This window comes from Pseudoduganella sp. RAF19, from assembly GCF_052114165.1.
Taxonomy (GTDB): Bacteria; Pseudomonadota; Gammaproteobacteria; order Burkholderiales; family Burkholderiaceae_D; genus Rugamonas.
Genome location: NZ_JBFREF010000005.1, coordinates 398,212 through 455,882, shown reverse-complemented (window position 1 = coordinate 455,882; position 57,671 = coordinate 398,212). Strand labels below are relative to the sequence as shown.

Sequence of the window (57,671 nt, the reverse complement as noted above, 5' to 3'; positions counted from 1 at the left end):
CGCCGCAGGAACGCATCCGCAGCGAACCGCATGCTGGCGCCCGATACGCCTGCAGCCGGCACACGGCCCGCATCGGACGCCGGCAACGTCCACTTCGCAATGCGCATGGACTGCCATTGCGCATCTGCCGGCTCGGCAGACATCATTCCGCGCCATTTCCCACCCGCGAGCCTGTTCCAGCGCACATTCAACCGTTCAAGCGCCGCATCGGCAGCAAGCGCCACGTCTGCCCTGCCGCGCTCTCCCTCAAAAAAGCGCTCATTGCTCAGCGCAGACACCAGCACCGGATACTCCACCAGTTCGAAGAACGCGTCCGCCGCGGCGGAGGGCAAGGCTGCACGTAAGCCCTCGACCCGCAGGCGCAGTGCCGCGAAATCAGCCAGCCGCACATCAACCTCGCCGGAAGGCAAATCATTAGGCTTGCGAGCCTCCTTCGGCAGCCACCACTGCAAGTGCTCCGGACGGCGTCTGAAATTGAGCCGGTAATATTCGCCCATGATGCCCGCAATCTCCGGCCCCAGCGCCGCCCCAAACTCCCGCTGCGCCCACTCCTGCAGGAAGACCGGCTGCGCGTCAGCGCCCCATGCGTCCACATTCCACGCCAGACGCAGGAAGAACTCCGTCCCGATCTCCGCAGGCTTCAAATCGCCCACATTAGCGATCCACATCCGGTCCGCCCCATGCGCGTACGCACGCGACATCTCCTCCCACACCAGAGCAGGAGGCGTGGTGTACAGCCACAGATACGACAGCGGTGCGCCAAGATAGGACAGGTGATAGTAAATGCCAAAGCCGCCGCCGCGCGCACGCTCCTGCGCATCGGTGAAATTGCGGATATAGCCAAAATTATCGTCCGGCCAGACAATCGTCACATCATCCGGCACCTGCAAGCCCTGGCGATATAGCGGCAAGACCTCCTTGTACGCACAAAACATCTGCGGCGCATCGGGCAGTGCATAGCGCTTCAGCAGCCCGCGCTGGTCGGTGAAAATCTTCTGCAACAGCGCCACCCGCTCCGCATCCGTCTTCGCACCCTGCACCGACGAATCATGAATGCCGCGCATGCCCAGCGTGTAGATATTCTCGTAGCGCCCGTTGGACACCATCCGCTCTTCCCAGTAGCGCAGCACGCCTGGCCCGTTGCTCAAATAATTGTAATCGGCGGCGGGCGCCTTCCATTCGCCCACGTTATTGCGCAGCATCGGCTCCGCATGGGAAGAACCCATCACAATCGAATACCTGTCCGCCAGCGCGGCATTGCGTGGATCGGCGTTGAACGGCGGCGTTCCGGGATGCATGGCGGGCCACAGCATATTCGCGTTCAACCGCAGCAGCAGTTCGAAGATGCGCCCATAAGTGCGCGGCCCAATGCCTCCGCTTCCCGGCTCAAATGCGTGAGCGGCCCAAGGCTGCATGCCCCAGTCTTCGTCATTAATGAAAATGCCGCGATACTTCACCGATGGCGGTCCGAAGCGCCGCGTGCCCGCGGCCACATAAAGCTGCCGCTGCCGCGTCACCGGCACGTCCGCCCACCAGTGCCAGGGCGAGACGCCCATCGCCTCGGACAGTTCATAAACGCCGTACGCCGTCCCGCGAGGATCGCTGCCTGCAATCACAAGCGCCCTGCGCAGGCCAGGCATCGGCGCATCGACGGTGGTGATGACGAAACTCTCCCAGGCACCGCGCAGGCGCGAAGCATCCAGCTTGCCGCTGGCGGCCAGCTTGTCGATCAAAGCGCTTTTGCCAAGCGTGCCGACCAGGATGGCCGTCGCGCCCCGTGGCGCGGACGTGGACCACGCCGGCTTACGGCCCGTCACGCGCTCGACATCCGCAGTCAGGTCCCGCGCGGCGATACCGACTACTGGTGCGTCTGCCGGCGAATAGACGACAGGTGCACCGTCCAGCGCAAAGTCATGCGCTTGCGCGGTGGTGTGAATCCAATCGGCAGCCCGCGCCGGTATGGCGCAGGCCACCCAGAGCAGCGCTGCCGCCAGCCAGCCTTTATTTGCGCGTAATGAGCTGCAGCGAGCTGTCATTGATTTCAAACTTCTGCGTCTTCAGCATCGTGATGACTTCCGCGCCGGCCAGCAGCACAGGGCCATAACCATGCGCCGCGAAGACATTCACCGGGCGGTAGTAATAGAAGGCGGGATCGAAGGCCATGCCGGTGCCGACACAAGTACCTTCAACCTGGCCTTTCTCATTCACTTTGCTGGCGACCGCATTCCAAGCCAGCATGACCGTCGGCGCGTAGGCGGCGCGGTCGATATAACCCTTGTTAATGGCACGAGCCATGGAATAAGCGTAGATCGCGGTTGCCGAAGTCTCCAGATAAGTGTCCGGACGATCCAGCAGCTGATGCCAGAAACCGGTGCCATCCTGATACGACACCAGCCCCTTCACGTGAGCGCGCAGCTGCGCCAATACCGCGTTGCGGCCCGGATGATCTTCCGGCAGCGCGTCCAGCACCTCGACCAGCGTCATCACCGCCCAGCCATTGGCGCGCGCCCAATGGAATTCAGGATGCGCGTCCATGCCCTGCACCCAGCCGTGCATATAGATGCCCAGTTGCGGGTTGAACATGCGCTGCGAGAATTGCTGGATCTGTTTGACCGATTCGTCGAAGTATTTGCGCTCCCCCGTCAGTTTGCCCATTTGCGCCCAGGCCGGAACGCCCATGAACATATCGTCCAGCCACAGCGTATCCGGCTGCGGACGCATGCGCGCCAGGGTACCGTCGGCCAGGCGATGTTCCTTGCTGCCGATGAAGCTGCGGCAGGAATCCAGCAGCGGCGTCACGTCCGCCTTCAGGCCGGTTTGTTTGGCCTTGATGAACGACACGCACAGCGCACCGATATCGTCCAGAGCATGGGGTTCCAGCGTGCGCTGCACCGGCGACTTGGCCTGGGGGTTAGCGCGCAAACGCGCCAGCGTTGGCTTGGCCAGGTCGGCCAGCAGCGTAATCCGCTTGTAGCTGTAGTCGGTGAAGCGCCTGTCGCCAATTGCGGCGCCCGCAGCCAGCATACCGGCGTACGTCACGCCCCATTCGTAGCTGGTCAGGCGGAAGTCGCCGGGGGCGAAAACGGTGTCGTCATTGAGCTTGCTGAAGTCTTTCACTTCCTGCTTGGTCTTGCTATCGATGACCTGCGCGGGCGTGACCGCATCCAGATACGTGTAGACGCGGTCCAGGACCTTGGTCACGTCCGCCACGGCAGGCGTACCGTATGGCGTTGGATAGTCGACCTTCATCGCGTGCAGCGGCGCAGTCACGTCGTTGGCGGGTCCTTGGGCGGCAAAGGCGGGCAGACTCAGTGCCACCAGCACAGCGGCGAGGTTGGTGTTTCGATTCATGCGTATGTCTCTCTTTATTTTCACTTCAACTGATAAACCTTGAAATCGCTGATCTCCTGATGCGAATGCGTGGTACGGAAACCAAAGTGGCCAGAGCGCAGCGGCGCTGGATCACGCCAGGAAAAATACTCCTGGCCGTCGACGGTCATTCGCGTGCAGCCCTGATATACCGTGATCTGGATCGCATATTCGCGGTTAGCCTGCAGCAGGTGGGCTTGATCCGTGAGATCGCCCAGCAGCACCCGCTCGCCCTTGCCATCGTACTTGCGGAAGCGCGTGGTGGTGTTGGTATTGCCGCCGATGCCCACATAGTAGAGGCTTAGCGCGTCGTATTGCTTGAACGTGCCGTCGCGCGTGAACAGGTTTGTGTTCTGCGGGTCGGAAGCCATCCAGAATTGATTCAGGTCGGACAGGCGGTCATTCGGGCCGCCTGCCATGATCATTTTGCGCTTGTAGCTGATCTGGATATCGCCTTGCAGTTCGGGTTTGAACCAGACGGTGGCATCGCCCGGCAGGTCCATCATCAGCTTGCCATCGCGCACGGCCACCTGCGCGTTTGGCGTGGGGCGGTACTCTGGCACCCATTGCGCGAGGCCGCCGCGGAAATCGTCGGCATACAGCAGCTTACCGGGAGTGCCACCGGCGCAAGGCTCGGCGCTCGCGGCGCTGGCCATGGTCGGCGCCAAGACAATGGCCGCGGCACAGGCCACGGCCACGGCGACGGCGCGCGAGGCCACGGGAGCGGCAGCAGCAGTCGCGTGAGCGGCGGACGGCGACGGAAGGCGTGACGCCCGGCTCATTTCGCGGCCCTCCGTTCGGGCGTCTCTGCGGGCGGCAACTCAAGCGGCAGCGCGTTGGCGCAAAGTGCGAGGATTTCGATGATCGTCATGCCCGACTGCGACGCGTCATTGGTCGAGACGCCCGGCGCCTCGTGCACAGGATTCAGGGACTCGGCGCCGTCAATCAGGCGCTGGTCGGCGCCGCGATAGCGCGCCAGTGCAGCCGCCGCGCGGCGGGCGTAGGCAGCGTTGCCGGTCTGGGCGTAAGCATAGGCCGCCAGGCGAGGCCCGCCCTGCCCTTTTTCGACATATTCAGCATCCGCGCCCTCGGCGTTACTGACCTTGTCCTTTTCCAGCACATCGCCCGGCGCGCCACCGAGACGGGAATACTGCAGCCAGGCGCGGGCGAAATCGTCGCGCCCCAGCAATGGCACCAGCTCGAACATCACTTGTGCGCCGCCCTGGATAGTGGCGAGGTTGTAATTCACCGGAACCTGCTTGCCCTCGACCGGATCGGGGATCGGCATCAGCTTTCCGGTGGCCGGATCGTAGCCAACCGTCATGCTGCCGCCGCCCTTGAGTGGGCCGACCTTCTTGCCGCCCAGCTGCGGATTCAGGCCATTGCGCACGCCGGAACGCAGCCAGTAAGGCATGGCGAGAATCGAATCCACGCCAGCATTGATGCGGTCGCGCCAGCGCGTATCGCCTGTACGCTCCCATTCGGTCATCCAGTTCCCTGCCAGCACGAACCAGTCCGGGCCAATGCGGATACGGCCCGGATATTTCGGGTCCTGCGGCAGCACCGGCTGCGCCAGCCGCATCGGGTCGTGAGCGATCACCGACAGATCGGACTTCAGCTGCTCGCGCATGATGTCTCCGATGCGTTCATCCGCGGTCAGATAGTAGTAAGGCCGCCAGTGCGCGGATTGGCTGATGCGCGCTTCCTTCGCACCATCGCCCCACTTCACAACGTTGTGGCGCGAACCCAGGCCCGCCATTGGACCGATGTGATAGACGTTGGTTTCGCTGGTATTGCGCGTCAATGCGGCGGCCATGCGGAACACGTCGGCCCGTCCGCTGCGCAGGAAGCTGTACCAGAGCCACAGTGGCGTGCCCAGTTCCGTGTTGTCCCAGGCGTGACCGCCGTAATCGTAGTACCAGACGTGGCCCGCGTTGTTGTAGCTGTGGATGAAATCACCGTAGTACCAGAAGCCATACCAGTAGCGTTCATCGATCTGCTGTTTGTAAAAGTCCAGCATGGAATCGAGGCGGCGCTCCATCTCGGCCTTTAGCGGGGTGGAACGGTCCGGCAAGCCCCACACGCCGAATACGCCCGCTGCGTGAATGTATTCCGGCGCTGCGGTCAGCAGCGGGGGCTGGGCAGACGCTTGCGCCATCGCGGACAACTGCTCTTTCTGCGGCACGCCTGCAGTCGGGTAAATCGTCAGCTCGCTGGTACGCGCCACGCCGTAAGCTTTGCTCATGCCCTGCTGGACGTCTTCATAGGTCGCGGCCAGACCATGTGCGCGAGTGGCGTAATGGCGCATATCCATTGCCGGTGCATCGGGTGACCACAGCCATGCGGTCACCCGAGCCGTGTCACGCGCGGCATCGTTCACTTCCAGCCCGCTGGGGTAAGACTGCCAGAAGTCCTTGATGCTCAGTGCGAGCCCGCCACTGGTGTCGCCAACATAAGCCAGACCCGAAGCGCGCTTGCCCGCATTGCTGAAAATCCAGCTGCTCTTGCCATTGGTGCGTTTGTGGATGGTGAAGCCGTCCGGCGCCGGCTGCACCAGCTTGTAGTCGCTCCAGATGGCATATTGTTCCTCGCCCGGCTCATAGAATTTTCCGCCGTCGATGCGCTGGCCGGCCACCTGCTGCGGATTGCCCGCTCCCGGCTGGATCGGCTCGGACCACATGCCGCCATCCTGCCCTGAGAAGCGCACATGGCGGTTCCACGACTTCTCGCGCAGCGGCACGGCAAAGCTCAGGCCTACGCCGCGAATGAAGTCACGCTCCTGGTCACCGTCGTAAGTCAGGGTGTGAACCATGCGGATGTTATCCACGCCTGCATAGAAATACAGACGCACGCTGAACGGCAGCCATTTGCGCTGTCCCTGCTGCGCCTTGTGCACACCTTCAACCTTCACCACCGCGCGAACGGGACCGGATTGTTCGACGGTGACTTTGCTGATCTGGCTGAGATAGCGGTCGCGCTGCGGTGCCGTGCCGGATTCGACATCCGGACCGCGCTGGGAGATTGCGACCAGTTGGCCGACACGCGCAACCTCCCGGCCATCAATGCTGATAGCGTCGATCAGGTTGGTGCCGGAAGTATGCAGGCGGGCCTTCATGGCGCCGGTGTCGATGTCGATAACGCCGCCCTGCTGTTTGAGCGTCAACGACGGTCCTTCGGCGGCTGTAGCGCGGGCCTCCAGCCGCAAACTGGCCGGTGCTGCGCGCGTCACCGTCGCGAAGGCGCTCCACTTCAGGGACCCGTCCGGCCAGTAGGCAAGCGGCCAGGTTTGCAGCGGCAGAGCTTTGCCATCCGGGCCAGTAAGCGCGAACACCTGCTCCTTGCGGTATTGCCCTTGTGGCCAAGGCACGCCCCAGCTGACGCCAGTTGGCTGCACGGGCGCAGTTTTATCGAGCCAGGTCAGCGCAACGGCGGCTGTAGCGGGAGCGATGCTGCCTGCGTCTGCACTGAGCCAGTCCCTGACCGGATTGGCCGGCAATCCTTTGAGTGCTGCAATTACACGCTGTGCGTTGAAGCGCGCACCGGCATCGTTGGTATGCGTGCGCGCATCGGAGAACAATGCATTCACCGCGGGCGCGCCAAGCTGGCGGTAGCCATCGCTGACGGCTAGTGTCAGGTCGGCGAACTGCGCGCCGCCGCGCGTGGCGACTTCACGGTCCCATTCCGCAAAGCTGGCGAAGTCACGGTGCTGCTCCCACACATCGCGATGCGGGACCGGCGACAGCAGCACAACGGCAGCGCCGCGCGCTTTCGCATCGGCCACATATTTGGCCATGTACCAGCCGAAGGTATGCACCTGCTCCTTGCTGCCGTCGGGACGTGTGTCTTCCACCATTTCCGGACCGGTGCCGCGGCCGGACGCGCGATTCTTCATCGCCGGATCGCCAATGCGGCCGCCGTCGTTGTGGCCAAACTGGATCAGCACCACGTCGCCTGCTTTCAGCTGCGACATGACGCGATCCCAGCGTCCTTCGATCAGAAAGGTGCGGCTGCTGCGGCCACCGATTGCGTGGTTCACCACGTTGACTTTGGACGTATCGAAGTATGGCGCGATACGCTCCCCCCATCCGATAGCGCCGTTGGCGCCACCGCTCTTCACGGTCGAATCGCCGACAATGAAAATGCTCGGCAGCTTTGCATCGCGCGGCTGCTCGCCCTGCACGCGGCTGGCGTCCACCACAGGGCGCTCATCTTCCGCAGCTGCGATAGCCGCAGCGCGTGGCGACAATGCGCCGGCCAGCACCGGCAGGCGCAGCGCCTTGATGCCGGCAACGACCGTGCGCGCATTCAGTTCCGCACCCGCCATATTGGTGTGCACATGCTCGTCCGGCGTGACAAGCGGGAACAGCTTCATCACGGCGTCGTGGCCTAGCGCATCGTACTGCCGCGCCACGTTCTCATTCAGGTCGATAAAGCCCACGTTCTGCTGATGTGCGACTTCGGCCGCCCAGCCGGCATAATCGGCGCGGTTGCGGGCGATCTTGCCGTTCGCATCCCAGGACTTGCGCGGAATCGGCGAAGCGATGACCGGCGTTGCGCCGCGGGCGCGGACGGCAGCGACGAAATAGCGCAGATACCAGCCGTAGCTATGTACCGTTTCATGTTTGCCGGTGAGCTGATTATCGATCTCCTGCGTTTCGTCGCCGGTGCCCTTGATGGTGCCGCGAGCGCGCGAGGTATCGTTGACCGCCGAGCCATCGTTATGCCCGAACTGCATGATGACCACGTCGCCTGGCTTGATGAGCGCCTGCGTGCGCTCCCAATGGCCGCTGGTCAGATAGGTACGGCTACTCAAGCCTCCCACTGCGCGATTGACGACATTGATTTTCGCGGGATCGAAATAGGCAGCGATCGGATTCCCCCAGCCCCACTGGCCCTCCGCGCCTTTACCCTGGCCATCATCATGCCCATTGCGAACGGTCGAATCGCCAATCAGGATCAGCGAAGGCAACGCCGCATTGGCGGGCTCCGGCAGCACTACCTGCGCTCGCGCGGGATCGGTATTGACTGCAACCGGCAGGCCAACCGGCGATTGGGCGCCAGCGGCACCCACGAACATGAGGATGGCGGCGCAGCCCAGCGCCTTTTGGTAGCTTTTCATGCGATCCATTCTAAGCGCGGCCAGTTCGCAGTAAGCGTTCCTCTTATAAAGAATCAAGAAGATGAGCGTTCCGATTGGAAAAAAGCGATGACAATCAAATTCCCTCAATTCGCCGAGCCAGAACAAGATGAACCGACTCTCCACCTGCGCCCTGCTGTGCGTGGCGCTCACGCTGTCCTCCGCCGCACACGCCCAGATCGGCAAGCGTTTTCCGTCCGAGCGCAAAGTCGTCAAAGACCCCGTCACCGGCACCATGCTTACCTTCCTGACAAGCAAACCGCATGGCGACTCGAAGATCTATCCGACGCATCCGCAGTGGACTTCCGACGGCCAGTGGGTGGTGTTCCGCTCCAACCTCGTACGCGGCGAGGCGATGGCCGTGAACGAGCAAACGGGCGATCTGGTGCAGGTGTCGGAAGGCGGCTATCTCGGCATGCTGAACCTGGCGCGCAAATCAATGAAGCTCTACTTCATGCGCAAGGACAGCGCACCGGGCCGCCTGCAAATCGTTGAAGTGGATCTCGCGCGCCTGCTGGCCGACAGTGCAGCAAGCAAGCTGAAGTCCGCCGACACCTACCAGCGCGTGGCAGGCACCACGCCCGCCGAACTGGAAGCGGGCGGCGATATGGCGCTGGATGCGGACGAGGAGTGGGTCTATTTCCGCGTAGGTAAAGCCGAAGCGGCCCGCCACCTCAAGCCCGGCACCAAGGTCGAAGACAACTTCGGTCCTCGCAAAATGGGTGCAGGCCCGAACGGGATCGCCCGCATGAACATCAAGACCGGCGAAATCCGCCATGTGGTGTCGGTGCCATTCCAGATCGGCCACATTCAGGCCAACCTGTACCAGCCGGGCGAAATCGTGTTTTGCTGGGAGACGGGCGGCAAATCGCCGCAGCGAACCTGGACTGTGCAGGCTGACGGTAGCGGTCTGCGTCCGCTCTATCCGGAGGCGCCTTACGAGTGGGTGACGCACGAAGCGGTGATCTCGAAGGATGAAGTGGCAATGGCGATCATGGGCCACCGGCCTATTCCAAACGGCGGCGGCGGCGTCGGCGCGCCAGGCACCGATGTCGGCGGCGCCAATCCGGGCCAGGACGCAGGCTGGGGACCGAGCGGTACCCGCGAGAAGCCAAGCGGCCTCGCCATCGTCAACCTGCGCACACGCGAAATGGTGATCGCGGGCCAGACACCATCCGGCAGCGGTCTATGGCATGTGCACGGTTCGTCCGATGGGCGCTTCGCGGTCGGCGATGATTTCAGCCGCAGCGTCTACCTGATCGACCGCCGCACCCACGAAATGATGATGCTGACCACCGGCCACAAAACCACCGCGGCCGACCATACGCATCCGACTTTCAGTGCGGATGGCACGCGCATCGAAATCCAGTCGGCCATGCTGTCCGAAGATGGCCGCACGATGAACATCTGCATCGTGCCCGTGCCGGAAGCATGGCTGAAGCGCAAGTGATGCGCGGCGCCGCTTCAGTCAAGCGGCGTAAGCTGGATGTTGCGCAGCTCGTAAGGCGTACCTTCAAGCTGGAAGCCGATGTGGCCTTCGCTCGGTTTGGCGCCGGTCACGCGGTTCTGCAGCACACCGTTGACAGTCACTTCGATGCTGCCGTCGCGGCTGACGATATCCGCACTGTTCCATTCTCCCGCCGGCCGCTCGCTATCCGCTGCAATATGCGCCTTCACCGGCGGTTTGTTGCCGGTCAGCGCTTCGGTAAAGCTGGCATTCGCCATCGGCAGCAGGTCGCCAGCGTTGCCGAATTTGGTCTGCACTTGCTGGCTCAGTGGCCACACGCGGTCCATCGGTCCTTCGCTGATATGCAGCAGCACGCCGCCGTTGCCGGTCTTGCCCGGCCAGCGCCACTCAACGTGCAGCTTGTAGTTGCGGTAGCTTGCCGTGGTCGCCAGAAAGCCCAGCGGCTTGCCGGCAGACGCAATCACACCGCCTGGTTGTACACTGAACACGCTCGCGACGCTCGCCGCAGGATCGGTACGCAATTCCCATCCGCTGAAATCGCGGCCGTTGAACATATCGGCCGCCGAAGCGCCACTTGCAACCAGCAACAATGCTGCACAAAGAATTCGATTAACCATTTGGACTCCGAATGAAAAAGACACTGCTGTTTCTTCTGCTTTCCGCCAGCGCCGCGCTGGCATCCGCTGCCGATATTCCATTGTGGCCTGAAGGCGTGCCGGGCGCACGCAATATCGGCCCCGAACTGCGCAAGGACGGCTATATTTCCAACGTCAGCGAACCGGCCCTCACCCTCGTCCCCGCCGCGGTGGACCGTCCGAATGGTACCGCAGTCATCATCGCTCCGGGCGGCGGCTACGTACGCGAAGCGGCTGCGCGCGAGGGTTATCAGTACGCCAACTGGCTTAGCACCCTCGGCGTGACGAGCTTCGTGCTGACCTACCGTATGCAGGAATTCGGCCACCCCGCGCCATTGCAGGACGTGCTGCGCGCCGTGCGCATGGTCCGCTCGCGCGCCGCCGAATTCGGCATCGATCCGAATCGCATCGGCGTGATGGGCAGTTCGGCGGGCGGCCATCTGGCGGCCAGCGCCGGCACACTGTTCAATCATCCCATCGGCCGCACCGGCGCTGCGCTGGACGCTGTCAGCGCCCGCCCTGACTTTCTGATGCTGATGTACCCGGTGATCACCATGGAAGCTCCCGCCGCGCATATGGGCTCGCGCAAGGCCCTGCTGGGCGCCTCGCCTCCGCCGGAAATGGTGCAGCTGATGTCCCTCGAAAAACAGGTGACGCCCGCCACGCCGCCCACCCTGCTGATCCACACTCAGGCCGATCAGGCGGTGCCGGTCGAGAACAGCATCCTGTTCTTCCAGGCGCTCACCCGCAACAAGGTGCCGGCGGAGATGTATCTGTTTGAGCATGGCAGCCATGGCATGGGCATGCGCGATAACCTGGGCACCGCGTCGGCATGGCCACGCCGCGCCGAAGAGTGGATGCGCGCTCGCGGCCTGCTGAATACGCCTCAGGCCAAATAGAACATCGGCTGCAGCGGCCATTCACGGGGGCGGTTGCCCGGCGCCGTCTCCATCAGGTCGGCCATGTAATCCCACCACTTCTTCATGACGGGCTGCTGCGGCAGCTCGTCGATCTTGTTTTCCGACCGGAGTTTCAGCACTGCGAACAGGTGCAGGGTTTCTTCGTCCAGAAAGATGGAGTAGTCGTAGATCCCGGCTTCACTCAGCGCTTCCGACAGCTCGGGCCAGATCTCGTCATGGCGGCGGCGGTATTCCGCCACCGTCCCCGGCTTGAGTTTCATACGGAATGCACGCGTGTTCATTTGTTCACCGCCATTTTCTTGAGTTCCGACGCGGCCAGCAGGAAGCCGCCAACGCCATAATTGAAGCTCGACGCTGGCCGGTAGTAGGCTGGCTCGGCTCCCGTTTGCTGGATGCCGCCAAGCCGTCCGTCGGCATACACGTTTTTCAGGATACCGGCCCAGGCGCGTTCGATCACCGGCTTATAGGTTGCGGCGTCCAGATAGCCTTTGTTGACGCCATATGCCATGCCATACACGAACAGCGCGGAGCCGGAGATTTCGGGTAGCGGGTAGCTGGCCGGATCGAGCAAACCCGCGTGCCACAGACCGTCCGCGCCTTGCAGCGATGCGATGCGCGCCGACATCTCGCGCAATTGCTGAATATAGAACTGGCGCTGTGGATCGTCTTGCGGGATGTAGTCGATGGTGCGCGCCAGGCCACCCATCACCCAGCCTTCGCCGCGCGACCAGAAGATCTTCTTGCCGTTCGGCTCGCGCTTGCTCAGATAGCTGACGTCACGCGCGTACAGGTGCTCTTCCTTGTCGTACAGCGCGTCGTAAGTCTTGCGCCATTGATCGTGTACGTAGTCCAGATACTTGCGGTCGCCGGTGGCCTTGTACATCTTGGCCCAGACCGGGGGCGCCATGAACAGCGCATCGCACCACCACCACGGCAGGCGGGCATCGCCGGGACGCAAGGTTGGCAGCGGCTGCAGGGTGTCCAGGAAGGCGCGCGTTGGGGCAATGCGCTCATCGCCGCCGTCCTGGAAGTACAGCTCAAGGTAGGTCTGGGCAACGCTCTGGTCATCGGCATTGGGATACGGGCCGCGCAGGTCCCAGCTGAATTGCTTTGCCATCGCCAGCATGGCGTCGCGGTATTTGCGGTCGCCGGTCGCTTCCGATGCAGCCATGAAGCCGGTGAACAGCACCGACGAGGTCCAGATGCGGTCAAGGTGCTTTTGCGTGCGCTCCAGCTGCCAGTCGGCGACCTTGCGCAGTGCCTTGTCGATGGCTTCAGCCGTCAGCGCCGGTGACAGATCGGTTGCCAGCGGACCGCCGTTGGCCGGGGCGTCGCCGAAGAAGCGGCTGGTGTCCTTGTCCACGATGGCCTGCATCGCCGGCGTTGGCAGTGGGTAGCTGCCGGCCGCCGGCTCTTGCGGCGCTGTGGCACAGCCAGCGAGGCCGATCGCGAGTGATAGCGCGGCGATCCTTGGGCGAAGCGGAAGCGATGCGGAGCGCGTGTGGGCGAGGCTGTCGGTCATGACTTATCCTGTTCTTCGAAACTCTTCTTCGAGGGATCTTCTTTCGGTTGCGGAGAGCGCACGATGAAGCTTTCTTTCGGCAGGCCGCGTACTGCGCCGGCGTCTTCCAATTCAACCGGCGAGGCGATGGCCAGTTTCAGCTTGGTGAACTGCCAGTCTTTCACGTCATACAGCTGGCCGCCTTTGCTGGCCTGGATGTCCAGATTATCGAGGCTGAAGCGCTGCAGGGGCGCTTCCTTGTAGCCGCTAACTTCAAACGCCGTTGTAGCGCCGGTAGCTTTGATGTTCCAGATCTTCACGTCGTGGAAGTGGGCGATACCCTTTTCACGCGGCACTGGCGTGGCCAGCACTTTCCAGTACGGCGGATAATCCTTGATCTCGTCCGGAATCTTCGCGTAGCTGTAGCTCGGGTTCCAGTTCATCGTAATGCGCAGCACGACGGGGATATTGGTCATTGTGAAGTCGTGAATGCGCAGGTTCTCGCCGAAGCCACCGCGTGTGTGGGCGGATTTGAACAGGATGCCGACGGGGACATTGCCTTCGACCTTGATGTTGTAGGCTTCGACATTGCGGAAGCCGCCTGCCGTTTCGCTGCCGAAGGTGATGCCAGCTGCGGCATCACGCACCACCGAGTCGCGGACGATGACGTCTTCCGTCGGGCGCGCCACGCGCTGGCCATCGGAGTCGCGGCCGGCCTTCATGCACAGAGCGTCGTCGTTGACGGCAATATCCGCGTGCTGCACCAGGATTTTCCTGGACGAATCGATGTCGATGCCATCAGTGGATGGACCACGGCCGCCTTCATTATTGCGGATGACGACACCGTCCACGGTCACATCTTCGGAGTAGCAGATGTGCAGGGTCCAGAAGCCTGAGCGGCGCAGCAGCAGGCCGCCGCCGATCCTGGCGTGTTTGCTATTGAAGACCTGAATCAGGCGTGGACGCTTGGCGTCGTAGTCGGAAGCCCAGCGCAGGCCACGCGGTTCGTATTCCTTGCGCAGGTTCCAGTAGCTGTCCCAGAAGATTTTTCCGTCACCATCGACGGTGCCCTCGCCTTCGATCGCGGCGCGCTCCTGTTCGTAGATATTGACCAGCGCGGCGGGCCATTTCATTTCGATGCCGGCAATGCGCGTCGCCATCACTGGGTAGTCTTCCAGTTTTTGCGAGCCAAGCAGGGTGACACCCTTATCCAGGCGCAGCGTGACGCCGGTCTTCACGAAAATGGAGCCGGTCAGGTAGGTGCCGGCCGGGAAGCTGACCTTGCCGCCACCTTGCGCTGCTGCGTCGATAGCGCGTTGGATGGCCCGTGTGTTCATCGTCGCGCCGTCACCTTTCGCGCCGAAGTCGGCGACGCTGACGTTCTTCGCAGATGCCGCGCCGGCCGCCAGCATCGCCAGGGCCACGCCCACGGCTGCGGCAAATTTTGGTGTCCAATTCATGGAGCACTTTCCTTTCATTGAGCGCCCCCAAGCAGGCGCACAGGGCCAAGCAGGCCGGATGGATGTGGCGTGATCAGGTGCGTATCCTGCGGTACAAAGCGCTGGCCGTAACGCGCCCACAGCAGGCGGTGATCGGCGCGATCCTGCCCGGCCAGGCCGTTGATGGCGAGATTGGCGACACGCACCTCGATCTTGTTGCTCCCCTCGTGCAGCCATGGGGTGGCATCGAGCCTGTATGGCGGCTTCCAGAGCGATCCCGCGCGCTGGCCGTTGATAAAGACCACGGCCGCTTCACGGATCGGGCTTTCCAGCATGGCGCGCATGCCGGCGGGGACTTTCGGAGTAGCGTCCAACGGCTTGCCTTCGCCAAAATCAAGCGTCAAATGTCCGCGCAGCTGGCTGGCGTTCAGATCGACCGTCTTCGCATACAGCACTTCGGCCGACAGGAAGCGCGTGGAGTCATTGTCGGTCCAGGAGAGCAACGCTGGCATCGCCTCCGGCGCTCGGCCGGGGAAAGTGACGTTCCAGTCGCGGCTCCAGTCAGCTACCACAGTGCCCACAGCCGGCCAGGCTGACGCCGTCGCGGGCGCACGCGCGCCGGCCGCCGCATCCTTCGTCGTTGCGGCCAACTGGGCCGGACTGTCTGCAAGGACGAGGATACGGGACTCGTAAGGCGCCAGGTCGAGGGCGAGCGACGGCTGTACGGTCGCAGCAGCGGACTGGCCGCTCACGCAGTCCCACCAGGCCGCGTGACGGCGAGCGGCGCGAACAGCCGCGGTGGTGCGCACGGAATGGTTGCTGGTATTGGCGATGAAATAGATGTCGGCATCAGCCAGTTTGCGGTGAATGAAGCCGACGTCGCCAGCCGATGAGGCAAGCTTGAGATCGGGCGCTACTGCGCGGGCGAGCGCAGCGCCCACGGCGGCATCATCGGCAACAAGCTGCACGCCGCTCAAAGCAAAGAGCTTCTGCGTCGCTGCAACGACCTGCGGCGTGACGTGCGCGGCGTCGGCATAGCCTGGCGCCAGCGATGGCTTGCCGCCAACGGCGATGATCTTGCCGCCACTGCGCACATAAGCTTCCAGTTTTGCCAGCACAGCCGGCGACAGGCGCACAATGTGCGGCAGCACAAGCGCCTTGTGCGAGACGCCCAGCGCCAGCACGGATTCGGCATCCACGTAATCGAAATTGTGGCCCGCATCCAGCACCTGTTCGGTCAGCGCAGACGTGACGAACTTGTGCATCTCGGCCGAGACGGACATCTTGCCCGGCGTGAGCGAGGCGTAGACATCGTCCGTCGGCAGGAATACGGCAACGTCATTGGCAGGCGCGCCCTGTCGCATCAGGTAGCTGGTGCGCTGGAGGTAGGCGTTCACGTCCGGCATGACGTTCCACCACGGCTGATGGTTGTTGAACACCGCTGCCGCGTAGAAGGAGTAGCCCGGTTCCGGCGTTCCTGGAGGATTGTAGGGCCAGCCGTGGCCAATGAACTGGTTCACGCCTTGCAGCAGCATGCGGTCCGCTTCGGCCTTCATGTCCAGCGGCGTGGCGCTGAAGGCCGGCGAATTGAGCCAGGTCCAGGTTTCGGCGGAGATCACATTGCGGCCATACAAATGGCCTGCCGACGTCGCCCAGCGTGTAAAGGAGAAGCTGCGGAATTGTGGCCCCTCGCCTTCCGGCAGCGCCACCAGGCGGTTGCTGGACATGGTCACCACCGGCTCGCCGTAAGTCTGCGAACGGAATTGCGTACCATGCGCACGTGCCCAATCGTTCAGCGGCGTGAGATAGCGTTCGTTGACGAGTTCCGTTTGCGTTTGCGCCCAGTCGCGGCGCAGCGCGGCGGCGTCCGGGCCCTGGCCGGTAAAGATGACCGGCAGATGCGGTTTCAGATCATAGCCGCGGCGGCGCTGGAATTCGGCGAGGAAGTCTTCCGTCCAGTCGGTGTTGTAGACCTCCAGGCTGTCGGAGAAGACCGCGTATGGCGGCTTGTCGCCGAAGGCCTTGAGCAGCGGCTCGGCGACCGTTTGCAGGTGATTGTCAATGGCGCGGCGGCTCAGGTGATCGAGCACGAAGCCTTCGGCGCCCAGTGCGGGACGCTTGACTTGCTGGCCAGTGTGGCTGGCGATGTAGAACACCGCAACGCGCGCTGACGCAGCAGCCGATACGGCCGCGCGGCCGGATGGTGCGCCAGCCGTCAGCGTGAGCGATGCGAGACGAGTGGCGTCAAACTCCTTGGCGCTGCCTTCGCCAATGAAGGCGGCCAGCAGTTGTTCACCACTGGCGAGGGCAGGCAGTGTGACGGATGCCGCACCGGCGGGTACTTCAAATACCGCCTGGCGCAGCCGGCCTGCGGAATCAGCTGCCGTGACGTGCGGACCGCCGTAGGGCCAGCCGCTGCCCAGCGTAATGTCGACGCGCAGGCCGAGATCATGCGCCTTGTTGTTGGCGAAGCTGACAGCGTCGAGGAACTCGGGGGAAAGATAAGGAACGTTGTGGATGCCGCGCGTGGCGTCGTCCAGTTCCATTGGGTAGACGGGCTGGATTTCCACGCCGCCGAAGCCGCCCGCCTTCATCGCGTTCAGTTCGCGCTCAAGCTGCGGCTTGACCACGGCGGGGCCAAACCACCACCAGCGCACCATCGGCCGCGCATCATCCGGTGGCGCAGCCAGCCGGGCCACTACGTCCGCGATACGGTCCGAATGCACAGGCCCAGCGCTGCGGGTCGCAGCCACGCCGGCTTGCGAAGGCGCGGCGGCGGGGGAGGCGCCGTCAGAACGTGCAGCGGCCGTCGAACCGGCGACGGCCGCGCTGCCCAGCGTTACGGCCGCCAGGCATGCCAGGGGAAGCCGGCGCACGGCTCAGACGATGCCGCTGCCGCTTACTCCTGCCTTGGCCGGACGGCGCACGGCAGCCTGTTCGCGATAGCCGGCCGCGCGGTAGCACGCCACCGGATCGATCGCGCCTCCCGAGCGTGCGCGCGCCATCGCGAGGATGGGGCTGACGTCCGTGCGGTAAGCCTGCTTCAGCGTTTGCGCCGACTGCAGTGCATCATTCGATTCCTGGAAGCCGCGCAGCGTTTCGCGATCGACCAATGCCGCCTGTACGAAAGCGCGCTGCACTTCCGCTGCACTGTTCATCAGGCTCTCAATCGGATCGGTCACATTATGCGACTGGTCCAGCATATAGGCCGGACGCAGCGCGGCATCGCGCAAAGTGGCATCCGCCAGTTCGTTAAAGATCAGGAAGAGCTGGAAAGGATTGATGCTGCCCGAATCCAGGTCGTCGTCGCCATACTTGCTATCGTTGAAGTGGAAGCCACCCAGCTTGCCGAACTGCGCCAGGCGCGCCACGATCATTTCAATATTGGTGTTGGGCGCATGGTGGCCCAAATCGACAAGGCACTTCGCCTTGTCGCCCAATTGCTGCGCGCATGCGAAGCTGGTGCCCCAGTCAGCGATGGTGGTTGCATAGAAGGCCGGCTCGAACAGCTTGTGTTCGATGAAGACCAGCCAGTCTTCCGGCAACGCACCGTAAATGTCGCGCATGGAATCCAGATAGCGCTCCAGCGAACCGCGCAGATTGTGCTGGCCGGGGAAGTTGGCGCCGTCGCCCACCCACACGGTCAGCGCCTTCGATCCAAGCGCCTTGCCCAACTCGATACACTCGATATTGTGCGCCACAGCTTGCGCGCGCACGGCGGCGCTTTGCGCGGTCAGGCTGCCGTACTTGTAGGTCTGCGCCTGATTGGCCTGATCCTGGAAGGTATTGGAGTTGACCGCGTCGAAGCCTAAGCCGTACGACGCAGCCTGCTCGCGCAGGGCTTTCGGATCGTCCGTCTTATCCCACGGGAAGTGCAGCGAAACGGAAGGCGTCGCACGAGTGAGCTGATGGATCACACCGCAATCTTCCATCTTCTCGAACACATTGCGCGGCTCGCCCTTGCCGGGGAAGCGCGCAAAGCGCGTGCCGCCGGTGCCTACACCCCAGCTGGGGATAGCCACCGCGAAGCTCTGGGCCGCCGCGGTCAGCTTTTCAATGTCCACACCGCGGCGCGCCAGCATGCCGCCCAAGGCGGCGTAGTCGGCATCCAGGTTTGCCTGCAGGGTGGCGTTATGCGCGGCCACCTGGCCCTGGTCGAATACTGCACTCATCTCGTTGTCTCCTTTGTTCCGCCGCTTATTGCGGTCTGACTATCGCGTGAAAGCTGCGGCGTTGCCGGCATCCACGTTGATTACATTACCAGTGCTCTTGCCTGCCTTGTCGCTGGCCAGGAAGTACACCGCCTCTGCGATATCTTCCGGCAGAACGCTCAGTTTCAGCATGCTGCGGTCGCGGTAGAAGGCTTCCACATCGTCCGCTTCGATCTTGTTCGATTGTGCACGCTCCTGCTTCCACTTGCCATCCCAGATGCGGGAACCGCGGATCACGGCGTCCGGATTGACGACATTGACGCGGATGCCATGTGGCGCACCTTCCAGCGCCACGCAGCGCGCCAGATGAATTTCCGCAGCCTTGGCGGTGCAGTAGGCCGAGGCACCAGCCGATGCCACCAGGCCGTTCTTCGACGCCACGAACACCATGCTGCCGCCCAGCTTCTGCTGCTTCATGATGCGGAAAGCGCCGCGGCTGACCAGGAAGTAGCCCTTGACCAGAATATCCTGATTACGCTGCCAGATTTCCAGGGTAGTGTCTTCCAGCGGTGCGGAGGATGCGATACCGGCATTGGACACCAGCAGGTCCACGCCGCCAAAGCGCAGCGAGGATTCGCGCAGCACGTCTTCCACTGCCTGTTCGCTGGTCACGTCGGCGATAAAGCTGGCCACGTTGTCCTTGCCTGCGACCTTGACCAGGGCTTTGTGCGCCTCATCGAGCACTTCCTTATCGATATCGGTCAGCAGCACGCATGCGCCTTCCTGCAGCAGCTGGCGCGCGACAGCCTGGCCGATACCGCCTGCGCCGCCGGTCACCAGAGCGATGCGGCCCGCCAGGGATTTCGGCTTCGGCATACGCTGCAGCTTCGCCTCTTCCAGCAGCCAGTATTCGATGTCAAAGGCTTCCTGCTCCGGCAGACCGACATAGGAATCCACACCGTTCGCGCCGCGCATCACGTTGATCGCGTTGACGTAGAACTCGCCGGCGATACGCGCCGTGGCCTTGTCCTTGGCGAAAGACAGCATGCCCACGCCCGGAATCAGGTAAATAATCGGATTTGCGTCGCGTACGGCCGGGCTGTTGGAACGCTTGCAGCGCTCGTAGTAAGCCACGTAGTCGGCGCGGTAGGCTTCCAGGCCGGCATCCAGGCTGGCGACCAGCGCGTCAAAGTCCGGCTTGGACGGATCGAAATCGATCACATAGGGACGGATCTTGGTGCGCAGGAAGTGGTCCGGGCAGGAAGTGCCCAGCGCCGCCAGCGGCTTCAGATCACGGCTGCACACGAATTCGAGCACGGCGGCGCTATCGTCGAAGTGGCCCAGTTTGAATTCGGTCTTGCTGATTTTGCCGCGCAGGATAGGCATCAGGCGCGCAGCCAGGTCAGCGCGCTGTTGCGCGGCCATTGGCGCAATCGCCGCGCCGCCGAACACCGGCTGCTTCACATTCGCGGCCAGCCATTCCTCGGCGCGCTTGATGATGGCCAGCGTGGTTTCGTAGCAGGACTTGGCGGTATCGCCCCAGGTGAACAGGCCGTGGCCTTCCAGGATGATGCCCTTCAGTTCCGGCTGCGCTTTCGACAGCGCTTCCAGCTTCAGGCCCAGGTCATAGCCCGGACGCTGCCACGGCAGCCAGCCCAATTCACCTTCGAAGATTTTTGCGGTCAGCGCCTTGCTGCTGGCGCAGGCGGCGATGGCGATCACGGAGTCCGGGTGCATGTGGTCCACATGCTTGCGGTCGATGTAGGCGTGCAGCGGCGTGTCGATCGACGCGGCGCGTGGATTCAGGTTGAAAGTGCAGTGCGGCAGATAGCCGACCATCTCGTCTTCGTGCTCAAGACCGCGGTAGCGCTGCTTCAGCGCCTGCAGTTTGCTCATGTAGAGCGTGGAGAAGCCATCCAGTTTGATGCTTCCCAGGTCACCGCCCGAGCCCTTCACCCACAGAACCTCCACCTGCTCACCGCTCAGCGGATCTTCCATCATCACTTTGGCCGAGGTATTACCGCCGCCAAAGTTCGTGATGCGCAGGTCCGATCCGAGCAGGTTGGAACGGTACAGCAGCAGCTCTGGTTCGCTCATGGAGGCGGCCTTCGCGTCGTCCCACAGCGATTCGATCGCTGCCTTCTGCTTTGAATCTTGCATTACTTTCTCCGTGTTGAATTGCGTTTGTTTTGCCTTCGAGGCAACCGGAGCCAGTAGAAATCAGCGGCCGGTGGGGTGTCAATGCGGAAGCAATCAACATGATGACTAAGAACAGAATAATCATAATGATGATCGAAATACGCATCCAATCACGCAATGCACAAGAAATAATCACCGATTTGATTATGTTCTGATTGACGCTCGATTGGGATTTGATTAGTCTCGTCTTAATAAAGTTGCCACCCGGACCGGCTACGGGACTGAGGATGGCACAACACAAAGGAGACGAAGATGGTGAATCACAAGCGCCGTAAACGTTTGCTCAAGCTACTCTCGGAACATACAACCGCCAGCGTTCCACAGCTGGTTGAGTGGCTAAGCGCCTCCCCCGCCACCGTGCGGCGGGATATCAGTTGGCTCGCTGCGCGGAATCTGCTCACGCGCACACGGGGAGGAGCCGCCAATCTGCCGCAGAAGAAGCGCAGCTTCCCGCTCACGAGCGAGACGTTCCAGCACAATATCGAATGCCACGCCGAGCGCAAACGCGCCATCGCCCGCTATGCGGCGAGCTTGTGCTCGGAAGGCGAAACCATCATCATCAATGGCGGCACGACCACCTTCATGATGGCGGAATTCCTGATGGATAAACACCTGAAGATCCTCACGAATTCCTTCCTGATGGCCGAGCGCCTGCTCGTTTCGAGCGATAACGAGATCATTCTCCCCGGTGGCAAGGTCTATCGTGAGCAGAATGTGATTCTCAGCCCGTTCGACAACGACATCACCCAGCACCATTACGCCGCCAAGATGTTCATGAGCGTGTATGGGCTTTCCCTGCTCGGATTGATGGAAGCTGATCCGCTTTTGATTCAAGCGGAGCAGCGTTTGATCAGTCAGGCCGAAGAATTGATCGTTTTGGCCGATAGCTCGAAGTTCGCCAAGAAGGCTGGCCTGATCCTGTGCGGCCTGAATCGCGTATCCACCGTGATCACCGATACCAACGCCTCCGACTCCGCAGTGCAGCTGCTTGAGCAATCGGGCGTGCATGTGGTGACCGTGGCGCCGGAAGCGCTGCCGCAATCCGTCAGCCCCTCCACGTTCGCGCCGAACTTTGACTTCCAGTCCGCAGCGCTCTATCACACGGAGACATCGCATTGAAACTCAGAAGATTAGTGATCGCGGCGATGGCCGCAGGCATGCTCACGGCGGTTGTCGGCTGCGGCGAGAAAAAGCCGGAGAAAGTACGCATCGCCATGGTGGTGAAAAGCCTGGGCAATGGCTTCTTCGACGCCGCCCACGCCGGCGCCAACGAAGCAGCCGCGCAGCTGAAGGATGTTGAGATCATCTACACCGGCCCGACAACGCCGAGCGCTGAAGGACAAATCGAGATAATCAATTCTTTGATCAGTCAGAAAGTTAGCGCTATCGTGATCTCTGCAAACGATCCGAATGCGCTGGTGCCGATCACCAAAAAAGCCATGGCGCGCGGGATCAAGGTGATTTCCTTCGACAGCGGGCTGGCCGAAGAAGGTCGCCTGATGCAGCTGAATCCATCGAACGCGGAACTGATCGGCCGCAAACAGCTGGAGATGGCCTCCGAAGCCATTGGCGGTGCCGGCGAAATCGCGATTCTCTCGGCGTCCGCTCAAGCCACCAATCAGAATATCTGGATCAAGGTGATGAAGGATGATCTGGCCAAGCCGGAATTCTCGAAACTGAAGCTGGTGGCCACCGTGTACGGCGATGACCAGTCGGACAAGAGCTACCGCGAAGCGATCGGCCTCCTGCGCAGCAATCCAAACCTGAAAGCCATCATTGCGCCGACCACGGTGGGCATCAACGCCGCCAGCAAAGCGGTGGTGGATGAACACCTGGTGGGCAAGGTCTTTGTCACCGGCCTTGGCCTGCCGTCCGAAATGGCGGGCCATGTGAAGAGCGGTGCGGTGCGCGAATTCGCGATCTGGAATCCGATCGATCTGGGCTACGCAGCGACTTACGCGGCCTACGACTTCGTCAAGGGCGATCCGAATGCGAAGCCGGGCGGCAGCGTCAATGCAGGCCGCATGGGCACCATCGCCCTCGATGCACACGGCGAGGCAGCAATGGCTCCGCCTTTCACCTACAACAAAGAGAACGTCGATAAGTTCTCCAAGATTTTCTGAGATGTTATGCAGCCTATGCAAGCACCAGTGCTGGAGCTGTCCGGCATCAGCAAGCGTTTCGCGGGCATTGTCGCGCTGAACAGGGTTGGGCTCTCGGTCCGCGCCGGCGAAGTGATGGCGCTGATCGGCGAGAACGGCGCGGGCAAGTCCACGCTGGTCAAAACGCTGACCGGCATCTATCAGCCGGATGAAGGCAGTATCCGGCTGGGCGGCAAGGAAGTCGCGTTCAGTTCTCCACAGGATGCGCAATGCGCCGGCATCACCGCCGTGCACCAGGAAACGGTGATGTTCGATGAACTGACCGTGGCGGAGAACATCTACGTTGGCCGCCAGCCCTGCCGTGGTGGACGCATCAACTGGAAGCAGATCGAATCCGAAGCGGAGAAGCTGTTCGAACGGCTGGAAGTCTCCCTGCCCGTGCGTGCGCGCGTGAAGGACCTGAGCGTGGCGCAGCGCCACTTTGTCGAAATTGCACGCGCCCTGTCGCAGGATGCTCGCGTGGTGATCCTGGACGAACCGACTGCCTCCCTCTCCCAGCGCGAAATCCAGGAGCTGTACCGCATCATCGGCCAGCTGCGCGCTGCCGGCACGGCGGTCATCTTCATCTCGCACAAGTTCGACGAAATCTTTACCGTTGCCGACCGCTACACGGTTCTGCGCGATGGCCAGTTCATTGCCGATGGTTCGCTCGCCGATATCACGGAATCGGAACTGGTCGCACTGATGGTCGGCCGCGCCGTGCAGGATGCTTATCCCAAGGCGGATGTCACACCCGGCGAAGTGCTGCTGGAAGTCGACCAGCTGTGCCACCCTACGGAATTCGACAACGTCAGCTTCCAGCTACGCCGCGGCGAGATCCTCGGCTTCTATGGCCTCGTCGGTGCGGGCCGCTCGGAAGTGATGCAGGCGCTGTTCGGGCTGACGGGTAACGTCTGCGGCAGCGTGAAGCTTGAAGGCAAGCCGGTACGCATCGGCTGCCCGCAGGACGCCGTCGCACACGGCATCGCTTATGTGCCGGAGGACCGCCAGCACCAGGGCGCGCACTTGTCGCTGCCCATCATGCAGAACATTACGCTGCCGATCCTGTCGCGGATTGGCTTCTTCCTGCGCAAGCGCCGCTCGGACGAATGCGCCATCGCGCGCCATTACGCGGAACAGCTGGAATTGAAGGCCAGCCACCTGACGCAAAATGTGTCCGAGCTTTCGGGCGGTAATCAGCAGAAGGTCGTGCTGGGCAAATGGCTGGCGACGCAGCCGAAAGTCATCATTCTCGATGAGCCGACCAAGGGCATCGATATCGGCTCCAAAGCTGCCGTGCACCGCTTTGTCAGCCAGCTGGTGGAGAAAGGTTTGTCCGTGATTCTCGTGTCGTCCGAACTGCCGGAGGTACTGGGCCTGGCCGACCGCGTGGTCGTCATGCACCAGGGCCATGTCAAACAAGTGTTCAGCCGCGATGAAGCGACGCCCGAACGCGTGGTGGCGGCGGCGTCCGCGCTGGAGACGGTATGAAGATTCTTAAACTACGCGAAACACAGCTCGCGCTCTCGATCGTTGCCCTCATTCTGCTGGTCGGTGTGCGTGCGCCGGTCTTCTTCAGCATTCCCAGCCTGGGCAATCTGCTGACGGACAGCACCTTGCTCATCATGCTTGCACTGGCACAGATGCTGGTCATCGTCACGCGTGGCGTGGACTTGTCCGTGGCGTCGAATCTGGCGCTATCGGGCATGGCGGCTGCGCTGCTGGCTTCGCGCAATCCGGGCTTGCCGCTGCCTGTCGTCGTGCTGGTTGCGATTGGGCTGGGACTCGTGCTCGGGCTGCTCAATGGCTGGCTGATTGGCTATCTGGAGCTGCCGCCCATCGTCGTCACACTGGGCACGATGAGCGTGTATCGCGGCTTGGTGTTCGTGCTATCCGGCGGCGCCTGGGTGAACTCGCACGAGATGCCGGATGGGTTTATCGCTTTTCCGCTGGAGCGCTTGCTGGGTCTCACGCATCTGGTGTGGATCGCTGCGGCGGCCGCGCTGGCGGTGTGGTTCCTCGCCTGCCATAGCCGCTTCGGCCGCGACCTCTACGCCATTGGCAACGAACCTTCTTCCGCGCGCTACGTCGGCATTCCGATTGCGCGTCGCCTGTTCTGGACGTACGGCTTGTCCGGCGCCGTAGCGGGCCTGTGCGGCTACCTGTGGGTAGCGCGCTACGCGGTTGCCTACACCGAGATCGCCTACGGCTTTGAATTCACCGTGATCGCTGCCTGTGTCATCGGCGGCACCAGCATCGCCGGCGGTTCCGGCTCGGTGCTGGGCGCGGTGCTCGGCGCCCTCTTCCTCGGCGTGATCGGCAATGCGTTGCCGGTAGTACAGGTTTCGCCGTTCTGGCAAAGCGCGCTGACGGGTCTCGTGATTCTGACCGCGGTGCTGATCAATGCACGCGGCAACCGCAGCAAGGGCCGTCAGATCCTGTCGCTGCACCTGACTAACAATGCAAGGAGTGCTGTATGAACTCCGTTCCGCTCATGTCCGCTCCCAGCACTTCACGCTACACCATTCTCGATCGTCCTGGCTTCCGCCTTGGCACCCTGCTGGGGCGCTGGGAATCTCTGCTCGCATTGCTGCTGATCGCCGTCTTCGCCATCAACAGCGTGGTGCTGCCGAATTTCCTCGATATCGACAACCTGGCTGACGGCACGTTCAACTTCAGCGAGAAGGCGCTGATCGCATTGCCGATGGCGCTACTGATCATCTGCCGCGAAATCGACATATCGGTGTCCGGCATTCTTGCGCTGTCTTCGGTGGCAATGGGGATGGCCAAAGCTGCGGGCTGGCCGGCGGAAAGCCTGCTGTTCGTGGCGCTGGCGACCGGCACGGCTTGCGGCGCGCTGAATGGCGTGCTGGTCACGCGCTTCGCCCTGCCCTCCATCGTTGTCACCATCGGTACGGTGTCGCTATTCCGCGGCCTGGCAAGCGTGGTGCTGGGCGACCAGGCCTTCACCGGTTACCCACAATTGATGGCCGACTGGGGCCAGGGCTATTTCTTTGGTTCGCTGCCACGCGAATTCACCGTGCTGCTGGTCTTTGCGGCGCTGTTTGCCTTCATGCTGCATGCGACGAGCTGGGGACGCCGCATTTACGCCATCGGCAATAACCCTGTTGCGGCACGCTTCTCCGGCATTTCGGTTGACCGTTACCGCTTCATGCTGTTCATGCTGACAGGCGCCATGGCCGGACTGGCAGGCTTCCTGCTGACGGGCCGCATCGGCAGCACGCGCCCGAACATTGCGATGGGCTGGGAGCTGGAAGTGATCACCATGGTCATTCTCGGTGGCGTGAGTATTTCCGGCGGCGCAGGCACCATCGGCGGCGTGATGCTGGCCGTGCTGACGCTGGGGATGGTGACCTTTGGCCTGTCGCTGGCCAATATCCCCGGCATCTACATGACGATTGCGGTCGGCGTACTGCTACTGGTGACCATTGCCTTGCCGCGGCTGCTGCGCGGCCGCAAGGTGGCCAAATGACGGCGACTGTTGTTCTCGATATCGGCAAGACCAATGCCAAGCTGACGCTGATTGCGGCCGATGGCACGCAGCTGGCCGAGCAGCGTAGGCCGAATAGCATCCTGCGCGATGGGCCGTACCCGCATCACGATACGGAAGGCCTCTGGACCTGGATGCTGGATGTGCTGCGCGGCTTTGCGCAGCAGGCCAGCATTGGCGCCATCGTGCCGGTCACGCATGGCGCGACTGCGGCGCTGGTCGATGATGAAGGCCTGGTGTTACCGGTCCTGGACTACGAATATGAGCTGCCTCCCGAGCATGTTGAGCGTTACCGCAAGTTGCGGCCTGCTTACGTCAATTCCTACTCTCCGCGTCTCGGCACCGGGCTGAATCTCGGCAGCCAGCTGGTGTGGCAGGCGATGGCCTTCCCTGCGGCGTTTGCGCGGGCGCGGCACGTCCTGATGTATCCGCAGTATTGGGCGTGGCGCTTGTCCGGCGTGGCGGCGAGCGAGGTGACGTCGCTGGGCTGTCACACGGATTTGTGGCAGCCGGCACGCCAGCGCTACTCGGCGCTGGTTGAGCGCATGGGCTGGCATCATCTGTTTCCGACGCTTCAGCTGGCATGGCAGTCGCTTGGGGCTCTGAAGCCCGATCTGGCGGCGCAGACGGGCTTGCCGGCGAACTGCCAGATCCTGTGCGGCATCCACGATAGCAATGCTTCCTTGTTGCGGCATCTCGGCGGCGCCGAGCCGCCTGCGGTGCTGTCGACCGGCACCTGGGTGATTGCTGCGGCGCCGGGCAAGGCCCTGGAGGGCTTGCGCGAAGAAGCTGACATGCTGGCGAACAGCAGCGCCTTCGGACAAGCCGTGGCGTGCATGCGCTTCATGGGCGGGCGGGAGTTTGGCGCGATTGCCGGCGACGCGCCTACGCCATGCAGTGTAGATGATCTGGCAAAAATCGTTGAGCAAGGCACGTTTGCCTTGCCAAGCTTCGCCGCAGCCGGACCTTTCGCACACGAGAGCGGCCGTATCGCTGGCCCCGCGCCGGCCAGCGCGGCGGAACGGTACGCCCTGGCGACCTTGTATGTGGCGCTCATGTGCGACTTCTGCCTGACTGCGTTAGACGTGCAGGGCGCTGTCGTGGTGGAAGGTGCGTTCACGGGGAACCCGCATTTCGCTCCAGTGCTGGCAGCACTGCGCGCGCGGGCGGCCGTGACGGCGACTGATGACACGAGCGGCACGACTTGCGGCGGCTGGCTGCTGCATCGGCGCGATGGGTCGCCGCAGCTGCATGGTCGCGTTGCGGAACCGCTTGCGCTGGCGGGCCTGGAGGGCTATCGCCAGCGCTGGCTGGAGCTTATTGCGGGATAAGGTTGATGTGGGCCGGCGCGTCGCGGTCGGCGCGCAGTGTCTGGCCGTCGGTGGTCAACTCGACCACCTGAATGCTGCTGCGGCGCGTGCCCTTCCCGTCCGGATGCGTGAAGTAGAACAGGAAGGCGCGGTCACCGCTCACCACGACATCGGGGTGTCCGCCAATTACGCGATCATCGTCGCCTTTGCCCGGATGCTGCAACAGATTGTCTGCCTGCCGCAGCCACGCCAGGGCATCGTTTGAGCGATACACAGCCAGACCGTGCCAGACATCGGTAATCATCCACCAGCTGCCCTTCCACTGAAAGATCTTCGGGCCTTCGCCTGCCTGGTCGCCCACAGCCCGGCCATGGTCAGTCCATTGCACCAGATCAGGGCTGTCGGCGTAGTAAATGGACTTCTTGTCCGCCTCATTGTTGTACCACATGCGCCAGCCGCCACCCGGCAAGCGCGCCAGGCTGGCGTCGATGACCTTCGGCGTCGCTAGCGTGAGCGGCTGCGCACTGCCCCAGTTGCGCAAGTCGGTGCTACTTAAATGAACGATACGGCGCGGATGCTTCCAGTCCGTGAAGATGCCCGGCACCACGGTCAGGAACATGTGATAGCTGCCATCCGGCGCGCGCACCACATCGGGCGCCCAGTGCGTGCTGTCGGTGCCGCCCATGTCGGCAGGGAGTTCGATATTGGCGGTGCCGACGTACTTCCACGCCGCACCGTCCGGCGATTCGGCGATGCCAATGCGCGTGCCGTGCACCCAGGCGATGTCCGCCAATCCAGCAACGTTGGCGCGGCGGTTGGTGTAGAACATCCACCAGCGGTTCACCATCGGATTCCAGATCACCACAGGATCGGCAGCACCGTCGTAGACCGGATCGCGGAACAGCGGCTTGGCCGCGGCATGACCGGCGGCGTCCGGCACCGGTTCGCCGAAATCCGGCGAGCCGTCCGCACGCCAATGGATCACCTGAGCGCGCGTATTGCGGTTTGGATCGCGCAATGAATCGCCCTGGATATCGCGGTAATTGCGCGCGTGGTAGACGATGATATCGGTCTTGCCGTCCGGCGTGGTCGTGAAGGAGTTGTGGCCCGGCCCATACTGCCCGTTCGCTGCGCTGCTGCGCATGACCGGCTCCGGCGATTTACGCCACGAGGCTGGATCGAGCAGATTGGCATCGTCGCCTGCGGTCAGCATGCCCATGGCGTAATTCGCGTCCGTCGCGCTGGCCGAATAGGTCAGGAACACCCGGCCATTGCGCACCAGGACCGCCGGCGCTTCGTTAACGTCAAAGCGCACCTTCTCCCACGGGTATTCCGGCGTTGACAGCATGGTCGCAGGACCGGTGATGGAGGTTGGTGTGTCCATCTTCGCGATGTAGATATTGGTCGCCTTGCTGGCCGTATCGCGGCCGCGCTGCGTCCAGACCAGATAGCGCTGGCCACGCAATTCGAAGGTAGTGGCGTCCAGCGAGAAGGACTCCCAGCCGGTCTTCAGCTGGCCGCGCTCGACCCACTCCCCCTTGAATGGATCGGGCGAACTGTTCTCCAGCACATACAGGCGGATTTCCCAGATCGCGTCGGCGCGTCCGGCTGTGAAGTAGATGTACCACTTGCCATTGATGCGATGCAGCTCCGGCGCCCAGATATGCGCCCCCATCTCGCCACTGGCATGCTTGCGCCACACGACCTGCGGCGTCGCGGCACCGAGATCGTTGAGCGTGCGGGCACGCCGCAATTCGATACGATCGTATTCGGGAACGGTGGCGGTGAAATAATAAAAGCCGTCCTGCTGCAGGACGACTTGCGGGTCGGCGCGCTGGAGCACCAGGGGATTATTGAATGCCGGATCGGCAGGGAGCGCGCACGCCCTCCCCGCCGCCAGCACCGCCAGCAGAACTGCTGCGAGAAAACGCAGCAGCGCGGGGAAGCGTGCAACCATCTAAGTCCTCAGTTTTTGTACGACAGGCTCACGAAATAGCGGCGTCCCGAGAAGGCCAGTTCGTTCACGCGGAACAGGTCGCCCGCGTCGGTAATCTGAGCCTCGTCGGTCAGATTTTTGCCTTCAACTGAGAAGGTCCAGTGCTGGTTCAAGCGGTACTGGAACTTCGCGTCCAGGAAACCGGTTTTCTCCTGGAAGTTCGGATTGCCCGACACGTCATTGACACCAGTATAGAAGCGGTCACGATAGGTGTAGGCCAGGCGCGCATTATATTTGTCGCGATCGTACCACAGCGCTACGTTGTAGCTATTCTTCGACAGGCCAGGATATGGCAGCGCGGTGCCATCCAGAGGATTGGTCAGCTCTGTGCCCGGCGCGAACTTGAAGGTCATGCGGGTGTAGTTCGTGTCGATGCCGAAGCCGCTCAGCCAGCCTGGCAGCATGGTCAGTGCGGTACGTGCCGTCAGCTCCACGCCCTTGGTCGTTGCGCCCTTGCCGTTGATCGGCTGGGTCACGTCGAACAGGTTGCCGTCGCCGAACAGGTTGACGTTCTTCACCAAAGCGGCATTGACGATGTAGCTGGTGATCTCTTTCTTGAAGAAGCCTGCGCTTATCTGGGTATCGGCGCTTGGGTAATATTCCAGGCTCAGGTCCGTGTTGGTGGCGCGGTATGGCTTCAGGTCCGGATTACCGGCCTTGCAATCGTCCGTGCCGTCGCCGCCGAATTGCGGATTGCCGCTGCCCGCGGTACAAGTCGCATTAGGCACCAGCAGGTCGATCGACGGACGCGCCATCACCTTGCCCCAGCCCACACGCGCCAGGAAGGAATCCGGAATCAGCCACATTGCCGCGTTCACGCTTGGCATCCAGTCGTGGTAAGTATTCTCCACGGTGGCGATACCGTTCGTCACTACGCGGTCGGTGTAAGTGGAGCTACCCGGCGAATTTTCCGTGCGCACCTGGTACTTCGCCAGACCGGTCGAGCGCTCCTGCGTCCGGGTATAACGGATGCCGATGTTACCGAAGATCTGGCGCTCGCCGACTTCGGTGCTGAAGTCCAGACGGCTGTAGCCCGCGGTGATGCGCTCGTCCGCCGAGTAAGCCGGAATCTGCGGATAGGTCTTACCGTCGCTGCCTGGCGCGTTATACAGATTGGCGTAGTTGAAGTGCGAGGTATCGAAGTATGGCACCGCACTGCTGTAGACCGGTGTCATCCAGTTGCTCGGCATACCGCTTACACCGTTGTAGCCCTTGAAGAAAGTGCTTGGCGAAGTGCCGCGAATTGTCGCGATCAGGTTCTGCATCGCAGTCGAATCGATGTACTTGGTCGAGTAGTTCGCGTTCAGGAAAGACTGCGTATCCGGTGCACGCTGCGCGCCGGTTTTGTTGAGCGGATCGTAGATCAGGGTCTGGTTGACGTTGGCGCTCACCACGTTGATATCGTCGGCAGTCGAAACCAGATCCTTGCCATTGCTGGCCAGGTAGCCACCGCCGTTGTACTGCTGCGCGGTGGTCTTGCGTCCCTGCACGCCAAACCACAGCTTCTGGAAGAACGGCGTCTTCAGACGGTATTTGAAGTCCAGCTTGGCCTGGTCTTCGGTGTTCTTCGTTTCGGAGGGACGGTACTGCAGCTGCACCTGCACGTAGGAGCTGTTCGCGTCAGGCGAATAACCGGACGGGAAATCGAAGTGCGGCAAGCCTTGCGAGTCCAGCGAGACTTTGAGGCCTGGCGCATTCTGCGTTAGCGCTATCTGATTACTTTCGGAGCTATAGCGCGACTTGGAGGTGTTGATCAGGGCCTTCGCTTCCCAATCGCCGCTCTTCCATTCCCAGCCGTTGGACAGGTATTGCGAACGGACCTTCAGCGAAAAGTCCCGCGCCGAAGTACCAAACGCGCCCTGGCCACCCTGGCCTGCGATATTCAGGCAGCTGCCGACGGTGTATTGCGTGACATAGTGATTGGCGACAGTGACACCATCGGGCGTACTGGCGGTCGGCACCGCGTTGCAAGTACCGGCGGTGGTCGGAACGCCGGTCGTTGCGTTGTACACCGGCGCGGTGCCGGCGTTGAACAGGCGGTTCACATTACTGAAGTCCGTGCCGAAGTTACGATCATTCAGGCGCTGGCTCTGGGTGTTGTCCTCGTAGCTGACGTAGGTGCGCAGGCCTTTATTGAATTCGTACTGTGCCGTGAATTCAGCGGACGAACGCTCGTGGTCGCGGGTCCAGATGCCGTAGCGCGCAATGCCTGGAGAATAGTCGAACCACTGCGATTGGCAGGCGGTCTTCTGTGCTGCGCTCAGCGTGCTGGCATTGCAGCCTCCCGGGGTGGTCACTGCGGCGACAGCGGGATCGAGGCTGGTGACGGTCTTGTCCGGCGAGAAGTCCCAGTCGCGCAGGAAGCGCCAGGAAGTATTGCGGGCATAGTCGTTACGGGTGTAGACCTTGTCGTACACCACGTTGGCCATCAGGCCCAATTTGCCGTCGAGGTATTTGTCGGCCAGCAGCAGGCTGGCGCGCGGCTGCACGCCGCCGCGGCTGGTGGCCTGCTCGCCCGACAAAGTGACTGCCACGGTCTTCTTCTTGAAGTCCAGCGGCTTGCGGGTCTGGATGATGACCGTGCCGCCAACACCGCCTTCAGTCAGGTCGGCGGTGGTGCCTTTGTAGACGTCGATCGATTGAATCAGCTCGGAAGCCAGCTCGCGCAGTTCAGCGCCGCGGCCCGCGGTACCGCCGGTGGCCAGCACGGACTGGCCGTTGATCTCTACGCGGTTCAGGTCAGGCTGCACGCCGCGAATGGAAACCTGGGAACCTTCACCAAAGTCGCGGCTCAGTTGCACGCCGGTGATGCGCGACAGTGCTTCGCCGACGTTCTTGTCGGGGAACTGGTTGATGTCTTCTGCCACCAGCGAATCGGAAACGGTGTCGTTGCGGATCTTGCGTTCGATGGCCGATGCGACCGATTGGCGGGTACCCGTCACGGTGACGACATTTTCTTTCGGTGGTGCGTCGTGGCGGCTGGTGCCGTCCGCGTCGCTGTCCTGCGCGAAGGCGCCGCCGGTGGCGACAAGGTAGCAGGCGATGGCGATGGCTGTACGGCGACTCTTCAAGCTGGTCTTGCGGTGAAGCTGACTCACGTTGATCTCCTCCGGGTGTACGATCAAAAGTCTGATCGTTTAATGTTCTAGTTGGTCAGCGCATTCTATGCGCGTGAAGAACGGAAAAATCAGGCGTGCGCCAAAGAATCAGCATGATGATCAAAGTGTTGAAGAAACCCCGCAGTTAAAGGCGGTCTGCGAATAAGCATATGCTTGCTGCAGTGCGCAAACGCTCAATTCGGTGATTGAACACCCGCGTTCAGGACAAAGAAAAAGCCCGCCGGCTCTTGCGAGGCGGCGGGCTTTGCGCGGTGCAGAATGACTGTGGCGCTGAAGGGCTTATGCGCCTTCGCGCAGTGCTTTCTTACGCTCGTGTTCCTTCAGGAAGCGCTTACGCAGACGGATGGATTTCGGGGTGATCTCGACCAGTTCGTCGTCCTCGATGAATTCAACCGCGTATTCCAGCGACATCTGAATCGGTGGCACCAGGCGCACGGCTTCGTCGGTACCGGAAGCACGCACGTTGGTCAGCTGTTTGCCCTTGATCGGGTTCACAACCAGGTCGTTGTCGCGCGAGTGGATACCGATGATCATGCCTTCGTACACAGGGGTGTTGTGCTCCACGAACATGCGGCCGCGGTCCTGCAGCTTCCACAGTGCGTAGGCAACGGCTGCGCCGTCGTCCTGCGAGATCAGCACGCCGTTGCGGCGGCCAGCCAGTTCGCCCTTGGAAGCGTCGACCGGGCCGTAGGCGTCGAACACGTGGGACATCAGGCCGGTACCACGGGTCAGGGTCATGAATTCGCCCTGGAAGCCGATCAGGCCACGCGCAGGAATGCGGTATTCCAGACGCACACGGCCTTTGCCGTCCGATTCCATGTTCTGCAGGTCGCCACGGCGGCGGCCCAGTTCTTCCATCACGCCGCCCTGGTTGGCTTCTTCCACGTCGACGCTCAGATTTTCGAATGGCTCGTGACGCACGCCGTCCACCATCTTGAACACAACGCGTGGACGGGACACAGCCATCTCGAAGCCTTCGCGGCGCATGTTTTCGATCAGGATGGTCAGGTGCAGTTCACCACGGCCGGACACTTCGAAGATGGTGTCGTCGTCGGTTGGTGCAACGCGCAGTGCCACGTTGGATTTCAGTTCCTTGTCCAGACGATCGCGCAGCTGGCGCGAGGTCACGAACTTGCCTTCGCGGCCAGCCAGCGGCGAGGTGTTGACCATGAAGTTCATGGTCAGGGTTGGTTCGTCCACGGTCAGCATTGGCAGCGGATCAGGGGTGTCGGCTGCGCAGACGGTGGAACCGATACCGATTTCTTCGATACCGTTGATCAGTATGATGTCGCCGGCAACAGCTTCGTCAACCAGCACGCGCTCCAGGCCCTTGAAGTTCAGCACCTGGTTGATGCGGCCCTTGATCGGGGTCGCGCCCGGACCGTCGACAATGACCACGTCCTGGCCGGTCTTCACGCGGCCACGGTTCACACGGCCGATACCGATCTTGCCCACGTAGGACGAGTAGTCCAGCGAGGTGATTTGCATCTGCAGCGGACCGTCCGGATTGTCGTCACGCACCGGCACGTATTTCAGGATGGCGTCGAACAGCGGCTTCATGTCGCCGCCGCGCACGGATTCGTCCATGCCGGCGTAGCCGTTCAGGCCCGATGCGTACACGATCGGGAAGTCCAGCTGTTCATCGGTGGCGCCCAGCTTGTCGAACAGTTCGAAAGTCTGGTTGATCGCCCAGTCAGCGCGTGCGCCCGGACGGTCGATCTTGTTCACGACCACGATCGGCTTCAGGCCCAGGGCCAGTGCCTTGCGGGTCACGAAACGGGTCTGAGGCATTGGGCCTTCTTGCGCGTCGACCAGCAGCAGCACGGAGTCCACCATCGACAGAACACGTTCCACTTCGCCGCCGAAGTCGGCGTGGCCCGGGGTGTCGACGATATTGATGTGGGTGCCTTCGTACTCAACGGCGCAGTTCTTCGACAGAATCGTGATGCCGCGTTCCTTTTCGAGGTCGTTCGAGTCCATGACGCGGGTGTCAACCTGCTGGTTTTCACGGAAGGTGCCCGACTGGCGCAGCAGTTGGTCCACGAGGGTCGTCTTGCCATGGTCAACGTGAGCGATGATGGCGATGTTGCGAATTGCGCGTTTGGTATTAGACATGATGGTTGTATTTACAGAAAGACTGCAAGTGCGGATGCACTGAACCCACTAGTATACCATGCTGCGTTGCAACCAACCAGTTTGATCCACCTCAAGCCCGCAACGCACGCTCGCAACACCGTTCTGCCCCACTGCTCCAGGGTGCAAGACCGACAACGACGTTCTCTGGAAACGCGCGGTCGAAAAGCTGTTCCGGGAACACCTGCAGTTTCACTGGCCTGCGGCTCATTCGCTGGCGGATTGGTCCGTTGCGCCCATCTTCCTCGAGCAGAAATTGCGCCCGAGGCCAACATGAAGGGCGGCAGGAAGGGCTCCGTGAGGGTAAATTGCTGACAGCTGGTGTGTGACGCGCGCTCGCTGGACGAGGTGTTCGGCTAGCGAGCGCGGGCGATCAGGGATGAGCGGTGGCGATGAGGCGTTCCGGGGCGAGGATGGCGTATTCGCCGAGCAGGCCGGTGCCGAGCAGGCGTTCGTCTTCGGCATACACGCGCACACGGCCTTGGTATGGCGCGGGAACGGCGATGGACGGCTCCTTGCCCAGCGGCAGGCGCTGGCCATGCAGAAAGCGCCTGGACAGTTCGTCGTTCAGCACCACGCGCGGGAAGGACGACAGCAGCGCATCAACGGGCGCCAGCAGCTCGCGTGGCGCGGCGTGAGCGGCCAGTTCTTCCAGCGTGATCATGCGGTCCGTGGTCAGCGCACCAACTTGCGTGCGGCGCAAGGCGTTCAGATGCGCGCCGCAGCCCAGCGCCGCGCCGATATCTTCACCGAGGACGCGGATGTAGGTGCCTTTGCTGCAGGTGACAGCAAGCTTCAGATACGGCGCTTCGTAAGAGATGAACTCCAGCGAATGAATCACCACATCGCGCGCCTCGCGTTCGAGCGTGATGCCTTCGCGAGCATATTCGTACAGCGGCTTGCCGTCGCGCTTCAGCGCGGAATACATTGGAGGCACCTGCTTGATCGGGCCGCGGAAGCGGGCCAGCACAGACTCGATTTGTTCAACGGTTACCGCGACCGGCAGCGTTTCGATCACGGCGCCTTCGGTGTCGCCCGTATCCGTGCGCACGCCGAGATGCACCGTGGTCAAGTAAGTCTTGTCGGCTTCCAGCAGGTCCTGCGAGAACTTGGTCGCTTCGCCGAAGCACAGCGGCAGCAGGCCGGTGGCGAAGGGATCGAGCGTGCCGGTGTGGCCCGCCTTCTTCGCGTTCATGAAGCGCTTGGCTTTGATCAGCGCGTCGTTGCTGGACAGGCCAACAGGTTTGTCGAGCAGCAGAACGCCGTCGACGAGGTCACGCACACGCTTCATTCTTCGTTTTCGTCGAAATCGGCGGCGCGGGTGGCGTTGGCCTTGTCGATCAGCGCGGACATGGCCATGCCGCGCGCGGCCGACACGTCATGCAGGAAGTGCAGCTGCGGCAGCGTGTGGATGTGCAGGCGCTTGCCCAGCTGGTTGCGCAGGTAGGACCGCCCCTACGCGCCGTGGGGCGGGTATTGCCCCCGCCATGAATGCGCCGTGCTGTTACAGCGTACGAGCGATTTCCTGTACTTCGAACACCTCGAGCTGGTCTCCTACTTCGATATCGTTGTAGCCTTTGAGGTTCAGGCCGCACTCCAGACCGGCGCGCACTTCCTTCGCGTCGTCCTTGAAGCGCTTGAGCGAGTCGATCTCGCCGGTCCACAGCACGATGTTGTTGCGCAGCAGGCGAACCGAGGAGGTACGCTTGACCACACCATCGGTAACCAGGCAGCCCGCAATCGCGCCGACCTTGGATACCAGAATAACCTGGCGAATCTCGACCTGGCCGATAACGTGTTCGCGCTTCTCCGGCGCCAGCATGCCCGACATCGCCGCTTTGACCTCTTCGATCGCATCGTAAATGATGTTGTAGTAGCGGATGTCCACGCCGTTGGCTTCGGCCAGCTTGCGCGCCTGTGCATCGGCACGGGCGTTGAAGCCGATGATGACTGCCTTGGAAGCGGTCGCCAGGTTGACGTCCGATTCCGAGATGCCGCCCACCGCAGCGTGCACGATCTGCACACGCACTTCGGAGGTCGACAGCTTCTGCAGCGAGCCAACCAGCGCTTCCTGCGAACCCTGCACGTCGGTCTTGATGATCAGCGGCAGATTCTTCACTTCGCCTTCGGCCATCTGGTCGAACATGTTCTCCAGCTTGGCGGCCTGCTGCTTGGCCAGTTTCACGTCGCGGAACTTACCTTGACGGAACAGACCGATCTCGCGCGCCTTGCGCTCGTCCGCCATCACCATGGCTTCTTCACCAGCGGCCGGCACTTCGGTCAGGCCCTGGATCTCCACCGGAATGGAAGGACCCGCTTCGGCGATCGACTTGCCGTTTTCGTCCAGCATGGCGCGCACGCGGCCGAAGGACGAACCTGCCAGCACCACGTCGCCACGCTTCAGCGTACCGGACTGCACCAGGATCGTGGCCACAGGACCGCGGCCCTTGTCCAGACGGGCTTCCACCACCAGGCCGCGCGCAGGCGCTTCGACCGGGGCTTTCAGTTCCAGCACTTCGGCTTGCAGCAGCACTTGCTCCAGCAGGTCGTCGATACCCTGGCCGGTCTTCGCGGACACCGGTACGAATGGCGAATCGCCACCATATTCTTCCGGCACCACTTGTTCTGCGATCAGTTCCTGGGTCACGCGCTCCAGGTTGCCGCCCGGTTTGTCGATCTTGTTGATCGCCACCACCAGCGGCACGCCTGCCGCTTTAGCGTGCGCAATCGCTTCCTTCGTTTGCGGCATCACGCCGTCGTCGGCAGCCACCACCAGGATCACGATGTCGGTTGCTTTCGCACCGCGGGCACGCATTGCCGTGAAGGCTTCGTGACCCGGCGTATCCAGGAAGGTGACGGTACCGCGCGGGGTGTCCACGTGGTAGGCGCCGATGTGCTGGGTAATGCCGCCGGCTTCGCCCGACGCCACTTTGGCGCGGCGGATGTAGTCCAGCAGCGAGGTCTTACCGTGGTCGACGTGACCCATCACGGTCACCACCGGTGCGCGCGGGGTCGCTTCGTACTCGGCGTGTTCGCCCTGGTCGGCCAGGATCGCTTCCGGATCGTCGACGGCGGCAGCGAAGGCCTTGTGGCCCATCTCTTCCACCACGATCATCGCGGTTTCCTGGTCCAGCACCTGGTTGATGGTGCACATCTGGCCCAGCTTCATCAGCTGCTTGATCACCTCGGATGCCTTGACCGACATCTTGTGTGCCAGCTCGGCGACCGTGATGGTCTCCGGCACGTGCACTTCCTTGATGATGGCTTCGGTCGGCGCCTGGAAGTTCGATTCGCGATCGTCCTGATGGCCACCACGGCGGCCACCTTTGCCGCCGGCACGCCAGCCGTCACGGCCGCCCGCACCACCGCCAGCGTTGCCGCGGCCCTTGGTGCCGGTGCTCGGCGCGCCACGGCGCTTTTCATCCTGCCAGGACGACGACACATTGGCCGACTTGATGGACTTCTTGTCGCCGCCCTTCTTGTCGTCCTTCTTGTCGCCGGCTGGGGCGCCAGCAGCGCCTGCGGCGGCTGGCTTCTTGTCGGCAGGCTTGTGCAGCGTACCTTCCGCGACTTTCGGCTTGGCCGGCGCAGCGGCAGCTGGTGCCGGCTCCGGGGCCTTCATCACGCGGCGTGGCTGGCTCATCATGGCCTTGATCTGGGCCACTTCGTCCGCCACTGCTTTACGTGCGCGCTCGGTCGCTTCAGCGCGTTCCGCCGCTTCTTTCACGGCGATTTCATGCTTGCGCTTCGATTCTTCAGCGTCAGCCTGACGCTTTTTCTCTTCTTCTTCAGCAACAGCTTTCTGCGCAGCGCCTGCAGCGGCAGCGGCAGCGGCCTTCTCGGCGGCGGCCTTGTCGGCAGCGGCTTTCTTGGCATCTTCCTCGGCGGCGCGCTTGGCTTCCTCGGCCGCCGCCTTGGCTTGCGCTTCCTTCTCGGCGTCCAGCTTGGCCAGACGCTCCTGCTTTTCTTTCAGTTCAGCTTCCTGACGCGCGATCAGCTCCGCCTGGCGGCGTGCTTCCTCTTCGCGGCGTGCGCGTTCAGCCTCGTCGACTACCGGAGCGGTAGCGGCCGGGGTGGTGACCAGGTCGTCGCGCTGCACGAAGGTGCGCTTCTTGCGAACTTCAACCTGGATGGTGCGCGCTTTGCCGGTGGCGTCAGCCTGCTTGATCTCGGAAGTTTCCTTGCGGGTCAGGGTGATCTTTTTCTTCTCGCCCTGCTCCGCACCAGCGCCGTGGGTACGGCGCAGGTGTTCCAGCAGCTTGTCCTTATCATCTTTTGACAATGGATCTGACGCCGAACTTTTATCGACGCCAGCAGAACGCAGCTGCGACAGCAGCAAATCTGCAGGCATCTTCAGTTCGGTGGCAAATTGGGCTACGTTGTTACTCGCCATTCAGTCCTCTTTTCTTGTGTCTCGGATGATAAAGGTGCTACTCAAGCTTTGGCTGCCTCGGCTGCCGACCATGCCTTGGCCTGCAGGGCCTTGGCGCGTTCGTCGTACTTGGCATCGACCAGCTTCATTTCATCGTCGGTCACATTTTCAAATTCATTCGAAATCAGTTCACGTGCACGGTCCGACGACAGGGCCAGAATGGCGCCGAATTCGTCGTAGGCCAGGCCGGTAAATTGCGCCAGCGACTTGATGCCAGCCAGGCCCAGCTTGCCCGCGGTAACGCGGTCCATGCCTTCCAGGCCGACCAGCGCTTCGTCCATGCCTTCCAGGCCTTCTTCCGAAGCGATCGCCTCGGTAACCAGGGCGTCACGGGCGCGGGTACGCAGCTCGTTGACGGTGTCCTCGTCGAAAGCCTCGATATCCAGCATCTCGGAGATCGGCACGTAAGCGATTTCTTCCAGGCTGCTAAAGCCTTCTTCCACCAGGATGTCGGCCACTTCCTGGTCCACATCCAGTTTTTCCATGAACAGCGTGCGGGTAGCGGCGGTTTCGGCGGCAACCTTGTCGGCCGATTCTTCGGCGGTCATGATGTTGATCTTCCAGCCGGTCAGCTCGGAAGCCAGGCGCACGTTCTGGCCGGAGCGGCCGATCGCGATTGCCAGGTTTTCTTCGTCAACCACCACGTCCATGGCGTGCTTGTCTTCATCAACCATGATCGAGCTGACGTTGGCCGGAGCCAGCGCGCCAATCACGAACTGCGCCGGATCTTCCGACCACAGCACGATGTCCACACGCTCGCCGCCCAGTTCAGCGGTCACAGCCTGAACGCGGGAACCGCGCATGCCGACGCAGGTACCGATCGGGTCGATACGCTTGTCGCTGGTGTGCACGGCGATCTTGGCGCGCACGCCGGCGTCGCGGGCGGCGGATTTGATTTCCAGCATGCCCTGCTCGATTTCCGGCACTTCCAGTTCGAACAGCTTCATGATGAACTCTGGCGCGGTGCGCGACAGAATCACCTGCGGGCCGCGCATATTGCGGTCCACGCGCAGGATGTAAGCACGTACGCGGTCGCCGATACGCAGATTCTCTTTCGGGATCATCTGGTCGCGTGGCAGGCGTGCTTCGATCTTGCCGGATTCAACGATGGCATCGCCGCGCTCCATGCGCTTGATGGTGCCGGTTACCAGCGCATCGCCGCGCTCCAGGAAGTCTTGCAGGATCTGCTCGCGCTCTGCGTCGCGCACGCGCTGCAGCACGACCTGCTTGGTGTCCTGCGCGAAGCGGCGGCCGAATTCCACGGATTCGATCGGCTCTTCAATGTATTCATCGACTTCGATGTCAGGGATCTGTTCCTTGGCTTCGAACAGCAGCACTTCCTGGTCAGGCAGCTGCAAACCGGCCTCGTCCGGCACCACGTGCCAACGGCGGAAGGATTCGAATTCACCGGATTCGCGGTCGATCGAAACGCGAATATCGACTTCGCCTTCATAGCGCTTCTTCGTGGCTTGCGCCAGTGCGAACTCGAGCGCACCGAACACAACGTCCTTGTCGACGTTCTTTTCGCGCGCCAGCGCATCAACCAATAACAAAACTTCGCGACTCATGCTTTGCGGCTCCTAAAATCCACCTGTGGCACCAAGCGTGCCTTATCAATGTCCGCGAGCGTGAAATTCAGCACCGCAGGACCATCTTTACCTTCAAATTCAATACCCAGTTGTTCGCCTTCCGGCTCCGTCAGGATGCCCTGGTAGGACTTGCGGTTCGCGGTGCCGGGAATCGCCATGCGCAGCTTGACGATGGCTTCACTGCCGGCAAAACGCACGAAGTCGCTGAACTTGCGCAGCGGGCGGTCCAGGCCGGGCGACGAAATTTCGAGGCGCTCGTAAGGAACGTTCTCGACCGTCAGCACGTGCGACAGCTGGTGGCTCACCGTGGCGCAGTCTTCAACCGTAATCGGTCCTTTTTCCTCAGCGTCTTCCGCGGTGAAATCGATGTACACACGCAGCAGTCCGCGCTCGGCCCGCTCGAAATCGACCAGGTCGTAGCCGAGGCCCGATACGGTCTTTTCAATCAATTCAGGCAATTGCAAGGAAAAATCTCCAGATACTCAAAACGGTTCAACCAAAAAAAAATGGGCAACTGCCCATCTTCTTGTCCTACAGCCAGATGAAAGCACCCTCAGCAAAACTACCTTGCGAAGAACTTTTACTAGGCTGCTCATTATAGCGCCTTATTGACTTCGCTGCAATGCCGCATACCACATCACGGAACTTACAACAATATCAATCGGCGCTAAAAACCACTGCATAACCCAGGTGGCAGGCACGTCGTGCCTGCCACCAGATTCTGCCGTGGGTTTTAACCCTTGCGGCGGCGCGGCATGCCATGATCCATGGCGCCACCACGCTGCTGGCCACCACGGCGCTGCTGCTGGCCGTGGCCGGCGAAGCCGAAAGTGGTCTGCAGCGGGTCCGGCTGGCGCGGGCCTTTGCCCTTGTTGCCGCCGCGATTGTTACCACCGCCACCACCACCGGCACCGCCCTGGCGCTGGTCGCCGAAGCCGGCATGGCCATGAGCACCACCGCCGCTGCGGCCGGCGCCAAAGAAGTTGCCCTGGCCACCCTGGTTGCGGCCGCCACGCGGCGCGACCGGGAACGGGTCAGCATTCTTGTTGCTCACGTCCATACGGTTGCCATTTGGCTCACGTTCGCGCTTGTTGCCGCCACCTTGCTGCTGCGGCTTCTTCTGCTCGCCGCCGCCAGCGGATTCTTTCTTGAAGCCAACAGCCGCCAGCAGGTCGCGCACGGTGTTTTCTTCCATTTCTTCCCAGCGGCCGCGCTTCAGGTTGCTCGGCAGGGTCAGCGCGCCGTAGCGGGTACGGATCAGGCGGGACACGGTCAGGCCGATCGCCTCGAACATGCGGCGCACTTCACGGTTACGGCCTTCGCCGATCACCACGCGGTACCACTTGTTGACGCCTTCGCCGCCACCGTCGGCGATCTTGGAGAACTGCGCCATGCCGTCTTCCAGCTCGACGCCGGCCAGCAGCTTCTGGCGCATACCCTCTTCCAGCTCGCCCAGGGTACGCACGGCGTACTCGCGGTCGATGTTGTAGCGTGGGTGCATCAGGCGGTTGGCCAGGTCACCGCTGGTCGTGAACAGCAGCAGGCCTTCGGTATTGAAGTCCAGACGACCAACGGCCAGCCATTTGCCCACTTTCATGGTCGGCAGGCGGTCGAACACGGATGGGCGGCCATCCGGATCGTCGTGCGACACGATTTCGCCGGCCGGCTTGTGATAGACCAGCACGCGCGGCGGCTTCTTGCTCACCTTGCGCTGCACCAGCTTGCCGTTGATACGCACGGTATCGGTCGGCAGGATGCGCTGACCGATGTGGGCCGGCTCGCCGTTCACCGACACGCGCCCGGCGATGATCAGCTCTTCCATATCGCGGCGCGAGCCCATGCCGGCGTCGGCCAGCACTTTGTGCAGCTTCGGCGCATCGTCTTCCGCAGTCAGGTCGCGGCGCACCGGCTTCGGCTGGTGCTTGCCCTTCGCGCCGTCTTCGCGGTCGAAGTCTTCCGAGGTTACGAAGGAGAACACGGCATCCGCTTCGGAGGCCTTGTCCTTGTTCTTCATCTTGTTGCCGAAGGCGCCATGCACACGCTGCTTCTGGCCCTGGCCCTGGCCTTGCTGGCCGCCCTGGGCCTGCTGGCCTTGCTGGCCTTCGCCGTGCTGCTGGCCATGCTTGCCCTTCTTGTTCTTGTGCTTGCCATGCTTCTTACCGTGACGCTCACCTGGAGCGGTCGTCGGCCAGACACCGTCGCCTGCCGATGCGTCGCCAGCGGCGTTGTCAGCGCCTGCGGCGGCTGGCGCTGCGGCGTGTGCGGATTCGGCGCGCTCGGCATCGCGGTGAGCGCGCTGCTCGCGCATCTGGCGCGGACCACGCGGCCCGCGAGCTTTATTGTCGCCAGCGGACGGCGTGGCACCCGAACCTGCAGCGGAAACATCGGCATCCGCGTCGGCACGGCCTGTACCAGCACCGGCGCCACGGGCCGAACCGGCGCGGCTTGCGCCAGCAGCGGCCACAACGGACGCATCGGCATCCGCGCCAGCGGCGGCACGGGTTGCTCCGGTCGCTGCGGCGGCGCCAGCGGCGGAGCGGGACGCGGCACCAGCGGCATCCTCGGCGGTGGCCTTGCGGGATGCAGCGGTCTTGCGGGCCGGCTTAGCGGCTGCCGCGGCCTCAGGGGCGTCGCTCGCGGCCGGGGCGGCGTCAGCGGCTTTCCTGGTGGCGCGCTTTTTGGCTGGCGCAGGCGCTGCGTCAGCAGAAGCTGCATCAGCGGCCGGGCTCACGCCAGCGTCGGCCGCAGCCTTGGCCTTGCTTGCACGCGGCTTTTTGACGGGTGCTTCGCCGGAAGCGGCAGCTGCTGCGGCCGCAGCATTATCAGCCTCGATCTGCGCTTTGGTGCGGCGCTTAGGCTTCGCAGCTGGCGTATCGGCGGCCTGGACGCCGGTCTCTGGGGTATTCTCAGATTTGTTCATTATTCGTGTCTTGTGATGGCTCAGCGTCTGGCGTTGCTTCCGGCGCCGTTTCTACTACCGGCTCCTCTGCGGGAGCCGCTTCAACAGTGTTCTCAGTGTGTTCGGCAGCGTGGGCCGCCTTCTCGAAATTCTCTTCCAGCGCCGCCTCCAATACTTCCAGCGGGTTGGACTCCTGCTCACCGCCCAATTGCTGCAGCGGCGGCAACTGGGACAGCGAATCCAGTCCCAGATCGTCCAGGAACTGCTTGGTGGTCCCCAGCAAGGCCGGACGGCCCAGCACATCGCGGTAGCCGACCACATCAACCCAGCCGCGATCTTCCAGCATCTTGATCGTCTGCGAGTTCACGGCGACCCCGCGGATTTCCTCGATATCGCCGCGGGTAACCGGCTGGCGATAGGCGATGATCGCCAAAGTTTCCAATGTGGCGCGCGAATATTTCGGCACCTTTTCCGGACTCAAGCGGTCTAGGTATTGCTTCATTTCAGGACGGCTCTGGAAGCGCCAGCCACTCGCCAGGCTGACCACTTCAATTCCGCGCCCCTGCCAATCCAGGCGCAATTCTTCCAATAATTCCTTGATCGTATCGGCGCCGACACCCAGGCCCAGCGGGTTGCCCTGATCATCGACATCGACATACAGCTTTTTCAGGCTGTGGATCGACAAAGGCTCAGTCGCGCATAGCAGCGCGGTTTCGAGGACTTTTTTCGCCTCAACTGTATTCATAGCGTATTGTTGGTTGCAAAGCGATGCAAGAGAAGCGCCGGGCCGCTGCGCGCCGGGGCGAAAGTCTCAGATGGAGAGTATTGTTTTCAGGGCGAAAACAGGACGGCAGACCCAGAACGATTGGCGCCGTTACATCCAACTGCGCCAATTGTACCTTATAAAACCGCGAACGGTGCAATTCGCGGGAAATGGTTTAGTGCGTTGCTAATTTTTCAGCCAAGATTGCCGAAACACCAACAAAAGCCGGATATTCGGCGGTAATGACATAAGTAGGAATGGCCGACAGATAGCCGCGGAATCGCCCCTTGGCTTCAAAACGCGCACGGAAGCCGGAACGGTCGAAGCGCTCGCCCAGGCGCGGCACGATGCCGCCGCCAATATAAATACCGCCAACCGCGCCCAGCGTCACGCCCAGGTTGCCGGCGATGGTGCCCATCATGGTGCAAAAATGCTCGATCGCCTCGTCGCACAGCGGGCATTCGCCGGCCAGCGCGCGGCGTGCGATTTCGGATGCTGCCATGACTTCCGCCGGTTGCCCACGCAGATGCGCCACCGCGCGATACAGCAGCTCAATACCCTGGCCGGACAGCAGGCGTTCGGCCGACACGTGTTCGAATTCGGTCCAGGCGTACTGCAGAATCGCCACTTCGTCCGCATTCATCGGCGCGAAGCTGACGTGGCCGCCCTCGCTCAGCAGCGCAGTCCAGCCGGCCGGCGAAGGAATCAGGCCGGAAACGCCCAGGCCCGTGCCCGCCCCTACCAGGCCCAGAGCGCCCGGCTGCGGCATACCGCCACCCACCTGATGCTTCTGCGCGTCGGACAAATGCGGCAGCGAGCGCGCCAGCGCCGTGAAATCGTTGACCACCACCAGCACTTCGAAGCCCACTTCCTGACGCATGGCTTCGATGGAGAATTCCCAATGATGATTGGTCATGCGCACAAAGTCGCTGTTCACCGGATTGGCGATGGCGATCGCGCCATGACGGATGCCCGTGCCGGAAGCCGCCTGCACATCGGGAAGCGCCAGATAAGCCTTCAGCGCATCGGCCAGCGTGGCATAGGCAGAGCCCGACAGCACGTGGATATGGCTGATCTGGCCGGCTCCCAGTTCCAGCGCGAAACGGGCATTGGTGCCACCGATATCAGCCAGCAGGCGCGGCGCGGAGAGGGTTTGAGCAGTCATGGCAAGAAGCAAAATAAACGAGCCTTAATCCTACGGGATTTCTTGGCGCAAACGCAAGTCATCTTTGTAGTTTGGGTACAAAAATAGGATAGAACGCCACATTGTGAGATATTTGCCGCGTAGTATGACTACTGTTTGCGCGTCGATCAGATAGCAAAAACCACGAGCGGAAAAAGGGGTGGCTGGCACGATGTGCCAGCCACCAGCTCTTGCTTTAGGGGTGAGAATTACGATGTGCCAGCCACCAGCTCTTGCTTTGGGGGTGAGAATTACGATGTTTCAGCCACCAGCTTTTGCCTTGGGGGCGAGATTTATTGACCGGCGGGCGACAGATTGTCGGGATCGCGCTCCGCCACCACGGCCGTCGCGGTTTCAGGACGGAAGGCGCTATTCCACGCGTCCAGGCCGCCGTGCAGCGGCTTGGCGCGCTTGTAGCCGAAGGAATGCAGCTGTTTGGCGACCTTGGCGGCCGTCACATCGTTCGGGCAGCTGCAATAGACGATGATGTGACGGTCCTTGGGCAGCGAGGCTATCAACTTGGTCGGATCGCCGTTGACAAGCAAGGCGCCGGGCACTGGCGGGTCCAGCATCTGGGCGGTCTGGCTGCGCGCATCGATCATGATCGGATCGTGACCCTCATCCAGCAGCTCTTTCAGCTCGTCGACGGAAATACGCTCGGTCTGCATCGCCTTCTGGAAACGGCGGCGCTCGACGTATTTGGCCACGATGAACAGGGTCAGCAGCACGCCCAGCACCATCAGGGCGGTCGAGCCCATGGTCGAGAGCAGATCCAGCACCGCATCCACGTCCGAGTGGAAGTAGGCGCCAATGGCGATGCCGGTGGCGCTCCACAGCAGGCCGCCGGTCAGGGCGAAGCCGAGGAAAGCCGGCAGCCGCGTGCCCATGGCGCCGGCCAGCGGCGGAGCAATGGTATTGAAGCCGGGGATGAACTTGGCCACCACCATGGATTTCGGACCCCACTTCTTGAAATTGTCCTCGGTCTGGCTGACGCAATAATCCGGCGACAGCGAGATCTTGCACAGCAGCTTGAGAATGCGTTTGCCGTAGCGGCGGCCGGCGCGGAACCAGAACAGATCAGCCAGCAGGCAGGCGGACATCGCCACCAGCAGCACGCCCCAGAACGGCGTACTACGCGCATCGTCCATGGCCAGCGCACCGGCGACGATCAGGATCGGATAGGCGGGGATCGGCATCCCTATCTGCTCGACAAGCACGACAGCGAACACAATCAGGACGCCATAATGCTGCAGGAGGGAGATCAAGTTAGCCATAGTAGTCGTATCTTAACGCAATTCATCAGGCACCGCGCGGGATGGCCCCGAGCAGCGTCCGCGTGTAGGGATGTTGTGGATTTCGGTACAGGTCGTCAGAGTTTGCCATCTCAACCACTTCCCCTTTATTCATCACCATCACCTGATCGGAAATGTACTTCACTACCGACAGGTCGTGTGAGATAAAGATGTAGGAAAGGCCAAACTCATCCTGCAGATCTTGCAGCAAATTCAGGACCTGGGCTTGTACCGACACGTCAAGCGCCGACACCGATTCGTCGCACACCAGTATCTCCGGCTTCATGGTCAGGCAGCGCGCAATTGCAATGCGCTGACGCTGGCCGCCGGAGAATTCATGCGGATAGCGGTGGTAGGCATGCGGCGGCAGGCCGACGCGCTCCAGCAGCTGCATGGCCATCTCGGTGCGTTCCCTGTCGTTGGCGCCGATCTTGTGCAGGCGCATTGGCTCCAGCAGGATCTGGCCCACCGTGAAGCGCGGGTTCAGCGAGGCATACGGATTCTGGAAAATGATCTGGATGCGGCGCTTGTAGTCCATATACTCCTTGGCCGGCATGGAAATCAAGTCCTTGCCTTCGAAAATGGCGCTGCCGCCCGTGGCCTGATGCAGGCGCAACAGGGTCAGGCCCATGGTCGATTTGCCGGAGCCAGATTCGCCCACCACGCCCAGCGTTTTGCCGCGTGGGAGCTTGAAGCTGACATCCTTCACCGCCTGGAACTCGCGCTTGCCGAACAGGCCTTCACTCAGCCAGAAGCTTTTCTTCAGATTGCGCACATCGAGCACGATCTCGTCGTCCGGCTTGTAGCCACGCTCGCGCTGCGGCAGGTCGATGCCGGTTTTGCCGTCCATGTAGTCGGCGATGACCGGCAGACGGATCGGACGCGCATCCAGCGAGGGACGGCAATGCAGCAGCGCGCGGGTGTAGTTGTCCTTGGGCGCGCTGAAGACGTCAGCGGCACTGCCCGTTTCGCGCACTTCGCCGTGGCGCATCACGATCACTTCGTCCGCGATCTCGCCCACCAGGCCCAGGTCGTGGGTGATGAACAGCACGGACATCTGGTGCTTCTTCTGCAAACCCGCAATCAGCTCCATGATCTGCTTCTGGATCGTGACATCAAGCGCGGTGGTCGGCTCGTCGGCAATCAGCAGCTTCGGTTCGCAGGCAATCGCCATCGCAATCATCACGCGCTGCTGCTGGCCGCCGGACATCTGGCCCGGATAGGCATCGATCTTCTTGTCCGGATCGGGAATACCCACTTCCGCCAGCAGCTCCAGCGTGCGCGCCCTCGCCTGCTTCTTGTTCATGCCCATGTGCTGGCGCAGCACTTCGCCGATCTGGAAGCCGACCGTGAACACCGGGTTCAGCGAGGACATCGGCTCCTGGAAGATCATCGAGATATCCTTGCCGCACATGGCGCGGCGCTCCGCGGTCGTCAGGTGCAGCACTTCGCGGCCGTCGAACAGCACACGGCTGTTCGGATCGATGATGGTGGTCAGCTCTGGCAGCAGGCCCATGACGGCCAGCGAACTGACCGACTTGCCGCTGCCCGATTCGCCCACCAGCGCCACCGTGGCATTGCGCGGGATGCTGAAGGAAATGCCCTTCACGGCTTCAAAAGTATTCTTCTTGTCGACCTTGAAGCTGACGCGCAGGTTCTGTACTTCTAAAAGCTTGTCCATGTCACTTCACTTTCGGATCGAGCGCGTCGCGCAGGGCATCGGTAAACAGCGAGAAGGCCGTGACCAGCACCGCCATCGCGACCGCGGCTGCCGTCAGCTGCCACCACTTGCCGAGAATGAGTTCGTTCTGCGCCTCGTTCAGCATGGAGCCCCAGGACACCACGCCCACCGGCACGCCAAAGCCGAGGAAGGACAAAATCACTTCCGCCTTGATGAAGCCCACAACAAGGATGGACATCTGCACCAGCGCCACGTGGCTCACGTTCGGGAAGATGTGCGAGAACATCTTGCGCCAGCTCGATGCGCCGATCGCGTCGGCCGCCATCACGTATTCGCGCGCCTTGTGCTTGATGTATTCGGCGCGGATCAGGCGGTACGGGCCGGTCCAGCCAGTCAGGCCGAGAATCAGCACGATGGTCAGCACACCCTTCTGCTGCAGCACCGCCGCCACCGTCAGGATCATCAGGATCGACGGGATCGACGTGAAGATGCTGTAAAACCAGTTGAAGAAGTCGTCCACCAGGCCGCCATAGAAGCCGGACACCGCACCGAACAAGGTGCCCAGCGCGACTGCAAGCAGTGCGGACACCAGTCCGACGATGATTGAGGTTTCCGCGCCCTTGACGGTTTTCCTGATGATGTCATGGCCCCATTTGTCGGCGCCAAACGGCAGCGAAGGCTTGCGTTCGATGTGGGCCTGGCGTTCGGTTTTCGCCATGCCTGCGCGCAGTTCCTTCATTTCAGAGGCCAGCGGGTCCTTCACGCCGTACATCTCCACATCCTGCGTGTGGCTGGCGGACATCTCGGATTTCAGTTCGCGGATATCGGCCGCCAGCGGATCGAATTCGTTCTCCGGCACGGCTTGCGTCGCTGCCGGCGTAGCGGCAATCAGCGGTTCGGCAGCAGCGCCTGTGAACGTCGGCGGTGCATAGTTGACGGCGACTTCGTCTTCCCAATCGGACGCGATCAGGCCGGAAGCGGACAGCACCAGCAGCAAAAGGAAAGCGCCGACGATCGCCAGAGCCACCATGGCCACCCGGTCGGCGCGCAGGCGGCGCCAGGCGAGCGCCCACAGGCCGGGCGAAGCGTGAGTATCGTGCATCGTGAATCCTTACTTCAGTTGTACGCGCGGATCGACAGCCTGGTACAGCAGGTCGGTCAGCAGGTTGAATACCATGGTCGCGACGGCGACGTAGACAGTGATGGCTTTAATGACGGGGAAGTCCGAACGCTCCACTGCCAGAATCACTTCGCGCCCGATGCCGGGAATGCCGAAGAAGCGCTCCAGCAGGAAGGCGCCGATCAGCAGCGAAGGCAGGTTGGCCATCACATAGGTAATGATGGGAATCGATGCATTGCGCAGCACATGCACCCACATTACGCGCCGCTCGGACAAGCCTTTGGCACGCGCCGTACGCACATAATCCTGGTTCGCTTCATCCAGCACGAAGGTGCGGTACAGGCGCAGCGTCGGTGCAATCGATACGGCCAGGCCGATCAGAATCGGCAGCGTGGAATAGCGCAGCAGGTTCTCCGCAAAATTCTCGCCCCAGCCCTGCACCGGGAACAGGCCCGCCTTGTAGGCCAGTCCGTACTGGAACACGATGATGTAGACCAGGATGGAAATCGACATGCCCACCGTGCACGCTACCATCACCGCGCGATCGGTCAGCGAGCCGCGCACGAACGCGATGGCCAGCGCCAGCGCAATGCCGAAGAAGGTTTCTAGGATGGTCATCGGCACCAGCACGGTCAGCGATGGACCGAGGCGCGTGGTGATGATGTGCGATACCGTCTCGCCCGTGGCCCAGCTCTGGCCGAAGTCGAAGGTCACGATCTGCTTGAGGAAGATTCCCAGCTGCACGTAGTAAGGCTGGTCCACGCCCAGCTGCTTGCGGATATTGGCGATGCTCTCCGCGTTGGACATCTTGCCCGCCAAAATATACGCCGGGTCGCCGCCCACCCAGTTAAACAGTACAAAGACCAGCAGCACTACGCCCAGCACGGTCGGCAGCATTTGCCACAAGCGTCGCAACACATACGCGAACATCATTTTCCTTCAATATCAATGTAAGCCCATTCCTGATGCAGAATGGGATGCTTCTTGTAGCCCAGTATCGTCTTCTGGGCCAGCATATTGCGGAAGCGCGCATACCCCATGCGCCCCCCGCCCTGCACTTCGATGATGCGCGCCATCTTGCGGTACAGCGCATCACGTTCCGGCCCAGCCGGCATGGACTGGCTCTTCACATACAGCTTGTCGTATTCGGGGTCCTGGAAGCAGCCGCTATTGTTCTGATGGATGTAGGGACCGTAGAACAGCTGCATGAAGTTGTCGCCGTCCGGATAATCAGCGATCCACTGGAAGTTGCGGGTCTGGAGCTTGCATTCCTTTTCCGCCTTCAGCAGATCCGCCAGGGTACTGCGGTCGTTTTCCATGCGGATGCTGAGACGGTTGTATGTCTTGCGCCAGACTTCCGCCTGCAACACGCCGTTCGCCTCATTGCGCGAGGCGTAGTGAATCACCAGCGGCTTGCCATCCGGCTGCATGCGCCAGCCATCGGCGCCTTTCTTGTAGCCGAATTTATCCAGCAGCTTGTTGGCCAGCGCGGGATCGTATTGCAGCATGCTCCTGAAATTCGGATCGTGGCCAACCACGCCCGGCGGCACGGGGAAATCGAGGCGCTGCGCCTGGCCATTCCACACCAGGGCGATCTCTTCGTCCACGTCGTGCGCCATGGCGATGGCGCGGCGCAAGGCGATGCGTGCCTTGCTGCGGCCGCCCAGCACCGGGTCCTGCATATTCCAATAGTAGAAAGTGAGTTCGGGATCGAGCTGGCGCGACAGTTGAACGCCCTGCTCCTTCAACTCGGGACGCAGCTCGCCATTCATCAGGGCCTTCGGCGCCAGCGGACCGTCCAGCCAGAACAGATCCGTTTCGCCGCTGGTGAAGGACAACCAGCGCGACTGGTCTTCCAGCATGATGGAAATCTCGATGCGGCCGATCTGCGGGATCTTCTTGCCGAACATCTGGCGCACGATGCGCTGGTCGCCGGGATCGCTGCCGGCCTTGAAATCCCAGGTCTCAGGCAAATGGTCCTTGTTCTCTTCCAGCACGATCTTGCTGCCGCGTGTCCATTGACCCAGCTTGTAGTAGCCGGTGCCGACGGGATTGGCCTCCACTTCGCCCTTGCTGTCGCCGTAGGCCTTCACCACCTCGCGCGCCACGGCGGCGGTCGGCTCATGGGCCAGGATCATGCCCAGATTCCAGTCGGTCTGCACCAGATGGATGCGCAAGGTATAGGGATCGACGATTTCAAAGCCCGGAATCGGTTTGTCGTAGTCGAAATGGCCGGTGCGGGCGGCCTCGGCTGCCAGCGCATCGAGGCCGAGGATTTTGCCTTCGAACAGCCAGCTGTGCGGCGAGGCCAGCCGGGGATCGAACAGGCGCTTCCAGGAATACACGAAATCCGCCACCGTCAGCTCGCGGCGCTTGCCGCCAAAGGCCGGATCGTCGGTGAACAGCTGGCCCTTCTTCAAATGGATGGTGTAGGTCTTGCCGTCAGCCGACACTTCCGGCAACGCGGCCGCGGCGGCTGGCATCAGCTGGACCGGGCGCGCCAGGTAATCGTAGCTGTAGAGGGTATCGAAAACGGCTTGCAGGACGTGGCCGGTGTAGAGGTCGCGCGAGACGGCGGGATCGAAACTGGTTTCCGCGGCGGGGAGTATGTAACGCAATGTTTTGACCGGCTCGCCATGCGCCAGAGGGAACGCCAGCAGCGCTCCCAGGCCCAGGCACTTCAGCCAGTTAAACGTCATCGCAACTCCGGAAAAGCCGTAACGATAGCGCATATTCGCCAAATGTTGGCAATGTATCAGAAATGATACATTTTCCTGCCATCAAGTAAAAAACCTGGTTGTCTTGGACTACAGCAAGTTACACGACGAAGCCAATAATAATCGGAAAATTCGGCGAAATTTGCGCGGAGATTGCGCATCCTTATACAAATTCATACATTTTGCCGCCGAATTATCCGTTGACACCTTGTTCAGCCGAATGTTCTTATCTTCGGCTTGCAGGAACTCGGTGGAGAGTTCCTTCAAATGGGAGCACCAAAACGGCAGGAAATAGCTGTAGCTGTAGCTCGTTTTATTGGTTTACCTTTGGAGGTTTAAAACATGATGGAAAAGATCATGGCCCGTTCCGTTCGCCTGTCCATTTTGGGCGCAGCGGCTGGTCTGACTCTGGTCGCTAACGCGGCTATGGCGCAAGACGCCAACATTCAACGCGTGGAAATTACCGGTTCGAGCATCAAGCGCGCAACCGCTGAAACCGCGTCCCCGGTTCAGGTCATCACCAAGGACGACCTGGCCAAGTCCGGCAAGACCACGGTCGCCGAGTACCTGCAAACCCTGACTGCTGACGGCGCCGGCTCCCTGCCGACCACCTTTGGTAACGGTTTCGCCGCCGGCTCCACCGCGATCTCGCTGCGCGGCCTGGGTGCGACCTCGACCCTGGTGCTGCTGAACGGCCGCCGCATGGCGCCTTTCGCACGTGCCGACGACGGCCAGAAGAGCTTTACCGACCTGTCCTCCGTGCCGATGAACATCGTCGAGCGCATCGAGGTGCTGAAGGACGGCGCTTCCTCGCTGTACGGCGCCGACGCGATCGCCGGCGTGGTCAACATCATCCTGCGCAAAGACTTCACCGGCTTTGAGATGAAGGGTGAAACCGGCTGGTCGCGCTACGACGATGCCAAGCAGAACAAGGCCACCCTGACCTGGGGCACCGGCAACCTGGAAGAAGACAAGTACAACTGGGTCATCAACGCCGAGTACAGCCAGAACGACAAGCTGAACGCTTCCGACCGCAAAGACCGCGCCTACATCGGCCACGGCGACCTGCGTCCATACGGCTACCCGCTGGCGACCCAGTTCGCTACCGGCTACATCACCAATGGCGCGGCTTCCCCTAGCCCGACCGGCGCTCTGCTGAACCCGAAGACCGGCCAGTACGTTTCGCTGCCGGGCTGCGACAAGTTCTCCAGCGTGACCCCGAAAGATCCGAACGGTGGCTGCCTGTGGTACCAGGACCAGTTCCGCTCCATGCTGCCGGAAATCGAAGGCGTGAACCTGTACACCCGCGGCACCTGGCAGATCAATCCGGACCTGCAGGCGTACACCGAACTGGGCTACTCCTCGCGTAAAGCGTCGTTCACCCTGACCCCAGGTTCCTCGTCCAGCACCATCGCCTTCCCAGGCACCAACGGCGGCCCGAACCAGCTGATCAACTACGGCTCGACCATCCTGATGGCGGCCAACCACCCGCAGAACCCGTACGGCGTCGCTACCCGCGTGCGCTACTCGGCATGGGATGTGGGCGCGAGCACCCGTTCCGCTGACAACGAGTTCACCCGCTTCGTGGTGGGCCTGAAGGGCAGCAACGCAGGCTGGGACTGGGAAACCGGCTTCACCCACTCCGAGTCCAAGCTGGACCTGGAATGGACCAATATGCTGAACATGAAAGTGCTGAAGGCCGCCCTGGGCGACCCAACCAGCAAGTTCTTCCCGTACTACATCGGCGCCGATGCGTCCAAGAACTCGCCTGAGCTCTACAACGCGCTGCGCTACACCGCGACCTCGCACTCGACCACCAAGCTGGACATCGTTGACTTCAAGGCGTCCCGCGAACTGTTCGAACTGCCAGGCGGCAACCTGGGTCTGGCAATCGGCGGCGAACACCGCCGCGAAAAGCTGGATAACCCAAGCCTGACCGGTACCGATGACGGCACCATCAACTCTTCCTACACCGCCGCTTTCGGCGACACCAAGGTTTCCGCGCTGTATGTTGAAGCCCTGGCACCAGTGTGGAAAGGCGTTGAAGTTACCGGCGCTGTGCGTTACGACAAATACGACAACTTCAGCTCCACCACGCCGAAGTTCGGTGTGAAGTGGACGCCGGTGAAGACCTTCGCGATCCGCGGCACTTACACGGAAGGCTTCCGTGCGCCGTCGGCAGCGGAATCGAATCCATTGTCGCAAGCAGTCGGCAGCGCGCCGGTACGTGACCCGATCCGCTGCCCGAACGGCACCCCGGCTCCGGGCGCATCCTCCGGCGACTGCGCGATCAGCGTGCAGGCGATCAAGATCGGTAACCCGAACCTGGAACCTGAAAAGTCCAAGGGCTACACCCTGGGCATCGTGTGGGACCCGCTGCAGGACCTGAGCCTGTCGGTGGACGGCTGGAAGATCAAGCGTTCCAACGAGATCAACCCGGTCTCCTACGCCGAAGCAGCGCTGAACCCGAACGCTGTGCGTAACGACAACAACCTGAAGGATGCCGCCGGCAATGTGATCCCGAATTCGGGCACCCTGCTGGTGCTGTCCGGCGCGTACCGCAACTCGTCCTACACCCAGGTTTCCGGTGTGGACGTGGATGTGAAACAGCGTCTGCGTCTGGGTCAATACGGTAAGGCCACCATCGGCATGACGTGGACCCACATCGCTTCCTGGCTGCGTGCGGAATCGGATACCCTGCAGTACCAGTTCGCCGGCACCCACGGCAACTGCGATACGTCGAACTGCGCCGGTACCCCGAAGAACAAGATCAACCTGACCGCTTCCTGGGACATCAGCAAGTTCAACTTCACCGCTACCGCCAACTACCGCGACAGCATGAAGAACATCAAGTTTGAAGGCGACCTGTGCGCCAACAAACTGGCTGATGGCACCGATGCACCGAACGGCTGCAAACTGGCTTCGTTCACCACGGTTGACCTGTCGACCCGCTGGAACTTCAGCAAACAGCTGACCCTGTTCGCTTCGGTATCCAACCTGTTCGACAAGATCGCTCCGCTGGACCCGCTGACCTACGGTGGCATTTCCTTCAACCCGATGGACGGTTCGGGCGCGATTGGCCGCTACTTCAAAGCAGGTGCGCAGTACAAGTTCTAAGCCCTCTGATTTGAGCTGAAGTTCGCTCGGAAAGGCGGTGAGAAATCACCGCCTTTTTTTATTTCCCATAGGAACCAAACGTCATCAAAAGTGTCGCGCGGAAGTCACACCCATTTGGCTAGTTTGCCGAATTAATAAATTGATTTTCGTCAAAGTACCGAACTATTCACCAGTGGAAAGTTCTTTCATATGCCTGTCATATTGGCCAATTTGTATTCAATTTAGCTAAACACCACGCCAACTCCTGCGATATCGCACGCAACTCCCCCAATCCCTGCGGCTCGCCCTGAAGTGAAACTTCAACATTGACACTATGAACACACGGATGATTTCATACCGTATGGAAAAAACGTTGCTGTTCTTTTCATTGGCGTCCTGCATGGACATCAACTTTAAACAGGACGGTATGGCGGCGATCAGCCCTCATCCGGCTTGATCTAAAAAGGGAGTAAAAAAATATGATGGTGGAATCGATTTTGTCCCGCTCTGTACGCCTGATTTGCGCAGGCGGCATGGCGCTGGGCGTATCGGCTGCGTTCGCACAAGATGCGAGCCAGGCGATGCAGAAGGTGGAAGTTACCGGTTCGCGCATCCCGAGCGCAAACCTGGAAGGCGTGTCCCCGATCACGGTGATGACCGCTAAAGAGATCAAGATGGATGGCGTGCGTTCGGTAGAAAACCTGCTGAACAACATGCCGCAGGTGTTTGCTGACCAGGGCGGTACCATTTCCAATGGTTCCTCCGGTACTGCAACCGTCAACCTGCGTAACTTCGGCGCCGACCGCACCCTGGTGCTGGTCAACGGCCGTCGTCTGCCGGCCGGTTCGCCGTCCAATACCGCAGCTGACTTGAACCAGATCCCAGCACCGCTGATCAAGAAAGTTGAAATCCTGACCGGTGGCGCAGGCGCCGTGTACGGTTCCGATGCAGTGGCCGGTGTGGTCAACTTCATCCTGCAGGACAACTACCAGGGCGTGCAGATCGAGGCCAATGAGTCCTTCTACAACCACGGCCAGCACAGCGACGCAGGCCAGGCTGCCAACAATGCCCGTAACTTCGCGCTGCCAGGCGACAAATTCGCTGACGGCCGCATCAAGGATGCCAACCTGCTGATCGGTGGCAACTTCGACGAAAACCGCGGTAACGCCACCGTCTTCTTCAACTACAAGAAAGAAGACGCCCTGCTGCAATCCGAGCGCGACTTCTCCGCTTGCTCGTTCGGCGGCTTCACCTCCGGCAATACCCTGAAGTGCGGCGGTTCCGGTACCTCCTACCCGGGCCGCTTCCTGGTGGCTGGTGGCCAGAAGACCGTTGCTGACGCAAACGGCGGCGTACGTAACTACGTTGCTGCGACCGACCAGTACAACTTCGGTCCGCTGAACTACTTCCAGCGTCCTTCCGAGCGTTATGGCTTCAACGCCCAGGCGCACTACCAGGTCAACGAACACACCCGCATCTACACCGAAGCATCGTTCCACGATGACCACACCGTGGCTCAGATCGCTCCGTCCGGCCTGTTCGGTTTCGACGCATCCGGTCCTAACGCCATCCACTACGAGAACCCATTCCTGTCGCAGCAGTGGAAAGACGCCCTGGGCCTGAAGAACCCGGGCGACACCGCTGACGCCATCATCTTCCGCCGTAACGTGGAAGGCGGCGGCCGCCAGGATGACATCCGTCACACCTCCTACCGCGGCGTGATCGGCGTCAAGGGCGAGATCGGCAACTGGAACTACGACGCATTCGGCCAACTGGGCCGCGTGCTGTACGCAGAGAACTACTTCAACGACTTCTCCAACGTGCGCATCGGCCGCTCGCTGGATGCGGTGACCAACTCGGCCGGCCAGAT

Annotated in this window: 36 protein-coding genes and 1 pseudogene (2 of these 37 only partly in view); 10 read left to right on the top strand and 27 right to left on the bottom strand. The window is 61.8% G+C overall.

From position 1 onward, the window contains the following. The 4 genes in view from AB4Z19_RS15200 to AB4Z19_RS15185 are tightly spaced (at most 20 nt apart) and all read right to left on the bottom strand, a layout consistent with a single transcriptional unit that may run on beyond the window. Nucleotides 1-2,036 carry the 5' portion of a glycosyl hydrolase 115 family protein gene (locus AB4Z19_RS15200; RefSeq protein ID WP_442035557.1) on the bottom strand. The gene continues 436 nt to the left of window position 1, outside the view, so 2,036 of the gene's 2,472 nt are visible here — the first part of the coding sequence; its start codon is at nucleotides 2,034-2,036; the stop codon falls past the left edge of the window. After that, nucleotides 2,002-3,351 carry a glycoside hydrolase family 88/105 protein gene (locus AB4Z19_RS15195; RefSeq protein ID WP_442027109.1) on the bottom strand — a complete coding sequence of 450 codons (1,350 nt, stop codon included), beginning with the start codon at nucleotides 3,349-3,351 and terminating at the stop codon, nucleotides 2,002-2,004. The genes AB4Z19_RS15200 and AB4Z19_RS15195 overlap by 35 nt, the downstream gene beginning before the upstream one ends. Before the next feature lie 20 nt (nucleotides 3,352-3,371). After that, entirely contained in the window at nucleotides 3,372-4,151 is a 780-nt protein-coding gene (locus tag AB4Z19_RS15190) for a DUF6250 domain-containing protein (RefSeq protein WP_442027108.1), read from the bottom strand. Continuing rightward, complete coding sequence (locus AB4Z19_RS15185; RefSeq protein ID WP_442035556.1) at nucleotides 4,148-8,488, bottom strand: exo-rhamnogalacturonan lyase family protein; 4,341 nt, start codon at nucleotides 8,486-8,488, stop codon at nucleotides 4,148-4,150. The genes AB4Z19_RS15190 and AB4Z19_RS15185 overlap by 4 nt, the downstream gene beginning before the upstream one ends. A 127-nt stretch (nucleotides 8,489-8,615) precedes the next feature. Between AB4Z19_RS15185 and AB4Z19_RS15180 the strand changes: the two genes are divergently transcribed. Further along, complete coding sequence (locus AB4Z19_RS15180; protein WP_442035555.1) at nucleotides 8,616-9,956, top strand: hypothetical protein; 1,341 nt, start codon at nucleotides 8,616-8,618, stop codon at nucleotides 9,954-9,956. A 14-nt stretch (nucleotides 9,957-9,970) separates the two neighbouring features. Here the strand turns inward: AB4Z19_RS15180 and AB4Z19_RS15175 are convergent, their stop codons facing one another. Further along, nucleotides 9,971-10,591 carry a 3-keto-disaccharide hydrolase gene (locus AB4Z19_RS15175; protein ID WP_442035554.1) on the bottom strand — a complete coding sequence of 207 codons (621 nt, stop codon included), beginning with the start codon at nucleotides 10,589-10,591 and terminating at the stop codon, nucleotides 9,971-9,973. 11 nt (nucleotides 10,592-10,602) lie between these two features. Here AB4Z19_RS15175 and AB4Z19_RS15170 point away from each other — a divergent pair, with 11 nt between their 5' ends. Then, the gene (locus tag AB4Z19_RS15170) at nucleotides 10,603-11,508 is read left to right on the top strand and encodes an alpha/beta hydrolase (RefSeq protein ID WP_442035553.1); all 906 of its coding nucleotides are present in this window, start codon (nucleotides 10,603-10,605) and stop codon (nucleotides 11,506-11,508) included. Here AB4Z19_RS15170 and rhaM read toward each other — a convergent pair. Genes rhaM through AB4Z19_RS15140 form a run of 6 tightly spaced genes read right to left on the bottom strand, consistent with a single transcriptional unit; the run spans nucleotide 11,496 to nucleotide 20,780 of the window. Then, nucleotides 11,496-11,810: an L-rhamnose mutarotase gene (gene rhaM, locus AB4Z19_RS15165; RefSeq protein ID WP_442025069.1), complete on the bottom strand. Its 315-nt coding sequence runs from the start codon at nucleotides 11,808-11,810 to the stop codon at nucleotides 11,496-11,498. The two genes, AB4Z19_RS15170 and rhaM, sit on opposite strands and share 13 nt — an antisense overlap. After that, nucleotides 11,807-13,051: a glycoside hydrolase family 88/105 protein gene (locus AB4Z19_RS15160; RefSeq protein WP_442025071.1), complete on the bottom strand. Its 1,245-nt coding sequence runs from the start codon at nucleotides 13,049-13,051 to the stop codon at nucleotides 11,807-11,809. Before AB4Z19_RS15160 ends, rhaM begins: the two co-directional genes overlap by 4 nt. Further along, on the bottom strand, nucleotides 13,048-14,490 hold the full coding sequence (locus AB4Z19_RS15155; protein WP_442025073.1) for a glycoside hydrolase family 28 protein: 1,443 nt from the start codon (nucleotides 14,488-14,490) through the stop codon (nucleotides 13,048-13,050). Before AB4Z19_RS15155 ends, AB4Z19_RS15160 begins: the two co-directional genes overlap by 4 nt. Before the next feature lie 14 nt (nucleotides 14,491-14,504). Continuing rightward, nucleotides 14,505-17,345 carry a glycosyl hydrolase gene (locus tag AB4Z19_RS15150; protein ID WP_442035552.1) on the bottom strand — a complete coding sequence of 947 codons (2,841 nt, stop codon included), beginning with the start codon at nucleotides 17,343-17,345 and terminating at the stop codon, nucleotides 14,505-14,507. Nucleotides 17,346-17,348: 3 nt separating this feature from the next. Next, nucleotides 17,349-18,641: an L-rhamnose catabolism isomerase gene (gene rhaI, locus AB4Z19_RS15145; protein ID WP_442025077.1), complete on the bottom strand. Its 1,293-nt coding sequence runs from the start codon at nucleotides 18,639-18,641 to the stop codon at nucleotides 17,349-17,351. A gap of 39 nt (nucleotides 18,642-18,680) precedes the next feature. Then, nucleotides 18,681-20,780, bottom strand: a complete 2,100-nt coding sequence (locus AB4Z19_RS15140) for a bifunctional rhamnulose-1-phosphate aldolase/short-chain dehydrogenase (RefSeq protein ID WP_442025079.1) — start codon at nucleotides 20,778-20,780, stop codon at nucleotides 18,681-18,683. Between the two features lie 291 nt (nucleotides 20,781-21,071). On the opposite strand from AB4Z19_RS15140, the gene AB4Z19_RS15135 reads away from it, so the two are divergent. The 6 genes from AB4Z19_RS15135 to AB4Z19_RS15110 are packed head-to-tail and all read left to right on the top strand — an operon-like array spanning nucleotide 21,072 to nucleotide 27,802. Then, nucleotides 21,072-21,938 carry a DeoR/GlpR family DNA-binding transcription regulator gene (locus AB4Z19_RS15135; protein ID WP_442026643.1) on the top strand — a complete coding sequence of 289 codons (867 nt, stop codon included), beginning with the start codon at nucleotides 21,072-21,074 and terminating at the stop codon, nucleotides 21,936-21,938. A 38-nt stretch (nucleotides 21,939-21,976) separates the two neighbouring features. Continuing rightward, entirely contained in the window at nucleotides 21,977-22,942 is a 966-nt protein-coding gene (gene rhaS, locus AB4Z19_RS15130) for a rhamnose ABC transporter substrate-binding protein (RefSeq protein ID WP_442026644.1), read from the top strand. Between the two features lie 6 nt (nucleotides 22,943-22,948). Further along, complete coding sequence (locus AB4Z19_RS15125) at nucleotides 22,949-24,451, top strand: sugar ABC transporter ATP-binding protein (RefSeq protein WP_442026642.1); 1,503 nt, start codon at nucleotides 22,949-22,951, stop codon at nucleotides 24,449-24,451. Then, on the top strand, nucleotides 24,448-25,440 hold the full coding sequence (locus AB4Z19_RS15120) for an ABC transporter permease (RefSeq protein ID WP_442026640.1): 993 nt from the start codon (nucleotides 24,448-24,450) through the stop codon (nucleotides 25,438-25,440). The genes AB4Z19_RS15125 and AB4Z19_RS15120 overlap by 4 nt, the downstream gene beginning before the upstream one ends. After that, entirely contained in the window at nucleotides 25,437-26,453 is a 1,017-nt protein-coding gene (locus AB4Z19_RS15115; RefSeq protein ID WP_442026638.1) for an ABC transporter permease, read from the top strand. The genes AB4Z19_RS15120 and AB4Z19_RS15115 overlap by 4 nt, the downstream gene beginning before the upstream one ends. Further along, nucleotides 26,450-27,802, top strand: coding sequence for an FGGY-family carbohydrate kinase (locus AB4Z19_RS15110; RefSeq protein WP_442035551.1), 1,353 nt, complete (start codon nucleotides 26,450-26,452; stop codon nucleotides 27,800-27,802). The genes AB4Z19_RS15115 and AB4Z19_RS15110 overlap by 4 nt, the downstream gene beginning before the upstream one ends. Here the strand turns inward: AB4Z19_RS15110 and AB4Z19_RS15105 are convergent. The 16 genes and pseudogenes from AB4Z19_RS15105 to AB4Z19_RS15030 form a co-directional block, all read right to left on the bottom strand. Further along, nucleotides 27,789-29,738, bottom strand: a complete 1,950-nt coding sequence (locus AB4Z19_RS15105) for a family 43 glycosylhydrolase (protein WP_442035550.1) — start codon at nucleotides 29,736-29,738, stop codon at nucleotides 27,789-27,791. The two genes, AB4Z19_RS15110 and AB4Z19_RS15105, sit on opposite strands and share 14 nt — an antisense overlap. Before the next feature lie 8 nt (nucleotides 29,739-29,746). Further along, nucleotides 29,747-32,875, bottom strand: a complete 3,129-nt coding sequence (locus tag AB4Z19_RS15100; protein WP_442035549.1) for a TonB-dependent receptor — start codon at nucleotides 32,873-32,875, stop codon at nucleotides 29,747-29,749. A gap of 300 nt (nucleotides 32,876-33,175) precedes the next feature. Further along, entirely contained in the window at nucleotides 33,176-35,011 is a 1,836-nt protein-coding gene (gene typA / locus AB4Z19_RS15095; protein WP_442035548.1) for a translational GTPase TypA, read from the bottom strand. 391 nt (nucleotides 35,012-35,402) lie between these two features. Next, complete coding sequence (gene truB / locus AB4Z19_RS15090; protein ID WP_442035547.1) at nucleotides 35,403-36,320, bottom strand: tRNA pseudouridine(55) synthase TruB; 918 nt, start codon at nucleotides 36,318-36,320, stop codon at nucleotides 35,403-35,405. Continuing rightward, nucleotides 36,317-36,475 (bottom strand): annotated as a pseudogene (locus AB4Z19_RS15085) (30S ribosome-binding factor RbfA); the annotation flags it as partial. The pseudogene AB4Z19_RS15085 and the gene truB, both read right to left, overlap by 4 nt. 58 nt (nucleotides 36,476-36,533) lie before the next feature. Next, the gene (gene infB / locus AB4Z19_RS15080) at nucleotides 36,534-39,422 is read right to left on the bottom strand and encodes a translation initiation factor IF-2 (protein WP_442027693.1); all 2,889 of its coding nucleotides are present in this window, start codon (nucleotides 39,420-39,422) and stop codon (nucleotides 36,534-36,536) included. A gap of 41 nt (nucleotides 39,423-39,463) precedes the next feature. Beyond that, nucleotides 39,464-41,029: a transcription termination factor NusA gene (nusA, locus tag AB4Z19_RS15075; RefSeq protein WP_442035546.1), complete on the bottom strand. Its 1,566-nt coding sequence runs from the start codon at nucleotides 41,027-41,029 to the stop codon at nucleotides 39,464-39,466. Further along, nucleotides 41,026-41,514, bottom strand: a complete 489-nt coding sequence (rimP, locus tag AB4Z19_RS15070) for a ribosome maturation factor RimP (protein ID WP_442026476.1) — start codon at nucleotides 41,512-41,514, stop codon at nucleotides 41,026-41,028. Before rimP ends, nusA begins: the two co-directional genes overlap by 4 nt. Nucleotides 41,515-41,783: 269 nt before the next feature. After that, the gene (rluB, locus tag AB4Z19_RS15065) at nucleotides 41,784-43,970 is read right to left on the bottom strand and encodes a 23S rRNA pseudouridine(2605) synthase RluB (protein WP_442035545.1); all 2,187 of its coding nucleotides are present in this window, start codon (nucleotides 43,968-43,970) and stop codon (nucleotides 41,784-41,786) included. Continuing rightward, nucleotides 43,957-44,694, bottom strand: coding sequence for an SMC-Scp complex subunit ScpB (scpB, locus tag AB4Z19_RS15060; RefSeq protein WP_442035544.1), 738 nt, complete (start codon nucleotides 44,692-44,694; stop codon nucleotides 43,957-43,959). Before scpB ends, rluB begins: the two co-directional genes overlap by 14 nt. A 193-nt stretch (nucleotides 44,695-44,887) precedes the next feature. Next, complete coding sequence (locus tag AB4Z19_RS15055) at nucleotides 44,888-45,877, bottom strand: glucokinase (RefSeq protein ID WP_442026479.1); 990 nt, start codon at nucleotides 45,875-45,877, stop codon at nucleotides 44,888-44,890. Between the two features lie 311 nt (nucleotides 45,878-46,188). Further along, on the bottom strand, nucleotides 46,189-47,169 hold the full coding sequence (locus tag AB4Z19_RS15050) for a VTT domain-containing protein (protein WP_442035543.1): 981 nt from the start codon (nucleotides 47,167-47,169) through the stop codon (nucleotides 46,189-46,191). Between the two features lie 25 nt (nucleotides 47,170-47,194). Further along, a complete protein-coding gene (locus AB4Z19_RS15045) occupies nucleotides 47,195-48,868 on the bottom strand; it encodes an ABC transporter ATP-binding protein (protein ID WP_442035542.1) in 1,674 nt (557 codons plus the stop codon). Nucleotide 48,869: 1 nt separating this feature from the next. Beyond that, complete coding sequence (locus AB4Z19_RS15040) at nucleotides 48,870-49,970, bottom strand: ABC transporter permease (RefSeq protein WP_442029119.1); 1,101 nt, start codon at nucleotides 49,968-49,970, stop codon at nucleotides 48,870-48,872. 9 nt (nucleotides 49,971-49,979) lie between these two features. Further along, nucleotides 49,980-50,918 (bottom strand): ABC transporter permease, encoded by a 939-nt coding sequence (locus AB4Z19_RS15035; RefSeq protein WP_442035660.1) that lies wholly within the window; start codon nucleotides 50,916-50,918, stop codon nucleotides 49,980-49,982. Further along, nucleotides 50,918-52,687 carry an ABC transporter substrate-binding protein gene (locus AB4Z19_RS15030; RefSeq protein WP_442035541.1) on the bottom strand — a complete coding sequence of 590 codons (1,770 nt, stop codon included), beginning with the start codon at nucleotides 52,685-52,687 and terminating at the stop codon, nucleotides 50,918-50,920. Before AB4Z19_RS15030 ends, AB4Z19_RS15035 begins: the two co-directional genes overlap by 1 nt. Nucleotides 52,688-53,062: 375 nt before the next feature. Between AB4Z19_RS15030 and AB4Z19_RS15025 the strand changes: the two genes are divergently transcribed. Together AB4Z19_RS15025 and AB4Z19_RS15020 are read left to right on the top strand one after the other, a co-directional pair. Beyond that, on the top strand, nucleotides 53,063-55,822 hold the full coding sequence (locus AB4Z19_RS15025) for a TonB-dependent receptor (RefSeq protein WP_442035540.1): 2,760 nt from the start codon (nucleotides 53,063-53,065) through the stop codon (nucleotides 55,820-55,822). A gap of 476 nt (nucleotides 55,823-56,298) precedes the next feature. Further along, nucleotides 56,299-57,671: the 5' end (the start) of a TonB-dependent receptor domain-containing protein gene (locus AB4Z19_RS15020; protein ID WP_442035539.1), read on the top strand. Its footprint extends 1,513 nt past the window's final position; the window shows 1,373 of its 2,886 coding nt (coding positions 1-1,373); it begins with the start codon at nucleotides 56,299-56,301; its stop codon lies off the right edge, out of view.

Excerpts from the sequence above, each read along its gene's own strand:
- nusA (WP_442035546.1), bottom strand. The coding sequence starts at position 41,029 with ATGAGTCGCGAAGTTTTGTTATTGGTTGATGCGCTGGCGCGCGAAAAG.
- AB4Z19_RS15115 (WP_442026638.1), top strand. The coding sequence starts at position 25,437 with ATGAACTCCGTTCCGCTCATGTCCGCTCCCAGCACTTCACGCTACACC.
- rluB (WP_442035545.1), bottom strand. The coding sequence starts at position 43,970 with ATGAACAAATCTGAGAATACCCCAGAGACCGGCGTCCAGGCCGCCGAT.
- AB4Z19_RS15170 (WP_442035553.1), top strand. The coding sequence starts at position 10,603 with ATGAAAAAGACACTGCTGTTTCTTCTGCTTTCCGCCAGCGCCGCGCTG.
- AB4Z19_RS15055 (WP_442026479.1), bottom strand. The coding sequence starts at position 45,877 with ATGACTGCTCAAACCCTCTCCGCGCCGCGCCTGCTGGCTGATATCGGT.
- AB4Z19_RS15025 (WP_442035540.1), top strand. The coding sequence starts at position 53,063 with ATGGCCCGTTCCGTTCGCCTGTCCATTTTGGGCGCAGCGGCTGGTCTG.
- truB (WP_442035547.1), bottom strand. The coding sequence starts at position 36,320 with ATGAAGCGTGTGCGTGACCTCGTCGACGGCGTTCTGCTGCTCGACAAA.
- AB4Z19_RS15030 (WP_442035541.1), bottom strand. The coding sequence starts at position 52,687 with ATGACGTTTAACTGGCTGAAGTGCCTGGGCCTGGGAGCGCTGCTGGCG.
- AB4Z19_RS15035 (WP_442035660.1), bottom strand. The coding sequence starts at position 50,918 with ATGTTCGCGTATGTGTTGCGACGCTTGTGGCAAATGCTGCCGACCGTG.
- AB4Z19_RS15160 (WP_442025071.1), bottom strand. The coding sequence starts at position 13,051 with ATGACCGACAGCCTCGCCCACACGCGCTCCGCATCGCTTCCGCTTCGC.
- infB (WP_442027693.1), bottom strand. The coding sequence starts at position 39,422 with ATGGCGAGTAACAACGTAGCCCAATTTGCCACCGAACTGAAGATGCCT.
- AB4Z19_RS15120 (WP_442026640.1), top strand. The coding sequence starts at position 24,448 with ATGAAGATTCTTAAACTACGCGAAACACAGCTCGCGCTCTCGATCGTT.
- AB4Z19_RS15190 (WP_442027108.1), bottom strand. The coding sequence starts at position 4,151 with ATGAGCCGGGCGTCACGCCTTCCGTCGCCGTCCGCCGCTCACGCGACT.
- AB4Z19_RS15175 (WP_442035554.1), bottom strand. The coding sequence starts at position 10,591 with ATGGTTAATCGAATTCTTTGTGCAGCATTGTTGCTGGTTGCAAGTGGC.
- rhaM (WP_442025069.1), bottom strand. The coding sequence starts at position 11,810 with ATGAACACGCGTGCATTCCGTATGAAACTCAAGCCGGGGACGGTGGCG.
- AB4Z19_RS15135 (WP_442026643.1), top strand. The coding sequence starts at position 21,072 with ATGGTGAATCACAAGCGCCGTAAACGTTTGCTCAAGCTACTCTCGGAA.
- AB4Z19_RS15195 (WP_442027109.1), bottom strand. The coding sequence starts at position 3,351 with ATGAATCGAAACACCAACCTCGCCGCTGTGCTGGTGGCACTGAGTCTG.
- AB4Z19_RS15040 (WP_442029119.1), bottom strand. The coding sequence starts at position 49,970 with ATGCACGATACTCACGCTTCGCCCGGCCTGTGGGCGCTCGCCTGGCGC.
- AB4Z19_RS15045 (WP_442035542.1), bottom strand. The coding sequence starts at position 48,868 with ATGGACAAGCTTTTAGAAGTACAGAACCTGCGCGTCAGCTTCAAGGTC.
- AB4Z19_RS15155 (WP_442025073.1), bottom strand. The coding sequence starts at position 14,490 with ATGAATTGGACACCAAAATTTGCCGCAGCCGTGGGCGTGGCCCTGGCG.
- scpB (WP_442035544.1), bottom strand. The coding sequence starts at position 44,694 with ATGAATACAGTTGAGGCGAAAAAAGTCCTCGAAACCGCGCTGCTATGC.
- AB4Z19_RS15125 (WP_442026642.1), top strand. The coding sequence starts at position 22,949 with ATGCAGCCTATGCAAGCACCAGTGCTGGAGCTGTCCGGCATCAGCAAG.
- typA (WP_442035548.1), bottom strand. The coding sequence starts at position 35,011 with ATGTCTAATACCAAACGCGCAATTCGCAACATCGCCATCATCGCTCAC.
- AB4Z19_RS15180 (WP_442035555.1), top strand. The coding sequence starts at position 8,616 with ATGAACCGACTCTCCACCTGCGCCCTGCTGTGCGTGGCGCTCACGCTG.
- rhaI (WP_442025077.1), bottom strand. The coding sequence starts at position 18,641 with ATGAGTGCAGTATTCGACCAGGGCCAGGTGGCCGCGCATAACGCCACC.
- rhaS (WP_442026644.1), top strand. The coding sequence starts at position 21,977 with ATGCTCACGGCGGTTGTCGGCTGCGGCGAGAAAAAGCCGGAGAAAGTA.
- AB4Z19_RS15110 (WP_442035551.1), top strand. The coding sequence starts at position 26,450 with ATGACGGCGACTGTTGTTCTCGATATCGGCAAGACCAATGCCAAGCTG.
- AB4Z19_RS15185 (WP_442035556.1), bottom strand. The coding sequence starts at position 8,488 with ATGAAAAGCTACCAAAAGGCGCTGGGCTGCGCCGCCATCCTCATGTTC.
- AB4Z19_RS15140 (WP_442025079.1), bottom strand. The coding sequence starts at position 20,780 with ATGCAAGATTCAAAGCAGAAGGCAGCGATCGAATCGCTGTGGGACGAC.
- AB4Z19_RS15050 (WP_442035543.1), bottom strand. The coding sequence starts at position 47,169 with ATGGCTAACTTGATCTCCCTCCTGCAGCATTATGGCGTCCTGATTGTG.
- AB4Z19_RS15105 (WP_442035550.1), bottom strand. The coding sequence starts at position 29,738 with ATGGTTGCACGCTTCCCCGCGCTGCTGCGTTTTCTCGCAGCAGTTCTG.